The 54,633-nt window shown below is 62.5% G+C and carries 61 protein-coding genes and 2 pseudogenes (2 of these 63 running past the window's edge); 34 read left to right on the forward strand and 29 right to left on the reverse strand.

The window, feature by feature from the left end; all coding sequences use genetic code 11:
- Positions 1–1,486: the 5' portion of a tetratricopeptide repeat-containing sulfotransferase family protein gene (locus AC3CB8_RS27035; protein ID WP_023770256.1), read on the reverse strand. 149 nt of this gene lie to the left of the window's left edge; the window shows 1,486 of its 1,635 coding nt (coding positions 1–1,486); the start codon lies at positions 1,484–1,486; the stop codon falls past the left edge of the window.
- A 200-nt stretch (positions 1,487–1,686) separates the two neighbouring features.
- Positions 1,687–1,905 (reverse strand): hypothetical protein, encoded by a 219-nt coding sequence (locus AC3CB8_RS27040; protein WP_031251992.1) that lies wholly within the window; start codon positions 1,903–1,905, stop codon positions 1,687–1,689.
- Between the two features lie 366 nt (positions 1,906–2,271).
- Here AC3CB8_RS27040 and AC3CB8_RS27045 point away from each other — a divergent pair, with 366 nt between their 5' ends.
- The 3 genes from AC3CB8_RS27045 to AC3CB8_RS27055 all read left to right on the forward strand — a co-directional run bounded on the left by AC3CB8_RS27045 (position 2,272) and on the right by AC3CB8_RS27055 (position 3,484).
- Positions 2,272–2,541 carry a hypothetical protein gene (locus tag AC3CB8_RS27045; protein WP_023770258.1) on the forward strand — a complete coding sequence of 90 codons (270 nt, stop codon included), beginning with the start codon at positions 2,272–2,274 and terminating at the stop codon, positions 2,539–2,541.
- A complete protein-coding gene (locus AC3CB8_RS27050; protein WP_023781445.1) occupies positions 2,538–2,786 on the forward strand; it encodes a hypothetical protein in 249 nt (82 codons plus the stop codon). The genes AC3CB8_RS27045 and AC3CB8_RS27050 overlap by 4 nt, the downstream gene beginning before the upstream one ends.
- Before the next feature lie 80 nt (positions 2,787–2,866).
- Entirely contained in the window at positions 2,867–3,484 is a 618-nt protein-coding gene (locus AC3CB8_RS27055) for a flavodoxin family protein (RefSeq protein ID WP_023770259.1), read from the forward strand.
- A gap of 42 nt (positions 3,485–3,526) precedes the next feature.
- On the opposite strand, the pseudogene AC3CB8_RS27060 reads toward AC3CB8_RS27055, so the two are convergent.
- Positions 3,527–3,873, reverse strand: a pseudogene (locus AC3CB8_RS27060) (Kazal-type serine protease inhibitor domain-containing protein).
- 642 nt (positions 3,874–4,515) lie between these two features.
- Between AC3CB8_RS27060 and AC3CB8_RS27065 the strand changes: the two are divergent.
- The 3 genes from AC3CB8_RS27065 (at position 4,516) to AC3CB8_RS27075 (ending at position 5,884) form a co-directional block, all read left to right on the forward strand.
- Positions 4,516–4,728: a cold-shock protein gene (locus AC3CB8_RS27065; RefSeq protein WP_006202520.1), complete on the forward strand. Its 213-nt coding sequence runs from the start codon at positions 4,516–4,518 to the stop codon at positions 4,726–4,728.
- 317 nt (positions 4,729–5,045) lie between these two features.
- The gene (locus AC3CB8_RS27070; RefSeq protein ID WP_008877668.1) at positions 5,046–5,258 is read left to right on the forward strand and encodes a cold-shock protein; all 213 of its coding nucleotides are present in this window, start codon (positions 5,046–5,048) and stop codon (positions 5,256–5,258) included.
- 185 nt (positions 5,259–5,443) lie between these two features.
- Positions 5,444–5,884 (forward strand): BA14K family protein, encoded by a 441-nt coding sequence (locus AC3CB8_RS27075; RefSeq protein ID WP_352564526.1) that lies wholly within the window; start codon positions 5,444–5,446, stop codon positions 5,882–5,884.
- Positions 5,885–5,979: 95 nt separating this feature from the next.
- Here AC3CB8_RS27075 and AC3CB8_RS27080 read toward each other — a convergent pair whose 3' ends face one another.
- From AC3CB8_RS27080 to AC3CB8_RS27090, 3 genes are all read right to left on the reverse strand, one after another.
- Positions 5,980–6,618: an MBL fold metallo-hydrolase gene (locus tag AC3CB8_RS27080; protein WP_352564524.1), complete on the reverse strand. Its 639-nt coding sequence runs from the start codon at positions 6,616–6,618 to the stop codon at positions 5,980–5,982.
- Between the two features lie 136 nt (positions 6,619–6,754).
- Positions 6,755–7,072 (reverse strand): hypothetical protein, encoded by a 318-nt coding sequence (locus tag AC3CB8_RS27085; protein ID WP_023770262.1) that lies wholly within the window; start codon positions 7,070–7,072, stop codon positions 6,755–6,757.
- Between the two features lie 145 nt (positions 7,073–7,217).
- The gene (locus AC3CB8_RS27090; RefSeq protein ID WP_023781444.1) at positions 7,218–8,111 is read right to left on the reverse strand and encodes a branched-chain amino acid aminotransferase; all 894 of its coding nucleotides are present in this window, start codon (positions 8,109–8,111) and stop codon (positions 7,218–7,220) included.
- Between the two features lie 261 nt (positions 8,112–8,372).
- Here AC3CB8_RS27090 and AC3CB8_RS27095 point away from each other — a divergent pair, with 261 nt between their 5' ends.
- Positions 8,373–8,906 carry a MarR family winged helix-turn-helix transcriptional regulator gene (locus AC3CB8_RS27095; RefSeq protein WP_023770264.1) on the forward strand — a complete coding sequence of 178 codons (534 nt, stop codon included), beginning with the start codon at positions 8,373–8,375 and terminating at the stop codon, positions 8,904–8,906.
- Positions 8,893–9,612, forward strand: a complete 720-nt coding sequence (locus tag AC3CB8_RS27100) for a response regulator (RefSeq protein ID WP_023770265.1) — start codon at positions 8,893–8,895, stop codon at positions 9,610–9,612. Before AC3CB8_RS27095 ends, AC3CB8_RS27100 begins: the two co-directional genes overlap by 14 nt.
- A 125-nt stretch (positions 9,613–9,737) precedes the next feature.
- Here the strand turns inward: AC3CB8_RS27100 and AC3CB8_RS27105 are convergent.
- The 4 genes and pseudogenes from AC3CB8_RS27105 to AC3CB8_RS27120 form a co-directional block, all read right to left on the reverse strand.
- Positions 9,738–9,968 (reverse strand): annotated as a pseudogene (locus AC3CB8_RS27105) (hypothetical protein); the annotation flags it as partial.
- A 218-nt stretch (positions 9,969–10,186) separates the two neighbouring features.
- Entirely contained in the window at positions 10,187–11,188 is a 1,002-nt protein-coding gene (locus tag AC3CB8_RS27110; RefSeq protein WP_023770267.1) for a rhamnose ABC transporter substrate-binding protein, read from the reverse strand.
- A gap of 48 nt (positions 11,189–11,236) precedes the next feature.
- The gene (locus AC3CB8_RS27115) at positions 11,237–12,226 is read right to left on the reverse strand and encodes an ABC transporter permease (protein WP_352564521.1); all 990 of its coding nucleotides are present in this window, start codon (positions 12,224–12,226) and stop codon (positions 11,237–11,239) included.
- On the reverse strand, positions 12,223–14,739 hold the full coding sequence (locus AC3CB8_RS27120; RefSeq protein ID WP_352564519.1) for an ATP-binding cassette domain-containing protein: 2,517 nt from the start codon (positions 14,737–14,739) through the stop codon (positions 12,223–12,225). Before AC3CB8_RS27120 ends, AC3CB8_RS27115 begins: the two co-directional genes overlap by 4 nt.
- Positions 14,740–14,834: 95 nt before the next feature.
- Between AC3CB8_RS27120 and AC3CB8_RS27125 the strand changes: the two genes are divergently transcribed.
- The 3 genes from AC3CB8_RS27125 (at position 14,835) to AC3CB8_RS27135 (ending at position 19,656) form a co-directional block, all read left to right on the forward strand.
- A complete protein-coding gene (locus tag AC3CB8_RS27125; RefSeq protein ID WP_352726633.1) occupies positions 14,835–16,238 on the forward strand; it encodes an ROK family transcriptional regulator in 1,404 nt (467 codons plus the stop codon).
- Between the two features lie 729 nt (positions 16,239–16,967).
- A complete protein-coding gene (locus tag AC3CB8_RS27130; protein WP_023781439.1) occupies positions 16,968–18,383 on the forward strand; it encodes an ATP-binding protein in 1,416 nt (471 codons plus the stop codon).
- A 250-nt stretch (positions 18,384–18,633) separates the two neighbouring features.
- Complete coding sequence (locus AC3CB8_RS27135) at positions 18,634–19,656, forward strand: glycosyltransferase family 4 protein (RefSeq protein ID WP_023781438.1); 1,023 nt, start codon at positions 18,634–18,636, stop codon at positions 19,654–19,656.
- A gap of 60 nt (positions 19,657–19,716) precedes the next feature.
- Here AC3CB8_RS27135 and AC3CB8_RS27140 read toward each other — a convergent pair whose 3' ends face one another.
- From AC3CB8_RS27140 to AC3CB8_RS27150, 3 genes are all read right to left on the reverse strand, one after another.
- Positions 19,717–20,076 carry a tRNA-binding protein gene (locus AC3CB8_RS27140; protein ID WP_352564516.1) on the reverse strand — a complete coding sequence of 120 codons (360 nt, stop codon included), beginning with the start codon at positions 20,074–20,076 and terminating at the stop codon, positions 19,717–19,719.
- Between the two features lie 15 nt (positions 20,077–20,091).
- Positions 20,092–20,592: a type III secretion system chaperone family protein gene (locus AC3CB8_RS27145; RefSeq protein WP_015316098.1), complete on the reverse strand. Its 501-nt coding sequence runs from the start codon at positions 20,590–20,592 to the stop codon at positions 20,092–20,094.
- Positions 20,593–20,911: 319 nt separating this feature from the next.
- The gene (locus AC3CB8_RS27150) at positions 20,912–21,214 is read right to left on the reverse strand and encodes an accessory factor UbiK family protein (protein WP_015316097.1); all 303 of its coding nucleotides are present in this window, start codon (positions 21,212–21,214) and stop codon (positions 20,912–20,914) included.
- 223 nt (positions 21,215–21,437) lie between these two features.
- Here AC3CB8_RS27150 and AC3CB8_RS27155 point away from each other — a divergent pair, with 223 nt between their 5' ends.
- The 7 genes from AC3CB8_RS27155 to AC3CB8_RS27185 all read left to right on the forward strand — a co-directional run bounded on the left by AC3CB8_RS27155 (position 21,438) and on the right by AC3CB8_RS27185 (position 27,589).
- A complete protein-coding gene (locus AC3CB8_RS27155; protein WP_023770273.1) occupies positions 21,438–21,680 on the forward strand; it encodes a BrnA antitoxin family protein in 243 nt (80 codons plus the stop codon).
- Positions 21,681–21,826: 146 nt separating this feature from the next.
- A complete protein-coding gene (lgt, locus tag AC3CB8_RS27160) occupies positions 21,827–22,687 on the forward strand; it encodes a prolipoprotein diacylglyceryl transferase (protein ID WP_023794112.1) in 861 nt (286 codons plus the stop codon).
- The gene (locus AC3CB8_RS27165; RefSeq protein ID WP_023770275.1) at positions 22,684–23,772 is read left to right on the forward strand and encodes a class I SAM-dependent methyltransferase; all 1,089 of its coding nucleotides are present in this window, start codon (positions 22,684–22,686) and stop codon (positions 23,770–23,772) included. Before lgt ends, AC3CB8_RS27165 begins: the two co-directional genes overlap by 4 nt.
- A 102-nt stretch (positions 23,773–23,874) precedes the next feature.
- Positions 23,875–24,669: a peptidoglycan editing factor PgeF gene (gene pgeF, locus AC3CB8_RS27170; RefSeq protein WP_023781432.1), complete on the forward strand. Its 795-nt coding sequence runs from the start codon at positions 23,875–23,877 to the stop codon at positions 24,667–24,669.
- Positions 24,669–25,820, forward strand: coding sequence for a M24 family metallopeptidase (locus tag AC3CB8_RS27175; protein WP_352564513.1), 1,152 nt, complete (start codon positions 24,669–24,671; stop codon positions 25,818–25,820). The genes pgeF and AC3CB8_RS27175 overlap by 1 nt, the downstream gene beginning before the upstream one ends.
- Before the next feature lie 42 nt (positions 25,821–25,862).
- On the forward strand, positions 25,863–26,498 hold the full coding sequence (locus tag AC3CB8_RS27180) for a hypothetical protein (protein ID WP_023781430.1): 636 nt from the start codon (positions 25,863–25,865) through the stop codon (positions 26,496–26,498).
- Positions 26,499–26,653: 155 nt separating this feature from the next.
- Positions 26,654–27,589: a ribose-phosphate pyrophosphokinase gene (locus AC3CB8_RS27185; RefSeq protein WP_023770279.1), complete on the forward strand. Its 936-nt coding sequence runs from the start codon at positions 26,654–26,656 to the stop codon at positions 27,587–27,589.
- A gap of 24 nt (positions 27,590–27,613) precedes the next feature.
- Here AC3CB8_RS27185 and AC3CB8_RS27190 read toward each other — a convergent pair whose 3' ends face one another.
- Positions 27,614–28,510 (reverse strand): AraC family transcriptional regulator, encoded by an 897-nt coding sequence (locus AC3CB8_RS27190; protein ID WP_352564511.1) that lies wholly within the window; start codon positions 28,508–28,510, stop codon positions 27,614–27,616.
- A 139-nt stretch (positions 28,511–28,649) separates the two neighbouring features.
- On the opposite strand from AC3CB8_RS27190, the gene AC3CB8_RS27195 reads away from it, so the two are divergent.
- On the forward strand, positions 28,650–29,891 hold the full coding sequence (locus AC3CB8_RS27195) for an MFS transporter (protein ID WP_352564509.1): 1,242 nt from the start codon (positions 28,650–28,652) through the stop codon (positions 29,889–29,891).
- Positions 29,892–29,960: 69 nt separating this feature from the next.
- Here the strand turns inward: AC3CB8_RS27195 and AC3CB8_RS27200 are convergent, their stop codons facing one another.
- Positions 29,961–30,818 carry an alpha/beta fold hydrolase gene (locus AC3CB8_RS27200; protein WP_023770280.1) on the reverse strand — a complete coding sequence of 286 codons (858 nt, stop codon included), beginning with the start codon at positions 30,816–30,818 and terminating at the stop codon, positions 29,961–29,963.
- A gap of 151 nt (positions 30,819–30,969) precedes the next feature.
- Between AC3CB8_RS27200 and AC3CB8_RS27205 the strand changes: the two genes are divergently transcribed.
- The 7 genes from AC3CB8_RS27205 (at position 30,970) to AC3CB8_RS27235 (ending at position 36,037) form a co-directional block, all read left to right on the forward strand.
- On the forward strand, positions 30,970–31,398 hold the full coding sequence (locus AC3CB8_RS27205) for a MarR family winged helix-turn-helix transcriptional regulator (RefSeq protein WP_023770281.1): 429 nt from the start codon (positions 30,970–30,972) through the stop codon (positions 31,396–31,398).
- Between the two features lie 230 nt (positions 31,399–31,628).
- The gene (locus tag AC3CB8_RS27210; protein ID WP_023770282.1) at positions 31,629–32,270 is read left to right on the forward strand and encodes a 50S ribosomal protein L25/general stress protein Ctc; all 642 of its coding nucleotides are present in this window, start codon (positions 31,629–31,631) and stop codon (positions 32,268–32,270) included.
- 24 nt (positions 32,271–32,294) lie between these two features.
- Complete coding sequence (pth, locus tag AC3CB8_RS27215) at positions 32,295–33,050, forward strand: aminoacyl-tRNA hydrolase (protein WP_023781426.1); 756 nt, start codon at positions 32,295–32,297, stop codon at positions 33,048–33,050.
- A gap of 96 nt (positions 33,051–33,146) precedes the next feature.
- Positions 33,147–34,250: a redox-regulated ATPase YchF gene (gene ychF, locus AC3CB8_RS27220; RefSeq protein WP_352564506.1), complete on the forward strand. Its 1,104-nt coding sequence runs from the start codon at positions 33,147–33,149 to the stop codon at positions 34,248–34,250.
- Between the two features lie 179 nt (positions 34,251–34,429).
- Complete coding sequence (locus tag AC3CB8_RS27225) at positions 34,430–34,960, forward strand: solute carrier family 23 protein (RefSeq protein ID WP_352564504.1); 531 nt, start codon at positions 34,430–34,432, stop codon at positions 34,958–34,960.
- A gap of 151 nt (positions 34,961–35,111) precedes the next feature.
- On the forward strand, positions 35,112–35,582 hold the full coding sequence (locus AC3CB8_RS27230) for a MaoC family dehydratase (RefSeq protein WP_352564502.1): 471 nt from the start codon (positions 35,112–35,114) through the stop codon (positions 35,580–35,582).
- Positions 35,579–36,037: a MaoC family dehydratase gene (locus AC3CB8_RS27235; protein WP_023770286.1), complete on the forward strand. Its 459-nt coding sequence runs from the start codon at positions 35,579–35,581 to the stop codon at positions 36,035–36,037. The genes AC3CB8_RS27230 and AC3CB8_RS27235 overlap by 4 nt, the downstream gene beginning before the upstream one ends.
- Before the next feature lie 168 nt (positions 36,038–36,205).
- Here AC3CB8_RS27235 and AC3CB8_RS27240 read toward each other — a convergent pair whose 3' ends face one another.
- The 6 genes from AC3CB8_RS27240 to petA all read right to left on the reverse strand — a co-directional run bounded on the left by AC3CB8_RS27240 (position 36,206) and on the right by petA (position 41,789).
- Entirely contained in the window at positions 36,206–36,751 is a 546-nt protein-coding gene (locus tag AC3CB8_RS27240) for an adenine phosphoribosyltransferase (RefSeq protein WP_023770287.1), read from the reverse strand.
- 94 nt (positions 36,752–36,845) lie between these two features.
- The gene (locus AC3CB8_RS27245) at positions 36,846–37,991 is read right to left on the reverse strand and encodes an alpha-hydroxy acid oxidase (RefSeq protein WP_352564690.1); all 1,146 of its coding nucleotides are present in this window, start codon (positions 37,989–37,991) and stop codon (positions 36,846–36,848) included.
- A 177-nt stretch (positions 37,992–38,168) separates the two neighbouring features.
- Entirely contained in the window at positions 38,169–38,864 is a 696-nt protein-coding gene (locus AC3CB8_RS27250) for an acid phosphatase (protein ID WP_352564499.1), read from the reverse strand.
- A 149-nt stretch (positions 38,865–39,013) separates the two neighbouring features.
- On the reverse strand, positions 39,014–39,883 hold the full coding sequence (locus AC3CB8_RS27255; RefSeq protein ID WP_352564497.1) for a cytochrome c1: 870 nt from the start codon (positions 39,881–39,883) through the stop codon (positions 39,014–39,016).
- Between the two features lie 27 nt (positions 39,884–39,910).
- Positions 39,911–41,212: a cytochrome b gene (locus AC3CB8_RS27260; RefSeq protein ID WP_015316074.1), complete on the reverse strand. Its 1,302-nt coding sequence runs from the start codon at positions 41,210–41,212 to the stop codon at positions 39,911–39,913.
- Positions 41,213–41,228: 16 nt separating this feature from the next.
- A complete protein-coding gene (petA, locus tag AC3CB8_RS27265; RefSeq protein WP_023770291.1) occupies positions 41,229–41,789 on the reverse strand; it encodes a ubiquinol-cytochrome c reductase iron-sulfur subunit in 561 nt (186 codons plus the stop codon).
- Positions 41,790–42,104: 315 nt separating this feature from the next.
- Between petA and AC3CB8_RS27270 the strand changes: the two genes are divergently transcribed.
- Complete coding sequence (locus AC3CB8_RS27270; RefSeq protein ID WP_352726636.1) at positions 42,105–42,449, forward strand: cupin domain-containing protein; 345 nt, start codon at positions 42,105–42,107, stop codon at positions 42,447–42,449.
- Between the two features lie 15 nt (positions 42,450–42,464).
- Here the strand turns inward: AC3CB8_RS27270 and AC3CB8_RS27275 are convergent, their stop codons facing one another.
- The 5 genes from AC3CB8_RS27275 to AC3CB8_RS27295 are packed head-to-tail and all read right to left on the reverse strand — an operon-like array spanning position 42,465 to position 47,581.
- Complete coding sequence (locus tag AC3CB8_RS27275; protein WP_023770293.1) at positions 42,465–42,776, reverse strand: DUF6665 family protein; 312 nt, start codon at positions 42,774–42,776, stop codon at positions 42,465–42,467.
- 1 nt (position 42,777) lies between these two features.
- Positions 42,778–43,245 carry a GNAT family N-acetyltransferase gene (locus AC3CB8_RS27280; protein WP_352564493.1) on the reverse strand — a complete coding sequence of 156 codons (468 nt, stop codon included), beginning with the start codon at positions 43,243–43,245 and terminating at the stop codon, positions 42,778–42,780.
- 4 nt (positions 43,246–43,249) lie between these two features.
- A complete protein-coding gene (locus AC3CB8_RS27285; RefSeq protein WP_023781422.1) occupies positions 43,250–45,133 on the reverse strand; it encodes an ABC transporter ATP-binding protein in 1,884 nt (627 codons plus the stop codon).
- A 10-nt stretch (positions 45,134–45,143) separates the two neighbouring features.
- Positions 45,144–47,030 (reverse strand): ABC transporter ATP-binding protein, encoded by a 1,887-nt coding sequence (locus AC3CB8_RS27290; protein WP_352564491.1) that lies wholly within the window; start codon positions 47,028–47,030, stop codon positions 45,144–45,146.
- A gap of 29 nt (positions 47,031–47,059) precedes the next feature.
- A complete protein-coding gene (locus AC3CB8_RS27295; protein WP_352595408.1) occupies positions 47,060–47,581 on the reverse strand; it encodes a hypothetical protein in 522 nt (173 codons plus the stop codon).
- A 284-nt stretch (positions 47,582–47,865) separates the two neighbouring features.
- Here AC3CB8_RS27295 and AC3CB8_RS27300 point away from each other — a divergent pair, with 284 nt between their 5' ends.
- Both AC3CB8_RS27300 and soxR read left to right on the forward strand, forming a co-directional pair.
- Positions 47,866–48,324 (forward strand): tRNA (cytidine(34)-2'-O)-methyltransferase, encoded by a 459-nt coding sequence (locus tag AC3CB8_RS27300; RefSeq protein ID WP_023770297.1) that lies wholly within the window; start codon positions 47,866–47,868, stop codon positions 48,322–48,324.
- 129 nt (positions 48,325–48,453) lie between these two features.
- Positions 48,454–48,900 carry a redox-sensitive transcriptional activator SoxR gene (gene soxR / locus AC3CB8_RS27305; protein WP_023770298.1) on the forward strand — a complete coding sequence of 149 codons (447 nt, stop codon included), beginning with the start codon at positions 48,454–48,456 and terminating at the stop codon, positions 48,898–48,900.
- On the opposite strand, the gene AC3CB8_RS27310 is transcribed toward soxR, so the two are convergent.
- Positions 48,897–49,154: a hypothetical protein gene (locus AC3CB8_RS27310; RefSeq protein ID WP_023770299.1), complete on the reverse strand. Its 258-nt coding sequence runs from the start codon at positions 49,152–49,154 to the stop codon at positions 48,897–48,899. The two genes, soxR and AC3CB8_RS27310, sit on opposite strands and share 4 nt — an antisense overlap.
- Before the next feature lie 168 nt (positions 49,155–49,322).
- Between AC3CB8_RS27310 and hemF the strand changes: the two genes are divergently transcribed.
- From hemF to AC3CB8_RS27335, 5 genes are all read left to right on the forward strand, one after another.
- The gene (hemF, locus tag AC3CB8_RS27315; RefSeq protein ID WP_352567269.1) at positions 49,323–50,237 is read left to right on the forward strand and encodes an oxygen-dependent coproporphyrinogen oxidase; all 915 of its coding nucleotides are present in this window, start codon (positions 49,323–49,325) and stop codon (positions 50,235–50,237) included.
- Between the two features lie 297 nt (positions 50,238–50,534).
- Entirely contained in the window at positions 50,535–50,795 is a 261-nt protein-coding gene (locus AC3CB8_RS27320) for a DUF1344 domain-containing protein (RefSeq protein WP_023770301.1), read from the forward strand.
- A gap of 186 nt (positions 50,796–50,981) precedes the next feature.
- Complete coding sequence (locus AC3CB8_RS27325; RefSeq protein ID WP_023770302.1) at positions 50,982–51,167, forward strand: DUF1059 domain-containing protein; 186 nt, start codon at positions 50,982–50,984, stop codon at positions 51,165–51,167.
- Between the two features lie 248 nt (positions 51,168–51,415).
- A complete protein-coding gene (locus AC3CB8_RS27330; protein ID WP_352567267.1) occupies positions 51,416–51,994 on the forward strand; it encodes a hypothetical protein in 579 nt (192 codons plus the stop codon).
- An 86-nt stretch (positions 51,995–52,080) separates the two neighbouring features.
- Entirely contained in the window at positions 52,081–53,067 is a 987-nt protein-coding gene (locus tag AC3CB8_RS27335; RefSeq protein WP_023794089.1) for a S8 family serine peptidase, read from the forward strand.
- A 49-nt stretch (positions 53,068–53,116) separates the two neighbouring features.
- On the opposite strand, the gene AC3CB8_RS27340 is transcribed toward AC3CB8_RS27335, so the two are convergent.
- Positions 53,117–54,379 carry a CCA tRNA nucleotidyltransferase gene (locus AC3CB8_RS27340; RefSeq protein WP_352595410.1) on the reverse strand — a complete coding sequence of 421 codons (1,263 nt, stop codon included), beginning with the start codon at positions 54,377–54,379 and terminating at the stop codon, positions 53,117–53,119.
- Positions 54,376–54,633: the 3' end of a CoA pyrophosphatase gene (locus AC3CB8_RS27345; protein WP_023770306.1), read on the reverse strand. Its footprint extends 375 nt past the window's final position; 258 of the gene's 633 nt are visible here — the last part of the coding sequence; its start codon lies beyond the right edge, outside the window; it ends in the stop codon at positions 54,376–54,378. The genes AC3CB8_RS27340 and AC3CB8_RS27345 overlap by 4 nt, the downstream gene beginning before the upstream one ends.

The raw sequence follows: 54,633 nt of genomic DNA on the forward strand, positions 1-54,633 counted from the left end.
GCCATGGCAGGCCGAGATAGTCGATCAGCGCCCGGCTCTGCCCATCCTGGTCGGCGACGAAATCCTCGTAGCGCACATCGTGCACGACGCCGGGCAGCACCTTGTGCCAATGCGCCATGATGTCGGTGTAGAGATTGTGGAAATCGGCGAGCTCACCGAGGTCATAGCCATAGCGGTGGCTGTCGCCGCGGAAATGCACCTTGTAGATCGACAGGCATGTCGCCGCCGCATCGCGGGCGCAATGGATGATCCTGGCCTTCGGCAGCATCATGTGGATGAAGCCGACAAGCAGGAAGTTGCCCGGCATCTTGTCGGTGACGTGGCGCATATGCGGATAGCGGGCATGCAGCATGTCCAGATAGGCCTGCCCCGCCTCGGCGAAATCCCTATCGTCCGTGTCGGCCACGCCCCACGGGAAGCCGCCCGGCATGTTCGACGGGAACTGCTTGCCGACCGCCGTCTTCAGGATGCTGAGCTCGCCCGCGCCAAAGACCTGGGGGTGACTGGCGATGATCTGTTCGACCAGCGTCGTACCCGAACGCGGCATGCCGACGACGAAGATCGGCGCGTCGTCGGCAATCGGGCTCGGCCTGTGCTTTTCGAAGAAGCCGGCATCGAACACTGTCTTCATTGCCTCGAACTCGGCGCGCGTCTTCACCGGGTCGTAGTCGATGCCCTTGCGGCGGATGGCATTGCCCTCGGCGAAATAGCCGAAGGCTCTGTCATAGTCCTTGAGATCGTCATTGGCCTTGCCGAGGCCAAACGACAGCTGCATGCGTGCCAGGCTGTCCTGAGGCGCCTTGGCGTGCTGCGCCTCCATGCCGGCCATTTCAACATCGCGCTCCTTCTGGCGCTTGACTTGCGTCAGCATCAGCCACGCGCGGGCCATGCCGGGCTGGATCGCCACCGCCTGCCGGAACAGGTCGGTCGCCTCGTCGAGCTTGCCCTTTTCCATCAGCCCGACACCCAGTCCGTGCAGCAGGTCGGCATCCCTAGGCCGGATGGTCAGTGCCTCCTGGAAGACAGCCAGCGCCTCGTCGAGGCGTCCGGCTTCCTGCAGGGTTTCGGCAAGCCCGATACGGGCGCGCACGTGGAATGGATTGCGCTGCACCGTGCCGCGATAGATGTCCTCGGCCTCGTCGAACCGGCCGATCTGCTTCAGCGATGAGCCGAGATTGTCGCGCGCCGCGAGCTGCTCCGGCCGCAGGTCCACCGCGCCGCGGAAGAAATCGATCGCCGCCGCGACACGGCCCAGATCGCGCATCACCGTGCCGAGATTGTTGAGGAAGTCGGGATTGGTCGGCTGCAGCTGAACCGACTGTTCGAGGAAATCCATGCCTTCTTCGCTGCGCCCAGTCTGGTGCAGCAGCAACCCCAGGAAATGCGCCGCAGCCGCGTGTTTGGGCTGACGCGTCAGCACCTGGCGGTAGATCGCCTCGGCTTCCTGCCGGCGCCCAGCCTGGTGCATTTGCAATGCCTGCTGCACATACTGGTCGAGGCCCAGCGGCGGCTGTCCTCCCCCGCCAGACTTAGCCGTGCCAGGCTTGGTTCCCGCACCCGCCGCTCTTCTCTGATCTCTGTTGATGGGACACCTACCGTGTTCGTGCGCCTGCCGCGATCTAGGCCATCGGCGTTACAGGTTCAAGGCTTTGCTTGATTCTGCGCCTCACGTCGCGGCGAAAGCGATCAAATCAGGCGATTGGTCTCGGCAACCTGCCTGGCCCGCCTCACAGTTCCATCGGTATCGGAGATCGTTCGCCTTGCCGCCTCGTCGCTTCTGATGGTCAGCCGCGCCGACTGGACGGCCATCGGCTTTCCGGCAGCGCCAATGGCGTACGTGGCGATTGGCCTGACGATCGGATTGATCGCCACGCTCTTCCCTTTCGAAGTTCTGACTGAATCCATGGCTTTATCCCTTTCAGAAAAAATAAAAGTATAGGCGCCGAGGAAAAACTCGGCACGCCTCCAAGAAATTTTCGAAGATATCTGCAGCCATAGCAGATTTATTCCACAAATTATATCCGTCTATTTTTCTAATCGAAGCGAGGAGTTCGGATCTTATTCTTGAATAGAGCGCCGAATTGAGCTATATAGGAAACATGGTTTGGGCCACATTTGTCATCTCGCGGTGTCGGAGGTTCTCGATCCGCCAATCTCATTCCAATTGTTAATACCGGATGCGCGTGGATTACAGTCGTCGTGTCCCCGCCTTTTTTGCGCTCAGGGCGCTGTTCACGTGACGCCGCGAGGCGGGATATCAAGGCCAGGACAATGCCGGACCGCACCACCCGTTCCATCGCCCATTTCACCGCGCCATTCGTGCTCGGTGGCCTGGAAGGACAACTGCCGGCCGGCGACTACGACATCGATCACGACGAGGAGTTGATCGAGGGAATGTCGCGGCTTGCCTGGCGCCGCGTCGCCACCTTCATCCACCTGCCGGCAAAGGCGGTGAACAACCCGCTCACTAGCCAGCTTGTCGCCATCGACCACCTGGACCTCGAAACCGCGCTGGTGCGCGACCGGGAGAATGCAGCATGATCCGTTTTCAACAGAATGCGCGACCGCGCACCGATACCCCCTCGCATCTCTTCGCCATCGGTCAGACCGTGCGGATGAAAAGCAGGACCGGCTTGGTCAACAAGACCGTGGAACTGTTCGAGATCAAGAGCAGGCTGCCGGTCAAGGACGGTTCCCCGCAATATCGCATCCGCAGCGACCAAGAGACCCACGAGCGGGTCACCACGGAAGACAATCTCGAATTGGCCGACAATCCGGCCAGCTGAGCGGAGGCCAGCCGACACGCCGCGCAACCGCAAACGCCTCGCGGCGTTGAGCCTGCACACCCAGATGCAGGAGTTTCGCGATGTCCCTCACCGCCTTTGCCCTCAACTGTTCGCTGAAAGCTTCCGGCGACAAGGAAAAATCGTCCACCGACAAGATCATCGCCGATCTGCTGGCGGCGCTCAAGCCGCATGGCGTGGAAGGCAAGGTCGTGCGCGCGCTCGATCATGACATCAAGCCCGGCGTGCTCTCCGACATGGGCAAAGGCGACGACTGGCCCGGCCTGCGCGAAAAGATCCTCGCCGCAGATATCTTCATTCTCGGCTTGCCGATCTGGTTGGGCCAGCCATCGAGCGTCGCCAAGCGCGTCTTGGAGCGGATGGACGCCTTTCTCGAGGAGACCGACGACAAGGGCCGCATGCCGGCCGCCGGCAAGGTGGCCCTGGTGGCGATCGTCGGCAACGAGGACGGCGCGCATCACTGCCACGCGGAGTGCTTCCAGGCGCTGAACGATGTCGGCTTCACCATCCCCGCCAATGGCGGCGTCTACTGGGTCGGTGAAGCCATGCAAGACGTCAATTACGTCGACCTGCCGAAAAACCCCGACAAGGTTACCGAGGCCATCGAAATGGCGGCCTCAAACGCTGCTCATCTGGCCGGCCTGCTCAAGAGCAGAGCTTATATTGGCGTGGAAAAATAATGAGCCGCCTTGCCTTCCCCCCTCGCGGGAGAGGGCAGAATCTCAGCACGGCCCCTCGCCGACGACGCGATAGTCCGAGGCACGCGCCTCGCAGGCATTGGGAAAGGTGCGCATCTCGCCATGCCGGCGGGCGCACACCGGCGCGTATTCACGGTTGCAGAACGTCTGCTCGCCATCACCACCGCCGCCACCGCCACCGCGACAGGACCCGTCACGCACGACGCGGTAATCCGCCCGATCGGCCAGACAGGCATTGGCGAAGGTCTGGCGATCTCCGCCGCGCCGGGCGCAGATCGGTTCGTACTTGGTGCAGAATTGCGGTTCAGGGCGGCGGAGGCGGTCGCGGCCCAGGTCCGTCCATCGACGACCACCGTGCAGGCGGCAAGAATTGCCTACAGGAAAAGGACGGCAAAAACCTGCCGTGAAAAGATCGCCGCAAGAACCTCAAGATCGTCTCTCACTTGATCCGTGTACCGGTCCGTACCGCCCAAGCCCGCGTGGCGGTACGTTGGTAATTATATCGACCAAAACAAGATTTAGATCAGTCGCCCATGGCGTGATCCTCGTCATTCCACTGCCAATTGCAACCTTGTTTGCGGCTTCTCGAGGAGAACGACACCCGCACCGGTGGGCTTCCAGCCGCGTCGCCGGCAATCGTCGCTTCTGGCCCATCCATGACCGGCGCTGTGGGCCGATGACCCCTGCGCCAATGAAGCCTATTTGCGGCCGGTCGACGCTTTGATCGGTCGATTTTCGTGTCGGGACGCGCCAAGGATGGCGGCCCGCGGCGCTATCTTGCAACCTTCACGTTTCCGTGCGATAAATTCTGTGTTCGGGCATTTGCGACCCGGAGAGCGGAACGTTTTGGACGACCTTTCCCCGATACTGTGAATCTCTGACGGCCCCGTTTTTCGGCGGGGGGTTTGACCATGCGCCAATGCATGACTGCCGAAAGCAACCACCAGGAACTGCCCTCGACGCCAGGTGGCGGGCAGGACCACCAAGACTGAACGGGTGAAGGAGTTTCCCCAATGGCCCAGACCGGCACCGTTAAATTCTTCAATGCGACCAAAGGCTTCGGTTTCATCACGCCCGACGGCGGCGCCAAGGACGTGTTCGTCCACATTTCAGCGATCGAGGCCTCTGGCCTGCGCACGCTTGTCGATGGCCAGAAGGTCACTTTCGATGTCGAGCCGGACCGGATGGGCAAGGGCCCGAAGGCGGTCAACCTGCGCGCAGCCTGAGCGGTCGGCGCGCGCGCATCCCAAGCGGATGGGCCAACGAGGAGCTTGACCAGGACCTGGGCAGGCAGACGGATTTTTGAAAGGCGCGGCGGTTTTCGCCGCGCCTTTTTCATGTCCGCCGCACAGCATAGACTCATCTCATCCGGAAGTTCATCCCGGGTGCGGGCCAATGACGCGCATCATAACAAGCATTTAAAGCGACGTGCTTTAAGTGCCTGCAAACTTTCACTTGCCGATAGCGCTAAAATAAAGGACAAATTTCCATTCGGGCATTTGCCGGCCCGAGACTGGAATTTATGGGATCAAAGGAGCTTCCCATGCCGCAGACCGGCACCGTCAAATTCTTCAACCATGCCAAAGGCTTCGGCTTCATCACACCGGATGATGGCGCGAAGGATGTCTTCGTCCATATTTCGGCCGTGCAGGCGTCGGGTCTCCCCGGTCTCGAAGATGGGCAGAAAGTGACATTCGACACCGAGCCGGACAAGCGCGGCAAGGGACCCAAGGCCGTCAACCTGTCGGTCGGCTGAGCCGGCTTCGGACCGGCTCCGGCAGTCAGGTCCGCGCCGAAGGTGCGGTTTTGAGGGCGTCAAAGAATGCGTGCGGCCAAATTTTCGTTCAGCCCCCGTTCAGCCACGGTCCCATATTAGTCATCGGTAAAGCCGGACTGCATCCCCTGCAAGAAACTGCACGGTCCGGTACGAAGGAGACCAAGATGAACCGCATTTTCAAGACAGCCGTGCTGTCCGCAGCCGTGGTCGCCACCACGCTGGGGACCTTTTCGGCGGCCAATGCCGATGACTGGCGCCGTTGGCACCATCACGGCCATGGCCATGGCAATGGCGACGCTGTAGCAGCCGGCGTTCTCGGCCTTGCCGCCGGCGCATTGATCGGTGGCGCATTGGCCAATGACCGGCCACCACCCGATTCCGACCGCTATTACGATGACGGTTACTACGATCGTGAGGTGCGGGTGCGCCCTGCCCCGGTCCGCCGCTACTACGCGGAACCGCAGGTGGTCTATGCCGACCGTTACGCCGAACCGTGGACGCGCGGCTGGTACGAATACTGCTCGGACCGCTACCGCACCTTCAATACCCGTACCGGCACCTTCACCGGCAGCGATGGTGAACAGCATTTCTGCACCGCCAACTGAGGCTTCCCTGCCCCAAAACAAAAAAGCGCTGACCGCAAGGCCAGCGCTTTTTTGTTGTGAGCTAGTTGGGCTTCCGGCACCGGTCCCTGTCTCATTCAGGTCAAAAACGGATTGGTTCGCCGTTCCTCGCCAAAACGCCCGCCGGGGCCATGGCCGCAGATGAACCCGATGTCGTCGCCGAGCGGCAACAGCTTGTCCTTGATCGAGGCGATGAGGGCCGCATGGTCGCCGCCCGGCAGATCGGTGCGGCCGACCGAACCGCGAAACAAAACGTCGCCGACATGGGCGAATTTGGCGGCGCGGTTATAATAGACGACATGGCCCGGCGCGTGGCCGGGGCAATGCAGCACCTCGAACACATGGCCGCCGAACGACACCGTCTCGCCCTCGGTGAGGAACCGGTCGGGCACGCAGTTTCGCACACCGCCGATGCCGTAGCGCCTGCCCTGGTTTTCCAGATTGTCGAGCAGCATCTTGTCGGCTTGATGCGGGCCGATGATCTCGACGCCGAGTGCTTCCTTCAGTTCCATGGCGCCGCCGGCATGATCGATATGGCCGTGCGTGATCCAGATCGCCTCGCCCGTGATCGCGTTGTCCTTCAACGTTGCCAGCACCTTGTCGATGTCGCCACCCGGATCCACGACGACGCCATGCTTGTCGTCCATGTCGAACAGGATGGTGCAGTTCTGCTGGAACGGTGTGACCGGCACGATGCCGGCATTGAGCTGACCCATGATCGTCCTTTCGCTGTGTCAGCGATCATGTAGAGGCATCGGTCAAAACCGTCCACATGCCGAAGGCCAAACAGTGCGTCTCCAAAAGAATGGGCGGCCGAAGCCGCCCATTCTGCGAAGCCCGAGATCGGCGGGCTTATTTCTTCATGGCGCCCATGACCGCGCCGAGAATGCCGGTCAGGATCGCGCCACCGCCGGCGCCACCGAGGATGTTCTGCAGGTTGAGCGCGCTGCCCAGGCCGCTGGTCGCCGCCGCGGCCGCGTCAGGACTGATCGTACCGCCGCCAAGCAGGCTGCCGAGGATCGCCGCGCCGCCGACACCGCCGATGGCTCCGCCCAAGATTTTGGTAAGCTGGCCCATTGCCGCCGTCTTGATCGCCACACTGACCGCCTGACCACCAATAATGCCTGTAATGATCTGAATAATGATCGGAAGAAGCGTGTTCATGTCCATATGATTAGTCCCTCCATAGCTGCCAGCCTCCCGGGCCGACACCATGATGAGACGCCGAATTGGATGAAAGTCAAATGCAGAAACGCTGAAATAAAAGGGGCGGCCCGAAAACCGCCCCTGCTTGCACGAAAAGCTGTGACTATCGTTATTCTGCGGCGATAGCATGCTTGGGTTGAACGGCGATAGAATAGTCGTTCATGAGATTCTTGGCGATCTCGCCGACTTCGAATCGGTAAGGGCCGATCTCCGAAACCGGAGTTACTTCCGCTGCCGTTCCGGTCAGGAAGCACTGCTCGAACCCTTCCAATTCTTCCGGCAGGATGGCGCGTTCGATGATCTCCAGGCCGCGATCCCTGGCGAGACCGATGACCGTGCGGCGGGTAATGCCGTCGAGGAAGCAATCGGGCTTGGGAGTATGGATCTTGCCGTCCTTGACGAAGAAGATGTTGGCGCCGGTTGCTTCGGCGACCTGGCCCCGCCAGTCGAGCATCATGGCGTCGGCAAAGCCCTTGGCCTCGGCGGCATGCTTGGACATGGTGCAAATCATGTAGAGGCCGGCGGCCTTAGACCGCGACGGCGCCGTGCGCGGATCGGGCCGGCGCCATTCCGCCACATCGAGACGGATGCCCTTCAGCTTCTGCGCCGGGTCGAAATAGCTCGGCCATTGCCAGATGGCGATGGCGACGTTGATGCGGTTGTTTTGCGCCGAAACACCCATCTGCTCGCTGCCGCGCCAGGCGATCGGCCTGACATAGGCGTCCTGGAAGCCCTGCTTCTTCAGGAGCGTGGTCGACGCGTCGTTGAGCTCGGCCACCGAATAGGGAATCTTGAAGCCGAGCAGGCGCGCCGATTCATGCAGGCGTTCCGTATGCTCGTTGAGCTTGAAGATCTCGCCGCCATAGGCGCGCTCACCCTCGAAGACCGCGCTGGCGTAATGCAGGCCGTGGGTCAGCACATGAATCTTGGCGTCCCCCCACGGGACGATCTCGCCATTCATCCAGATGAAGCCGTCCAGTTGATCGAAGGGAACGGATGCCATGGTAACCTCCCGCGGGTCGCGACCCGCATATCCTAGTGTCGTTGCGTGTTCTTTTTTGGCAGCGCCATGTGGTTGGAGACGCCGGCCGGTGTCTGGAAGCGTAAGCGGATATTCGCGCCCTGGCAAACTCAGGAAGTTCCGGAAAAACCGGCCTGCCTCGCCTTTTCGTTCGCAATCCGCTCAAAAGCTTGTCAAAAATTACCATTGCAGGGAAATTACGTCAATAGTACTGACATAATCTCCCGTTCCCATGGAGAAATGATGACGGATAAAAGCCCAGCTGCCGGAAAACCGATCAGGACCGCGATCACCAGCGAGGACGGCATCGACTTCGCCCTCATCGAACTCTTCTTCTTCGCCTATCGCGACTTCACCTCCGATCCCGATCAGATCCTGGCCGACTACGGCTTCGGCCGCGCCCACCACCGCGTGCTGCACTTCGTCAACCGCCGGCCGGGCCTGACCGTCGCCGAACTGCTCGACGTGCTGAAGATAACCAAGCAGAGCCTGGCGCGTGTGCTGAAGCAATTGATCGACACCGATCACGTCGTGCAGTTGCAAGGCCCGCGCGACCGTCGCCAGCGCGAACTCTATCCGACGGCCAAGGGCCGGGCGCTGGCGCTGGCACTGGCGCGGCCACAGTCACGCCGCATCCGTGCTGCATTGGAAGATTCCGGCGCCACCGAACGGACCTTGGTGGAACGCTTCCTCGAAGCGATGGTCAATCCGGAACTGAGAGCTCAGATCGACGTTGGGTCCGCAAAAATGTCAGGGAAAAGCCATGGAGAGCACTGAGAGGGTCGACACCGCGGCCGCACCGGATGACGACGCACCGCATCTGCTCGTGGTCGACGACGACACCCGCATTCGCAATCTTCTGAAGCAGTATCTGACCGAAAACGGCTTTCGCGTCACCGTCGCCGGCAATGCCGGCGAGGCCCGCCGCAAGCTCGCCGGCCTCGATTTCGACCTGCTCGTGCTCGACGTGATGATGCCGGGAGAAAGCGGCGTCGATCTCACCAAGGCTCTGCGCGCCGAGAAGAACGTGCCGATCCTGATGCTGACGGCCTTGTCGGAAACCGACAGCCGCATCTCGGGGCTCGAAGCCGGCGCCGACGACTACCTGCCAAAACCCTTCGACCCGCGCGAGCTGATCCTGCGTATCAACAACATCCTGCGCCGGGGCGGCCCGGCGGCGACGCCCAAGGTCGAGCAGCTGGTGTTCGGCCCCTACACCTTCCAGATCGCCAGGCGCGAACTGAAGCGCGGCGGCGAGGCGCTGAAGCTGACCGACCGCGAACAGGAGATCCTGGCGATCTTCGCAGCGCGCGCCGGCGAAACCATCCCCCGCCACGAACTGGTCGGCGATGATTCGGAAGTCGGCGAGCGCACCATCGACGTCCAGATCAACCGGCTGCGCCGCAAGATCGAGCGCGATCCGTCCAATCCAGTCTGGCTGCAGACCGTGCGCGGTATTGGGTATCGGCTCAGCGTGGAATAGCTAGTTCTACAGCGAGAACCGGCAACGGAGTTGACCCAGGTATTCGTCCTGCTTACTCGATGCCGGCGAGCCACCGCACCATGTTCGCCATCAGTTTGCCGCGACCGGCCACCGAGAAAATCCTGCGACAGCCAATGCGGCCCGATGTCGGTCGCCCAGGCGAGCGTGCGGGCGCGACCGTGGTTGCGAACCGCGAGCAGCGGCCAGTCCGAGCCCCCGATAGTGCAGGTCGCAAGCAGACGGATGAACCGTCGTTCCTGAAATCCAGCTTGTTCATGCCCAGGATGGGCCGCAACGGCCCCCCCACGCCGGCGAAGATCGGGTGGGACGACTGCAGGATGGAGGCGTTGAGGCACGGTGATGCCCTCGGCGGCCAGCGCGGCGTTGAAGGCCGTTGCGCCATTGGTCGAGGTCGCACTTGCCAGCGCGTCGCCGCGAACGGCGGCCGACGTCGTCGCTACGAAGGTTCACTTGCAAGCAACAGTTTCATTGCCGTCCCCACACTGTTCGATCAAGAAGTTGGGAAAACGGGCGCCGGTTTCAGCCGGCGCCCGCCGTGTCTAGACCTGGAGGATCAGAACTTGAACTCGGCCAGGTTTTCAGGGGTCACGATTTTCGCCGGCCCAAGGATCAATTCGCCGCTGGCCCCGATCGTGTATTCGCCGAGCCTGCCTGCCGTGAACTTCTCACCTTCCTTGCCGGTGATCTTGCATTGCGCAAGCGCCTGGGCTGCTTGATAGGCAAGATAGCCAAGATCGGTGACATTCCACCAGATATCCTGCGCGGCACCGTCCTTGATGTACTTCGAGATCAGAGTGGCCGGCGCGAGACCGGTCAGCTTGACCTTGCCGATCATGCCGGCTTCCTCGAGTGCACGCGCGGCCGCCGGAAGGCCAATGCCTGCCGGAACGATGATCACCTTGAGATCCGGAAACGCCTGGACCAACGCCAACGCCTGTTGCTGGTTGACCTGTTCGCTCTCTTCGCCATAGGCGACCTGCACCAACTTCATCTTGGCGAACTTCGGCTCGGCCGCCATCTTCGCTTTGATGAAGTCGATCCAGGCATTCTGGTTGGTCGCCGTGGGTGTCGACGATAGGATTGCGAATTCGCCTTCACCGCCGCTGAGATCGAATGCACTTTCCAGCATCATCTCGGCGAGACTGTCGCCCTTCACCTGGTTCACGAATACCGCGCGGGCATCGGCCGCCACGTCGGAGTCATACGAGATCACCCTGACGCCCTGCTGAACGGCGCGCTTCAGAGCAGGCGCAACGGCATTGGCGTCGTTGCCGGCAATTGCGATGACCCCGACCTTCTGCGACACGAGGCTGTTGATGAATTCGATCTGCGCCTCGGCCGTCGCCTGCGATGGGGCGACCTGGGTAGCAGTGCCGCCAATTTCCTTCGCCGCCTCTTCGGCGCCTCCAAAGGCCACCTTGAAGTAGGGGTCTGTGTCGAGCTTGGGCAGGAAGCCGACCGTCACGGGTTCCTTGGCGCATTCCTGGCTGAAGGCCAGCGAGGCCGGCGCGAGCAGAACCGCGGATGCGATCAGGGCTAATCTAAACGCTTTCATTGTGACTCCTCCGTCAAAAACATCGGGCTTGAAGGAAGGGGCTCGAGATCACCCCTTGGTCTCGCGCAAGACGCGCGATCTGCTGAGCCTCTCCTGTGCGGAGCGCCAGTAATTGCCGACCAGCAGCGAGCCGATCAGAAGCAGGCCGATGATCATACCCTGCGCGTCGCCGCCGACCTGGTTGAGCGCCAGCACGTTTCGGATCACGGCGATCAGGAGCAGTGCCAGCATGACACCGGTCAGGCGGCCCTTGCCGCCAAACACGCTCACGCCGCCGAGCAGCACGATGGTGATGACGTCGAGTTCCATGCCGAGCGCGTTGTTGGCGCGGGCGTTGGAGAGCCGCGCGGTATAGACGATGCCGGCGATGGCCGCGACGACGCCCGAGACGATGAATAGATTCAGGATCATCCGGCGCGTGTTGATGCCGGAATAGCGCGCCACTTCGGGGCTGCCGCCGAGCGCATGGATGCGCTTGCCGCTCGGCGTCTTCTGAAGGATGACGGCAAACACTGGCGCCAGCACCAGGAAAGGCACGATGGTCCACGGTATCTCAGTGCCTGGCAGGTTGTTGATCCCGAAATCGACGACGGCTGGCGGCAGGATGTTGACCGAACCGGTGCCGAGCAGGATGTAGCCAATACCGCGATAGAGCGCCATGGTGCCGAGCGTCACCACCAGCGACTGCAGTCCCAGGCCCGAGACCAGATAGCCGTTGAAGGCGCCGAGCAGGCCGCCGGCCAAGAGCGTCAGCGGGATTGCCGCCAGCGTAGGCGCGCCCGCTTGGACGAGCAGGCCGAACACCACGGACGTCAGCGCCAGCACCGAGGCAATCGACAGGTCGATCTCGCGGATGATGATGAGCAGCGTCATCGGCAGGATCAGCAACGCCTTTTCCGAGGTACTCGCCGCCAGCTGCGAGAGATTGAAGCCAGAGACGAAATTCGGCACGAAGATCGCCGCGTAGAGGAAGGCGGCCAGACAAGAGGTCGCCAGCAGCAGGTCCCAGAAATCGATCGAGCGCAGGAACTTGTTCATCGCGCCCTTGCCTGTCTTGCCTGCTCCGCGCGCCGCACGATGAAGGTATCGATGCCGATGGCGACCAGGATCACCAGCCCGTAGACGCCTTGCAGCCACAGCGGGTCGACGCGCACAAGGGTTAGCCCGTTCTTGATGACCAAAAGGGTGAGCGCGCCGAGGATGATGCCGAGCAGTGTGCCCGAACCACCGCGGATGGCGACCCCGCCGACCACCGCCGAAGCGATCACGGTGAGTTCGAAGCCAAGCGCGACGCGGGCATCGATGGTGGCATAGCGGGAGGCCCACAGCGCCCCGCAAAGGCCACCGAGCAAGCCCGCCATGCCAAAGGCAAGCAGGATGCGGCGGTCGACCGGGATGCCGATGAGCCGCGCGCCGTCGGGGTTGGAGCCGGTAGCAAACAGTTCGCGCCCGACGGAAGTGCGATAGAGCAGGACGTAGCCAGCGCATAAGATGAGAATAGCGATGACGACGATCAGCGGCACGCCGGCGATCTTCAGGCCGGTCATGTCGAGCCAGGCCTGCGTGACCTCGTCCGCACTGACCTGGTCGCCGGCCGCCCAGATCGAGTTGAACCCGCGAAAGATCGACATCGAGGCCAGCGTGACGACGATGGCCGGGATCCTTCCCCGGGTGACGACAAGGCCGTTGATCAGACCGGCGATGCCGCCGACCGCGCATGCGGTCACCAGGCCGATGCCGATGTCGAGCCCGGGATAGGCCTGAACCATGCTGGCGGCCATATAGGCGGAAAGACCGATCACCGCGGCGATCGAAAGGTCGATATTGCGGGTAATCAGCACCAGCATCTGGGCGAGTGCGGCGACGACCAGCAGTGCCGCGTCCATCGACACGGCGGTCAGGTTTGCCGCGCTTACCATGCGCGGGTTGATGATGGTGACCGGAATGGCGACCGCTAGCATCGCGGCGAGCAGCCCGAACTCTCGCCGCTTCAGGAAATCGAGCGTTCCTTTTCTCTTCTCCTTGAAGGCGGCACGCTCAGCCTGCGCTGCCGGATCGACGCGCTCGCTGGTCTTCGTCGCCGCTTCCAGCACCCTTTTCTGGGTGGCTTCGCCGCGTGCGAATTCGGCCGTTTGGTGACCTTCGCGCAGGACGACGATGCGGTCGCACATGCCGATCAGTTCGGGCATCTCGGAAGAAATCAGGAGGATCGCCATGCCTTGTGCGGCAAGGGCGGCGATCATGGCATGCACTTCCGCCTTGGTGCCAACATCGATGCCTTGCGTCGGCTCGTCGAGGATGAGTACGCGCGGCTCGGTGCGCAGCCATTTGGCCAGCACCACCTTCTGCTGGTTCCCACCGGACAATTCCTTGACCGGCTGCCCGTAACTGGAGAAGCGCAGCTTCATGCGTTTCAGCCAGTCCGCAACCAGATCGATCGCACGATCCGTGCCGTAAAAACCGGCCGGCGCGGCCTTGTCGAGGACCGGCAGCACCGCATTGTCGAGGATCGAGAAATCCATCACCAAGCTCTGGCCCATACGGTCTTCCGAGACATAGGCGATGTGCGCATCCATGGCGTCACGCGCCGAGGCGAAGCGCACGACTAGGTCGTCGATCAGGATTTCGCCAGCGTCAGGCTGGTCGATGCCGAACAACACGCGCGCGATCTCGGTTCGCCCGCTGCCCACGAGGCCGCCAAGTCCAAGCACCTCCCCGGCGCGGAGCTTCAAATCAATGTTGGAGAAGCCGCCGGCGCGCGAAAGCCCCCTCGCCTCCAGCACCAATGCGCCGGTGGCGTGGTTTCGTTCCGGGTAGAGGTCGGTCACCTCGCGGCCGACCATCATGCTGATGGCCGCGGCGCGACCAAGCTCAGCCTTCGGCTTGACGCCGATAAGGCGTCCGTCCCGCAGCACCGCGATGCGGTCGGCGATGCGGAAGATTTCGTCCATGCGGTGACCTACGAACATCATCGCCACGCCGTGCAGCCTGAGATCGGCAACGACAGTGAACAGCCGCTCGACTTCGCGCTGCGATAGGGCCGCCGTGGGCTCGTCCATGATCAGCACGCGCGCGTCGAGCGATAGCGCGCGGGCGATCTCGACCAATTGCTGCTCGGAGGTGCGCAGCGCGCCTAACCGCATTTCGGCCGGCACGTCGAGACCGACCGTCGCCAACACCTTGCGCGCGCCGGCTATCATGGCGGCGTTGTCGATGCCACCAAAACGGTCGCGCGGCATGTGGCCGAGATAAATGTTTTCCGCGACCGGTAGATCGGGGAACAGGCCGGGATGCTGGTGCATAACCGCGATGCCGGCAGCCTGGGCGTCCTGTGGCGAATGCAGAACAACAGGCTTGCCATCGATCTCGATATGGCCGCCGGTTGGGGCATGCACACCGGCCAGCAGCTTCACGCACGTGCTCTTGCCGGCGCCGTTTTCGCCAAGCAATGCCAGCACCTCGCCGGAGCGCAATTCGAAGGACGTATCCTTGAGGGCGATCGTGCCGCCAAAGGCCTTTGTCGCCTGAACCAGGGCGATGGGGATAGCCACGTTCCCATTTGCCGTAGCATCGGCTTGGCCATGTATGCCTGAGTGCAGCACCTCTCCTCCCCAGCAGTTGTTGTTTTTTCAATTTGCTATATTAAATGCGCCACGCCCGCAACCAGAAAATTGACTTCCGTTGCCCTGGGAGGCACTGTCGCGTTGCGCACGGGTGCGGATGGGGTGCCACGATCGCAGCAGATTGGGAGCTGCAGGCGGCCAGAGTGGCTTCGCAAGAGATGAATGGAGGCGTCGGTTTGTCTGGAAAAGGCAGTAATTCCGTCAAGGTTCGGCATTACAACGAGCGATTCGTGCTTGATGCCATTCGCCGACTGAAGGAGGCTTCCAAGTCTGACCTGGCGCGCGCGGCAAACCTGACACCGGCCGCTGTGGCAACCATTGTCGACGGGTTGGAGTCGTCTGGTTTCGTAAAGCAAGTGGGAAAAAGGTTCGGACAGCGCGGTTCTCCTTCCACACTCTACAGGCTTACGCCGGAGCGCATCTACAGCGTCGGCATCAAGATCGGCCGGCGTGCGCTGGAGGCGGTGCTTGTCGACTTTGCCGGCGAGGTCCGCGCGCGCGAGTCGCACGAATACCGGTTTCCGGATCCCGATCTGGTGCTCAGAGCCGGAAATATGTCGCTTGCCAGTTTCGACAAGGTGGTCGCCGGGCTTGGCGATGCCAGCATTGTCGGCGTCGGAATCGCTTCGCCTTATTTCCTCGGCGGCTGGAGCGAGGAGCTAGGCTTTCCCGACGACCTTGGCAGCCGGTGGGAGGCAATCGACCTGACGACATTCTTCGCCCCGAGGCCCAAGACGCCAGTCTTCGTGGAAAACGACGCGTCGTCGGCAGCGTTGGCCGAACTCATCCAGGGGGCCGGCGCGCGGTTCCGCGACTTCATGCATATCTCGATCGACACTTTCGTAGGCGGCGGGCTTGTGCAAGGCGGCAAGGTCCATACCGGCCCGCATGGCAACACGGCTGCGCTTGGCCCGTTGCCGGTCTCTCCTTCAGGCCTCGATTCGGTGGCGGCCAAGCCGGCGCGCTACCAGAGTCTGCTGCACCGCGCCTCCATCTATGTGCTGGTCAATCATCTCAAGTCTCGCGGCATCGAGATCAATCGCGTGCGGGAACTGTATCCGCTGCCGCCTGGGGCGCGCGAGCCGTTGTTCGAATGGGTCGAAGATTGCGCCAACGCGCTGGTTGAGGCGATCATCGCCATCACCTCTGTCATCGACATCGAGGCGATCGTTCTCGACAGCATCTTGCCGCGGCCTATCCATCTCGAGCTACTGGCGAGGGTGCAGACTCAGTTTAACCGGACTAGCGCCCTCGGCATCGTGGCGCCGGAAATCGTGTCGGGACAATTCGGCCCTGAGGCGTCACCGATCGGCGCGGCCATGTTGCCGTTCTCCGCGCTGCTGGCCCCTGACAGCGGCGTGCTGATGATCGGCAAGGACAGAATAATGTTGCTGGGTAGCCTCTCGAGGCTTGCCGCCCAAAGGTAACGAGCAAAATGCTCAGCGGTCTCGTGCGCGAGCTAAATGGACTGGACTGTCAAGCTGTCATCAGGTTGCGGTGCTGACGCCAGAGAAATCCAAGAGACGCTTCGTGGCTTGGCGGAGATCCATTAAGGCCAACGACTTCCGAGTTTCGCATTCGATTTCAAGAGCCGCGACTGAACCCCTCACGCCTCGGCCGACAAGACTGCAGGATGGTCGGCGTCCTGAGGGTGAAGAGGATGCTGGAGCTGGTTCTACACGGACCAAGTTATTAGGTCTCTTTCAACATGTGATCGCATCAAACCCTAGGACGGCAAGCGATCCTTTCCAAGCGTCCTGCCGGCCTCGCCACACTTTACGCGGTGCCGAACGTCACCGTCGGGGAGCCAACTCAGCCCTAGTGAGTTTGATAGAATGGCTTATATGAGGTCAAATACCTACCAAACGAAGCGGCGCCGCGCCCAAAGGCACACGCTCCCGCGGTTTGACAATTTAGGGATAGAGCCTTTGTTATCAACGAGCGATGAGCACACGTTTGACAGCCTAACCAGTTGAACTCAAGCGGCTGTTCCAGAACGGCTCAGCGTGGAATAGAATGCCGGCGGCCCAAATGCATGATCCCGAAAAGTGGGAACCGGTTTTCGGAAAAGATCATGCTCCAACAAAGAGTTGGATCAGGATGACGATTCAGCCAAACGTCGTCCTGATCCAATATCGCCGAGATGAAAAGAGCCAATGGCGACCACGGAACTGGAACAGCCGGACAATGACGGCTTGAGTGCACGCGCTACACGGTCGCTCAAGGCGGTGCCGCGCATCTGGAACCGGTTCTGGCGCCTCGTTTCGCTTTACATGCCCAAGCGCCTCTATGCGCGCTCGCTGATCATCGTCATCGCGCCGATGATCCTTTTGCAGTCGGTCGTCGCCTTCGATTTCATGGAGCGCCACTGGGCAACCGTGACGCAACGCCTGTCGCAGGCCACGGTGCGCGACATCGCCGCCATCATCGACCTGATCGAGACTTATCCGCACGACGCCGACTACGCCAACATCATCCGCACCGCGCAGGATCGCATGCAGCTGAAGGTCGATCTTCTGCCGCCCGATCCGCTGCCGCCGCCCGGTCCAAAGCCGTTCTTCTCGATCCTCGACGATGTTCTCTCCGCCGAGATTACCCGGCAGATCAACCGCCCGTTCTGGATCGACACTGTCGGCAATTCCAACATCATCGAAGTGCGCGTCCAGCTCGAGAACAAGGTGCTGCGCGTCTTCGTGCGCCGCAGCCAGGCCTATGCCTCCAACACCCACATTTTCCTCATCTGGATGGTCGGCACCTCGCTGGTGCTCCTGATGATCGCCATCCCCTTCCTGCGCAACCAGATCCGGCCGATCCTGGCGCTTGCCGAGGCAGCCGAAAGCTTCGGCAAGGGGCGGCCGATGCCGCGCGATTTCCGCCCGCGGGGGGCCGAAGAGGTTCGCCGCGCCGGCTTTGCCTTCATCCAGATGCGCGAGCGCATCGAGCGCCAGATCGAGCAGCGCACGGCCATGCTGACCGGTGTCAGCCATGATCTCAGGACCATCCTCACCCGCTTCAAGCTGCAGCTGGCGCTGGCCGGCGGCAAGGCCGAGACCAAGGCGGCTCTCGACCAGGACATCGAGGACATGCAGTCGATGCTGGAAGGCTATCTAGCCTTTGCCAAGGGCGAGGCCTCGGAGGACCCGGGACGTTTCGATCTCGAAGCCTATTTTCAGAAGCTTGGCGAAGAAGCGAACTTGCGCAAATGCAGACTTTCGACGACGCTTTTCGGCGATCCGACCGTGCATGTCAGGCCGAACGCCTTTGCGCGGCTGCTGTCCAACGTTATCGGCAATGCCTTCCGCTATGCCCGCACCGTCGAGGTCACCGCCGACCATGGCCGCGGCTCGCTTCTGGTCACCATCGACGATGATGGGCCAGGCATTCCGGCCGACAGGCGCGAAGACGTGTTCAAGCCCTTCGTGCGGCTCGACGAGGCGCGAAACCTCGACGCCAGCGGCACCGGGCTCGGCCTGTCGATCGCCCGCGACATCGCCCGCAGCCATGGCGGCGACATCACGCTCGACAACAGTCCGATGGGTGGCCTGCGCGCGGTGATCAAGGTTCCGGCCTGATTTCTATTTGGCATGATCTTGCCTGAAAACCGCTTTCGACTTTTTGGGATCACGGTCTGCTTCATCCGCCCGTCATGAAACCATGGTCAAGAGCGCGCATGAAGCGCGCGACCGCACTTGATTCGTCCTTGCCGCCTCACTTCCACCCCGTGCCCGTCAGGGTGCGCTGGAGCGAAGCGAGGGCGGCCGCATGGTCGCCGTTCCGGCATCGTTTCAAGGCAACCGCCGACCTCCGGAGCAAAGGGCCGCCATGCGCATAGTGATGGTCACCGACGCCTGGCGCCCGCAGGTTAACGGCGTCGTTCACACGCTGGAGCGGCTCACCGAGACCCTGAAATCCTTCGACGTCGCGGTCGAATTCCTGACCCCCAACATCTTTCGCACCCTGCCCTTGCCGACCTACCCCGACATCCGCCTGGCGCTGACCACGCCCGGCCATGTCGCGCGCCTGATCGACGGCTACAAGGCCGACCACATCCACATCGTCACCGAGGGACCGCTAGGCATCATGGCGCGGCGCCATTGCCGCAATGCCGGCCGGCCGTTCACCACCAGCTACCACACCCGCTTTCCCGAATATCTCAGCGCCCGCCTGCCGGTGCCGGAGAGCTGGGCCTATCGCTGGCTGCGCGATTTCCACAATTCGGGCCAAGGCACGCTGGTCGCCACCCAGTCGCTCGCCGACGATCTCACGGCGCGCGGCTTCAACAAGCTGAGGCCCTGGACGCGCGGCGTCGACACCGAGCATTTCCGGCCCGACAAGCGCAAGGACCTTGGCTTCCCCGGCCCGGTCTTCCTGTGTGTCGGCCGCGTCGCCATCGAAAAGAACCTGCCGGCCTTCCTTGACCTCGACCTGCCCGGCAGCAAGGTGATCGTCGGTGAAGGGCCCGAGCTTGCCAAGCTGAAGGCGAAATATCCGAAGGCGCATTTCCTCGGCCATCGCCCCAATGACGAACTGGCCGAAATCTATGCCTCGGCCGATGTCTTCGTCTTCCCCAGCCGCACCGACACTTTCGGTAATGTCATCATCGAGGCGCTGGCCAGTGGCACGCCGGTCGCCGCCTATCCGGTAACCGGACCCATCGACATCGTTGGTGATGGTGTCGGCGGTGCTGTTTCCACCGATTTGCGCGAGGCCGCGCTTGCCGCGCTCGACGTCAGCCGCGACCAGGCCCGCGAGCGTGCCATGCGCTACAGCTGGAAGGCCTGCGCGGAAATGTTCCTCGACGCGGTCGAGGAAGCACTGGGAACGACGCGCAAGCTGGCGGCTTGATCCGATAGGCCGGCGGCAGTGCCAAGGAACGAGGCGGTATTCTGTTTGGCCTCGGAACGCCTAGAATAGCCTGCCGCCATCCGGCACCTTGCGTTCGATGGCGCCCAACACCACGGCGCCCTCTTCATCGGGAAAGCCGAGCGTCAGCACTTCCGACATGAACGGCCCGATTTGGCGAGGCGGAAAATTGACCACCGCGAACACCTGGCGGCCGATCAAGGTCTCGGGCGTATAATATTTGGTGATCTGCGCCGAGGACTTTTTCACTCCGATCCCAGGCCCAAAATCGATCTTCAGCTTGAAGGCCGGCTTGCGCGCCTCCGGAAACGGTTCGGCCTCGACGATCGTGCCGGCACGGATGTCGACACGATGGAAATCGGCGAAGCTGATTTCAGGCTTGCGCTCGTTGTTTGAACTCATGTCGAACGCTTCTGCTCAGGCGTTGCCGAAGGTCTCGAACAGCACGCCGGCCAGCGCGTCCTTGGCCGAGGTTCCCGACCAGACGACGAATTGGAAAGCCTGGAAATAGCACTCGCAGGCTTCCAGCGCCGAGGACAACAGCACTTCGACCTGCTGGCTCGATGGTTCGACCCCGCCGGCGAGCAGCAGCGACTGGCGGAACATGATCGCGCCTTCTTGCTCCCAGAGGTCGAAATGGCCGAACAGCATCTGTTCGTTGATCAGCGACAACAGCCGCATCACTTCCAGCGTGCGGGCTTCCGGCACCTTGATGTCGAAGGCGCAGGCAAGGTGCAGCGCTTCGAAATCCTCCATCCACGAGAAGGAGACGTGATAGTCGGTCCAGCTGCCGGCAACCGAGATCGAGATTTCGTCATCGCCGGCCCGTTCGAAGGACCAGTCATTGTTGTGGGCCACCTGCTCAATCACATCCACCGGATGGATTTCGCGGGAAAATTCGAGTTCGAGAAGTTCCATGGAATGCTTCCTGTGTTCAGGGGGAGCGCCACACGCTCCGCGGGGCACACACGACGAACAATCTTGTCTAGAACTCGGACGGCCGGGACTTATCAACGCAAAGACCCCAGACCGAACCCCACCGCCCGGTTGCATAACCCTGCTCCGAATCATGCAACAAATTCAGTCTATTGATCGGGAGTCGCGTGAACAGCCCAATTTTTCGCACTGCGTCATTCGCATGTGGAAAGGTGCCTGTCACAAAGAGTCACGCAATGCCGGTAAGCGATTCACGGCAAAGCGATTTTCAGGCTGGTGCTTTGTGGAAAAGTTTAACGAATTATTTTTTCGGCTTGGGCTTCGCCGGAGCCGCGGGTGTGGCCTGACCGGTCAGCTCGGCGATCCTGGCCTCGAGCGTCTCGATGCGCGAGGCGAGCCTGCCGTTTTCTTCCCTCGCCTTGGCGGCCATCTCGCGCGCGGCCTCGAACTCCTCGCGCTGCACGACATCCATGGAGTTGAGGATGCGTTCCGCCTGGCCCTTGAAGGCCGTCTCCACCTCGCGCCGCACACCTTGAGCGGCACCGGCGGCATCGGTCATCAGCTTGGCGAATTCGTCGAGAATGCGGTTCGGTCCGGTCGACATGGCAAATCCTCGCTTGCTTGATTTGAATTAGTGACGTGGCGCGACGAATGCAAGAACGTTGGGGCCCGATGCGGCCTCCGCGTTGCTATGGCGCACCGCCCGCATGATGGGCGCGGGTCCTGCAGGAGCCTCTCCAACGGCTCCGAAGCTGTACTTGATGGTGGCAAGTCGCCTATTGTAAGGCCCTCGTCTCCCTTCAGGCACGTTTCAATCAGGATAAGCAATGGCAACGCCCCCGCGCAGACCGACAAATCCGATGGAAGCCGCCGAAGCTGTGTTCAAGCCGATCAAGAAACCGGCAGCGACCCCGCCTCGCGAACCCTCCACCGCCCCGAATGTCCGCGAGCTTGTCTCGATCAGGATCGACCGGGCCGTGCTTGATCATTTCCAGGAAGATGGTCCCGGCTGGCAAGACAGGATCAACGACGCCTTGCGCGAAGTGGTGGCCGCCAAGCCCAGGGGGTGAGCACGCCCAACCCCGGCGACGAAGCTGGACCCGAATCTGTTCCCGGACCCGAATCTGTTCCCGGACCATTGACGTCCGTGACCTTGCCTTGACCCTGCCAAAACCCTGCCGCATGGTCCGCGCCGATCGCAACCGAGAGCTCCCCGTTGAACGAATATTTCCTGCTGCCGCTGGCTTCGCTGCCTTTTCCCAATATCAACCCGATTCTCGTCCAGATCGGGCCGCTGGCGGTGCACTGGTACGGCATCGGTTACATCGTCGGCATCCTGTTTGCCTGGTGGTATGCCAAGCGGCTCTCCGCCAATCCTAAACTCTGGCCCGACGGCGTCCTGCCGATGAAGCCTGAGGATCTCGACGATTTCATCGTCTGGGCGGCCATTGGCGTGGTTCTGGGCGGCCGCACCGGTTATGTCCTGTTCTACGACCTGGCGCGCTACATCGCCCATCCGCTCGACATCTTCGCCGTCTGGCAAGGCGGCATGTCCTTCCATGGCGGCCTGCTCGGCGTCATCCTCGCCATGACGCTGTTTTCCATAAAGCGCGGCATCCGCACATGGTCGCTGTTCGATGTCGTGGCAGCTGGCGTGCCGGTCGGTCTCGGTCTCGTGCGCGTCGCCAACTTCATCAACTCCGAGCTCTGGGGGCGGCCCACCGATGTGCCCTGGGCGATCGAATTCCCCAATGGCGGTCCGTTCACCCGCCATCCGAGCCAGCTCTACGAGGCTTTGCTCGAAGGGCTGGTGCTGTTTGTCGTGCTGCGCATTCTTACCCATTCGCGCTTCAAGCTGAAGACACCGCGCTTTGTCGGCGGCGCCTTCATCTGCGGCTACGGCCTGTCACGAATTTTCGTGGAGTTCTTCCGCGAGCCCGACCAGCAGCTCGGCTATCTCCTCGGCACCAACTGGCTGACCATGGGCATGATCCTGTCGACGCCGATGGTGCTGGCCGGCATCTGGGCGATGGCGACGGCCAAGCCGGTGACGCAAGCGCAGCCGCGGGCGACATGACGCGGCTGAAGGCTCGTATCGTCAAGCTGATCGAGGCGGTGGGTCCGATGCCCGTCAACGAATACATGGCGCTGTGCCTGTTCGATCCGCGCGATGGCTATTACACGACACGCGAGCCGTTCGGCGCGGCCGGCGATTTTATCACCGCACCGGAGATCAGCCAGATGTTCGGCGAGCTCGTCGCCGTCTGGCTTTACCAGGCTTGGGCAGCGATCGGCCGGCCGATGCCGGTCACTGTCGCCGAGATCGGCCCCGGCCGTGGCACTTTGATGAAGGACATGCTGCGCACTCTGTCGCGGCTCGATCCGGCTTTGGCCAATGGCGCCGTCTTCGCCATGATCGAGAGCAGTCCGCGCTTGACCGATATCCAGAAGCAGACGCTTGGAGCGACACCCTTCGTGATAGGCTGGCATGAAACGATCGAGACCCTGCCCCGTCAACCGCTGTTGATCGTCGGCAACGAATTGTTCGATGCCCTGCCCATCCGCCAGTTCGTCCGCGCCGGCGCCGAGTGGCGCGAGCGCATGGTCGGCCTGGACGACGCGGCCAATCTTTGCTTCTTCGCCGGCGCCGGCTCGGTCGACCCGACGCTGCTGCCCAGGGATGCGGCCGACGCGCCGCAAGGCGCGATCGTCGAAATCGCACCTGCCCGCACCGCCCTGATGGCGGCGATCGCCGAGCGCATGGCCGCTCATGGCGGCGCCGGGCTATTCCTCGACTACGGCCATCTGCGGCCCGGTGTCGGCGACACGCTGCAGGCCCTGCGCCGGCACAATCACGAAGGTGTGCTGGCCAATCCTGGCGAGGCCGACCTTACCTCCCATGTCGATTTCGCCGCTCTTGCAGCGATTGCGCGCGCGCATGGTTTCGATGCCCATCTGTCGACGCAGGGCAATTTCCTGCTCGGCATGGGCATTCTGGAGCGCGCCGGCCAGCTGGGCGCCGATGCCGGCCAGGCGGCACGCGACAAGATATCGGATGCCGTCGAACGGCTCGCCGGGCCGCAAGCGATGGGCGAACTCTTCAAGGTCCTCGCCGTCGTCCCACGCGCCGTCCCCGTCAGGCCCTTCGCCACGGCGGATTGACTTTTCGTTGCTACCCCTCCCAATCTCCCGTCCGGTAAAAGAGCCGCCGGACTGCCGGCGCTTTTCCTTGACGAAACCGCCCACACGGACAACAACGCCCGCATGCTCAATCAGACCAAACCGGATCCCGTTCGGTCGCCGCTGCTGGACAAGGCGCAGGCACAAGGCATCCGCCACGGCTATTTCACCCGCATCGGCGGCGTCTCCGCGGGCATCTACCGCGGCCTCAACATCGGCACCGGGTCGGATGACGACCAGGCTCTGGTGACCGAGAACCGCGCCCGTGTCGCCGCCTGGATGGGGGTGCCCGCAAATCATCTGCTGACCGCCTGGCAGGTCCATTCGCCCGACGTCATTGTCGCCAGGGAACCCTTTGCCGGCGAGCGGCCGAAGGCCGACGCCATTGTCACGGACCGGCCGGGCATTGCCATCGGCGCCTCGACCGCCGATTGCGGTCCGGTTCTGTTCGCGGATGCCGGCGCGCGCATCATCGGCGCGGCGCATGCCGGCTGGAAAGGCGCTTTCACCGGCGTGCTCGAAAACACCATTGCCGCCATGGAGAGCCTCGGCGCCCGGCGCGAAAACATCGTCGCCGTGCTTGGCCCTTCGATTGGTCCCGCAAATTACGAGGTCGGGCCCGAATTCGTCGCCCGCTTCGTCGGGGCCGATGCGGAAAATATCGGTTATTTCGTACCTTCGGCCCATGCCGGCCACGCCATGTTCGACCTCAACCGCTACACGATCGACAGGCTGGCCAGGGCCGGCGTGACGGCCGATGGCCTTGGCCGCTGCACCTATGCCGAGGAAGATCTGTTTTACTCCTACCGGCGCACCACGCACCGCGGGGAGCCCGATTATGGCCGGCAGGTTTCGGCAATCGTTTTGGAGAAGGTATAATGGCGCTGCATTTTGAACGATCCGAATTCGACGCGCGGCGTGACCGGCTGATGATCGAGATGGCCGAGAAGAAGCTCGACGCCATCCTGCTGTTCGCCCAGGAAAGCATGTACTGGCTCACCGGCTACGACACGTTCGGCTTCTGCTTCTTCCAGTGCCTGGTGGTCAAGGCCGACGGCTCGATGGTGCTGCTGACCCGTTCGGCCGATCTGCGCCAGGCGCGCCAAACCTCGATCATCGACAACATCGTGCTGTGGACCGACCGCGACGGCGCCAATCCCGCGGTCGACCTGCGCAACCTGCTCAACGAACTCGACCTGCTCGGCGCCCGCATCGGGGTCGAATACGACACTCACGGCCTGACCGCCTATAATGGCCGCCGCCTGGACGAGCAGTTGCAGACCTTCGGCCAGATCGCCGATGCCTCCGGCATCGTCGGGAGGCTGCGCCTGTTCAAGAGCCCGGCCGAGGTCGCCAAGGCTGAAAAGGCGGCCAATCTCTCCGACGACGCGCTGGACGCGGCCCTGCCGTTGATCAAGCAGGGCGGCGACGAGGCGCTGATCCTGGCCGCCATGCAGGGCGCGGTCTTCGCCGGCGGCGGCGACTATCCGGCCAACGAATTCATCATCGGCTCCGGCGTCGATGCGCTGCTGTGCCGCTACAAGGCCGGCCGCCGCAAGCTCACCAAGAACGACCAGTTGACGCTCGAATGGGCCGGCGTCTTCCATCACTATCATGCGCCGATGATGCGCACGGTGCTGACCGGCAAGGTCTCCAAGCGTCATCAGGATCTGTTCGACGCCGCACGCGCGGCACTTCTGGCCGTCGAAAAGGCGATGACGCCCGCAAACACCTTCGGCGACGTGTTCGATGCCCACGCCCGCACCATGGAATCGCACGGGCTGACCAAGCACCGGCTGAACGCCTGCGGCTATTCGGTCGGCGCCCGCTTCACGCCGTCCTGGATGGACATGCCGATGTTCTACCAGGGCAATCCCGAGCCGATCGCGCCGAACATGACGCTGTTTGCCCACATGATCATCATGGACTCGGAGACCGAGACGGCAATGACGCTTGGCCGCACCTACCTGACCACCGAATCCCAGCCGAAGCCGCTGTCCCGCCATGATCTCGACTTGATCGTGCAGTGAATCCATAATGGAGGCGTTCTTCGCCAAGGAGTTAGAAGGCAAATGAGACGATCGCATGTGACGACCGTGTCATTGCTTGTGGCATTGGCTTTGACCGCCTGCACCAACGCAAAGGACGTCCTCGAACCTTCCGCCATCACCCCGCCGGTCGCATCGGCGCAGCCCGCACCGGCCACGCAAGGCAGCGCTGCTGCCACCGTTCCCGCCCCGGCGCCATCCACGGCCGCGACGGCCACCACGACAGCGGGTGCGCCCGCGCCCGTCACTTCGGCCCAGGCCGCCGCCATCCTGTCGAAGACCCGACTGCAGATCGCGCCGATCGTCGGCGCTTCGGTGGAAGCCGCCACGCCGCTGACGGCGGAACTGCAGACACGCGCCAGGCAGCGCGGCATCACGCTGGCCGGCAGCCAGGACCAGACCGCGACCCATGTGCTCAAGGGCTACTTCTCGGCGATGACGGAGGGCAAGGACACCACGGTCATCTATGTCTGGGATGTCTACGACCCCTCCGGCAACCGGCTGCACCGCATCAACGGCCAGATGAAAGCGCCTTCCACCGGTTCCGGCGACAGCGCGGGCGCCGACAGCTGGAAGTCGGTCTCGCCAGCCACCATGCAGGCGATCGCCGACCAGACGATCGATCAATTTGCGGCCTTTCTCAGCGGCAAGGGGAGCTGAGGTGTTGCCAGCCGGTGATGGCGAACAGCTTTCTTAGGCTTAGCCGGCGGATTCACGATGTCGGCGCTTGCAATAGCCGCGCGGGCCGCTAAAAGCCCGGTTAAAAGGTGCGGGAGAGTCCGTCAGGCCTCTCCGTCCTCCACCAGGAACGGTGCATGAAACTCTTCGCGGGCAATTCCAACAGGGTGCTGGCCGAAGCGGTCGCCCGCTATCTCAACGTCCCGCTGGGCAAGGCCAGTGTCAGGCGCTTCGCCGACCAGGAAATCTTCGTCGAGATCCAGGAAAATGTGCGCGGCGAGGATGTGTTCATCCTGCAGTCGACCTCGTTCCCGACCAACGATCACTTGATGGAACTGCTCATCATGATCGACGCCTTCATGCGCTCATCGGCCAAGCGCATCACGGCGGTTATTCCCTATTTCGGCTACGCCAGGCAGGATCGCCGCGCTTCCGGGCGCACGCCGATTTCTGCCAAGCTGGTCGCCAACATGATCACCCGTGCAGGTGTCGACCGGGTTTTGACTCTGGATCTCCATGCCGGCCAGATCCAGGGCTTTTTCGACATCCCCACCGACAATCTGTTCTCGGTGCCGGTGATGGCCCGCGACGTCAAGGCGAAGTACAAGCAACTCGGCAATGTCGTCGTCGTGTCGCCCGATATTGGTGGCGTGGTGCGTGCGCGTGCGCTTGCCAAGCGCTTCGACGCGCAACTCGCCATTGTCGATAAGCGCCGTGAGCGTCCCGGCGAATCGGAAGTCATGAACATCATCGGCGCGGTCGCCGGCAAGGATTGCCTTTTGATCGACGACATCGTCGATTCCGGCGGCACGCTGTGCAACGCCGCCGACGCGCTGCTGGCCAACGGCGCGACCAGCGTCACCGCCTATATCACCCACGGCGTGCTGTCGGGCGGCGCGGTCGCTCGCATCAGCAGCTCGAAGCTGCAGGAACTGGTGATCACCGATTCCATCCAGCCCACGCAAGGCGTGCTCGACGCGCCCAACATCCGCGTCATTTCGATCGCCGACCTGATGGGCGAAGCCATTTCGCGCACAGCGACCGAGGAATCGGTCTCGAGCCTGTTCGACTGAAAGCCAGTTCCCCCTGCGGCCGGGCTAGTCCCGCGGCACGGCCGATGGCGTCGGCGCCTCCAACCGGGCCGGGCCTCGGCGCATGCCTTCGCCGGCATCACGCGCGCCGCGCATATAGCCGCGCGGCGAGGAGCCGAGCATGCGCTTGAACATCGTGATGAAGGCCGGCACGCTGTCATAGCCGAGATCGAGCGCCACCCGCGTGATCGGCTCGCCATCGGCGAGCCTCGGCAGCGCCGCGAACAGGCAGGCCTGCTGGCGCCATGTCGACAGGGACAGGCCGGTCTGCCGCTGGAAGGCGCGCGTGAAGGAGCGCCGGCTCATGCCGACGGTATCGGCCCATTCATCGATCGTCGCATGCGGTGAGGGTGCGGCGACGAAACGCCGGCAGAGCGCCGCCAGTTTGGGATCCGACGGGAACGGCAGGCCGAGCGGCCGCTCTGGCAATTGCGGGATCTCGTGCAGGAGCAGGTTCATGATCAGGCCACCGCGCCCTTCCAGTTCGCCGCCTTGCGGCAGCTTCTCGGATTCCACGATAAGACTGTGCATCAGGTCGGTGACGCCGACGACGCGCATGCCCTCCGGCAAGCCTGGAATCGCCTGCGGCATGACATAGACCGAGCGCATCGAGACGTCGCCGAGCATCTCGACGGAATGTTCGATGCCGGCCGGAATCCACATCGCATGGTCCGGCGGCACCATCCAGCGCCCATGCCGCGTCGTCACCAGCACGACGCCGACCAGCGCATGCAGCAACTGGCTGCGGCTGTGGTGGTGGTGAGGCACGTGGTAGCCATCCGGATATTCGGTCGGCAACACCACCGCCGGCCCGACCGCCTGCTCGAGCCACTGCCAGCGCAGCCCGTGCAATTGCTCGAGGTCGGTGTGGCCGGCGCCGAAAATTTCCCTGGTTTTTGGCATTCGGTATGGCCCACTTGCGAAACTATTGGACCAAACCACGAAAGAAGTCGCCTGGCAACCGGACTATAAGGCTGCCTGCGGGAAGCGCCCGCCACGTCGCCTGTGGGAACGACCCGCCAAAAAGACTACGGAGCCTATCTTGACCGATACGACAGCCACCAGGGTCGCGCCGCCTGCGACCGCCAGTCACGCGTCAGCCCAGGCGACGGCCTTCACCGTCATCCTGGCGGTGAGCCTCTGCCACTCCATCAACGACATCATGCAGTCGCTGCTATCGGCCATCTATCCGCTTCTGAAAGACAATTACGGCCTCGACTTCTGGCAGATCGGGCTGTTGACCTTCACCTTCCAGGTAACGGCATCCCTGCTGCAGCCGATCATCGGCGCGGTCACCGACAAGCGGCCGATGCCTTACTCGCTGCCCTGGGGCATGGCATCCTCGCTGATCGGCCTGGTCGTGCTGGCTTATGCCGGGCACTACTACCTGCTGCTGATCGGCGCATCGCTGATCGGCATCGGTTCGGCGATCTTCCATCCGGAATCCTCGCGCATCGCCCGCTTCGCATCCGGCGGCCGGTTTGGCCTGGCGCAGTCGCTGTTCCAGGTCGGCGGCAATTTCGGTCAGTCCATGGGTCCTTTGCTGGCCGCCTTCATCGTCGTGCCCTTCGGCCAGACCAGCATCGCCTGGTTCGCCGTCGGCTCGCTGATCGGCATCGTCATCCTGTGGCAGGTCGGTGGCTGGTACAGCCGCCTGCGCGCCGCGCAAGGCAATCGCAAGGCGACAAGCTTCGTGTCGCCCTTCCCACGCCGCAAGGTGATGTGGGCCCTGGCGGTACTGACCTTGCTGGTGCTGACCAAGAACGCCTACATCGCCAGCCTGGCCAGCTACTACACCTTCTATTCCATCCATAAGTTCGGCGTTTCGGTGCAGATGTCGCAGGTGATGCTGTTCCTATTCCTCGGCTCTTCGGCGTTGGGCATCCTGCTCGGCGGTCCGTTCGGCGACCGCTATGGACAAAAGGCGATGATCTGGTTTTCGATCGTCGGCGTCCTGCCCTTCACGCTGGCGCTGCCTTACGCCAATATGGAATGGACGATGGTGCTGACCGTGCTGATCGGCCTCATCCTCTCGTCGGCCTTCTCCAACATCGTCGTCTTCGCGCAGGAACTGGTGCCGGGCCGCGTCGGCACGATCGCCGGCATCTTCTTCGGTTTCGCCTTCGGAGTGGGCGGCATCGCGGCCGCGGTGCTTGGTGTCGTCGCCGACATGAAAGGCATCGACTTCGTCTTCCAGATCTGCTCGTACCTGCCGTTCCTGGGGCTGCTGACGGTGTTCCTGCCCAACATGAGGGACGCGCGCAAGGCGCAGGCCGCCGCTTGAATCATCTGTATCCCGGCAAAAGGCACCCGCCATATGGCGGGTGTCTTTTGCCATTCCGGTGGGAGGGCTTCAGGCCTTGAAGAAGGCCAGAAGGTCGGCGTTGATGATGTCGGCGTGGGTCGTGGCCATGCCGTGCGGAAAGCCTTTATAGACCTTGAGCTCGCCCTTCTTGAGCAGCTTGATGCTCAGCAGCGCCGAGTCAGCAATGGGAACGATCTGGTCGTCGTCGCCATGCATGACCAGCACCGGCACGTCGATCGTCTTGAGATCTTCGGTGAAGTCGGTCTCCGAGAAGGCCTTGATGCAGTCGTAATGCGCCTTGGTGCCGCCCATCATGCCCTGGCGGTACCAGTTGTCGATAACGCCCTGCGAGACCACGGCGCCCGGACGGTTGAACCCGTAGAACGGGCCAGCGGGAACATCCACGTAAAGCTGCGCGCGGTTGGCGGCCACGCCCGAGCGGAACCCGTCGAAGACCTCGATCGGCAGGCCGCCGGGATTGGCTGGGGTCTTGAGCATGATCGGCGGCACCGCGCCGAGCAACGCTGCCTTGGCGACACGGCCGCCCGCCCCATACTGGGCGACATAGCGCGCCACCTCGCCGCCACCCGTCGAATGGCCGACATGGATGGCGTCGCTGAGGTCGAGATGGGCGACAAGTTCAGCCACATCGGCTGCATAGGTGTCCATCTCGTTGCCGATATCCGTCTGCGTCGAACGGCCGTGGCCGCGACGGTCATGGGCGATGACGCGGTAGCCTTGGCCCAGGAAGAACAGCATCTGCGCATCCCAGTCATCGCTGCTCAGCGGCCAGCCGTGATGGAACACAATGGGCTGACCGGTTCCCCAGTCCTTGTAATATATCTGCGTGCCGTCCTTGGTGGTGATCGTGCCGCTGCCTGAGCCTGGTTTGGTCTGCGAGGTCATCTCAATCTCCATCTGATTTCTGTCGCGATAAACAATATCGCGATATCAATGTCGTTAACCCAGATCGAGGTTCTTGTCCATAGAAATATGTATCGCGATATTTTTTTTCGTGGTACATAATGCGAGCACTTAATCGGCAAAGGAATCCACCGTGCCTCTCCCGCTGGACAATCAGCTCTGCTTCACGCTCTACGCCACCAGCATGGCAATCAATCGCACCTACAAGCCGATGTTGGACAAGATGGGGATCACCTATCCGCAATATCTCGTGCTCAACGCGCTGGGCGAGGCCGACGGCATGTCTATCGGCACGATCGCGCACAGGCTCGCCCTGGAATCGAGCACGGTCACGCCGCTGGTAAAGCGGATGGAGCAGGCCGGCCTGGTTACCCGCCAGCGCAGCCAGACCGACGAGCGGCAGGTCCAGGTCGACCTGACACCGGCCGGCCGCAAGCTGCTCGTCCAGTGCAACTGCTTGAACGAGACCCTGGTCGAACGCTCGGGCATGACGCTGGCCGAACTGGACAGGCTGAACCGGCAGGTCCAGGCGTTGCGCGATGCGTTGAGCGGCGACCGGTAGCTTCCCACCGCCGCTTGCACGCCTGCCCGCCTTCCGCTATAGAGCCGCCACCCGCGTAGACACCCTTGGAGGCAACGCGGCGGAAGGCTGCCTTCCCCTTGTGGTCCCGAACAAAGATCCGCTCGCTGCGGTTTCCGGCATTCGGACATCGAGGTCTGGCGGCTTTCGACGTTTACGGCCTGGCACATTGCCAACCGTAGGCGCTCCATAACACGCGAAAAGGAAAAGCCATGAGCCACGATACTTACGAGCTCAAGGCCGAAGCGCGCGAACAGGTCGGTAAGGGGTCCGCCCGTGCAGTTCGCCGCAACGGTAAAGTGCCTGCGGTAATTTATGGTGACAGACAGCCTCCCCTGGCGATCGCGCTCACCTACAAGGACATCTACTACAAGATCCATGGCGGCGGGTTCCTGACCACGATCGCCACGATCGATGTCGACGGCAAGAAGATCCAGGTCCTGCCGAAGGACTTCCAGCTCGACCCGGTCAAGGATTTCCCTGTCCATGTCGACTTCTTGCGCATCGGCAAGGACACCGAAGTCAACGTCGATGTTCCCGTGCACTTCATCAATGAAGACAAGTCGCCCGGTATCAAGCGCGGCGGCGTGCTCAACATCGTGCGTCACGAAGTCGAGTTCCACTGCCCGGCCAATGCGATCCCGGAATTCATCACCGTCGATCTCACCGGCGCCGACATCGGCGATTCGATCCACATCTCGGCGGTCAAGTTGCCGGCCGGCGTCAAGCCGGTCATCTCCGACCGCGACTTCACCATCGCGACCGTTGCCGGTTCGTCGGCGATGAAGCCGGAGACGGAAGAGACAGCTGAGGCCGCGGCTCCCGAAGCGGCTCCCGCCGCCGAAGAGAAGTAACTCTTTTCACGCCCGGAGGCGACGATGCCAGAAAAGACAGCGCTTGTCTTTGCCGGCCTCGGCAATCCGGGCGCGAAATACGCTGAAAACCGACACAATGTCGGCTTCATGGCGGCGGACGCTATCGCCCGCCGCCATTCCTTTTCGCCCTGGTCGAAGAAGTTCCAGGGCCTGGTTTCCGAAGGCACGCTCGGTGGCGAAAAGATCATCCTGATCAAGCCGCAGACCTTCATGAACCTGTCCGGCCAGTCGGTCGGCGAAGCGCTGCGCTTCTACAAGCTCGACCTTTCCGCCCTCACCGTCTTCTATGACGAGATCGACCTTGCCGAAGGCAAGCTGCGCATCAAGACCGGCGGTGGAGCGGGCGGCCATAACGGCATCCGCTCGATCGACGGCCATGTCGGCAATGCGTATCGCCGCGTGCGCATCGGCGTCGGCCATCCCGGCGTCAAGGAAATGGTCCAGCATCATGTGCTGGGCGATTTCGCCAAGGCCGACCGCGACTGGCTCGACCCGCTGCTCGACGCGATCGCCGACAATGCGGCTATGATCGTCAAGGGCGACGAATCCGGTTTCATGAACAAGGCCGCCCTCGCCGTCCAGGGCAAGACGGGCGCAGAACCGGAAAACCCTGCGCGGAAGCAGTCGAGCCCGAAACAGCAAAGCCCAAAACAACAAAGTCATGTCCGCCAGGCCCGCCCTCAGCAGCCGGTCGCCAAGCTGCCGGAAAGCGGCCCCATGGCCGCCATGCTGAAGAAACTCTTCGGCAACAAGGACTGAGGCGTAGGCTCATGCGGCGTCACGGGGCTTGACGTTCCCAACCCCTATCGCCCATAGCCTCATCAAATTTCGCTTTTCCCGATAGGACTTGATAAAATGGGTTTCAAATGCGGCATCGTTGGCTTGCCCAACGTCGGCAAGTCGACGCTCTTCAATGCGCTGACGAGGACGGCCGCCGCGCAGGCCGCCAACTATCCCTTCTGCACCATCGAACCGAACACCGGCGAGGTGGCGGTGCCCGATCCGCGCCTGCGGAAGATCGCCGAAATCGCCAAGTCGAAGGAGATTATCCCGACCCGCATCTCCTTCGTCGACATCGCCGGCCTGGTGCGCGGCGCCTCCAAGGGCGAAGGCCTGGGCAACCAGTTCCTCGCCAACATCCGCGAGGTCGACGCCATCGTGCATGTGCTGCGCTGCTTCGAGGATGACGACATCACCCATGTCGAAGGCCGCATCGACCCTGTCGCCGACGCCGAGACGGTCGAGACCGAGCTGATGCTCGCCGACCTCGACAGCCTCGAGCGCCGCATCGTCCAGTTCCGCAAGCGCGCCGCCAGCAAGGACAAGGAAGCGACGACCGTGCTGCCGATGATGGAGGCCGCGCTCGAGCTGCTGCAGGAGGGCCGCCCGACCCGCATCCTGCTCAAGGGCATTTCGGCGGAGGACCTGCGCATCCTTCAGGGGCTGAACCTCCTGACCTCGCATCCCGTGCTCTATGTCTGCAACGTCGCCGAGGCCGATGCCGCGACCGGCAACGAGCACACCAACGCCGTGGATAAGATGGCCACCGCGCAAGGCGCCGGCATAGTGGTGATCTCGGCCGCGATCGAGGCCGAAGTCGCCCAGCTCTCGGACGAGGAAGAGATGGAATTCCTGTCCTCGCTTGGGCTAGACGAGCCGGGCCTCAACAAGGTCATCCGCGCCGGCTACGACCTGTTGCATCTGATCACCTATTTCACCGCCGGTCCGAAGGAAACGCGCGCCTGGACCATCCACAAGGGCGACAAGGCCCCGCAGGCCGCCGGCGTCATCCACACCGATTTCGAGCGCGGCTTCATCCGCGCCCAGACCATCGCCTACAACGATTTCGTCACGCTCGGCGGCGAAGTGGCCGCCAAGGAAGCCGGCAAGGCACGCGACGAAGGCAAGGAGTACGTCGTCCAGGACGGCGACGTCATGCTGTTCAAATTCAACACCTGATGTGACGGAAGTCGCGCCGCGACGGTGCCGTGAAGTTCGCTCTCCCAGTGCGGCCACAAGCCGGTTCAGCTACCGGCCACCATCCGACCATTCACCCACACCTTGGCAATATTGGCCCGTGCCGCGTTGAGCACGATCTTCTGAAAGACGTCGTCAAGCGTATCGTCGGCAACGTTGACATGGATATTCGAGGCGCTCGCTTTGGTGTCGATCAGCAGCGTGTCGAATTCGTGTCCGACACGAAAACTGCCGGCGCCACGGGCGAAGGCTTTGGCTGTCTGAGCAGCGCGCTGCTGTGCAGCAGGCCGGTCACCGGCTATTCGTCGAACGCTGGTATCATCGCCATCACCGGCATCGCCAGCCGTGCCGCCTTTGGAGCGGCCGGCATCTTCCTGGTGCTGTTCGGGCTGATCGGCAAGCTTTCGGCGGTCATCGCCTCAATCCCCGGGCCGGTCATCGGCGGCGTCTTCGGTGTGCTGTGCGTCATCATCGCCATGAACGGTTTTCGGGCGGTGCGCGCGACGCCGCTGACCGAACGCAACATGCTGGTCATCGGCCTGCCCATCCTGATGGCGCTGTTCGCCACGCTGGTACCGCCGGATTTCGTCAAGACGCTGCCCGATTTCGTGCAGTACATTCTGGGCTCATCCATCGCCTTCGGCGCCGTCTGGGCGATCGTCCTGCACCAGATCCTGCCGAACGCCCGTTAGGCGATCGGAGGCGCCGCGGCTGGCCCCTACTGCCGCCGCGGGCCCGATCGCGCCGGCTGGCGCACCAGAAAGGGCTTGACCAAATCGCCCGCGGCCTGCATCCGGGTTTGCCGATCCAAACGGATCGCGCGTTCTGCAGGGATGCCAGACCATGACCGGCAAGACATGGGCCTATGAGGACTTCGTCGAGGGTGCCTCGTTCGATCTCGGGACCAAACAGGTGAGCGCGGCCGAAATCATCGAGTTCGCCAGCGAATTCGATGCACAGCCGATGCATCTCGACGAGGAGGCCGGCAAGGCCAGCATCCTGGGCGGCCTCTCTGCTTCAGGCTGGCACACCTGCGCCATGTTCATGCGCATGCTGTGCGATGCCTTCCTGCTGGACTCCACCTGCCAGGGCGCACCAGGAGTCGATCAGGTCAAATGGAAGAAGCCGGTGCTCGCCGGTGATACGCTGCGGGGCAGCCTGGTGGTTATGGCCAGGCGCCTGTCCAAATCGAAGCCGCAACTCGGCTTCGTGACCATGCGCAGCGAACTGGTCAACCAGCGCGGCGAAAGCGTCTTCGAGCTCGAGAACTCAGTCATGTTCCTGACGCGCGATGTCGCGGGGCCCTTCCCATGACACTGGATGAATTCTTCCGCATCGGCACCACGGTGACGCTGGGCTCGCACAGATTCGAGCCCGAGGCGATCAAGGCGTTCGCCCGCAAATACGACCCGCAGATCTTTCACATCGACGAAGAGGCCGCGAAGAAGAGCGTGCTCGGCGGCCTCTGCGCCTCCGGCTGGCATACCGCCGCCACCTGGATGAAGCTGAACCTGGAAACCCGCCTGGACGCCGAAGGCTGGGATGGCCCGGTGCCCGAATTCGGCCCCTCGCCCGGATTCAAAAACCTGAAGTGGCTGAAGCCCGTCTTTGCCGGGCAAACCATCACCTTCACACGCACGGCGCTGTCCCATCGCCCCGTCGCGTCCCGCCCCGGCTGGCGGTTGCTGGCGCTGCTCTGCGAGGCCACCGATTCGACCGGCGGCAAGGTGCTGGAGTTCGAAAGCGCGGTGCTGGTGAAGGTGGAGTAGGTTTCTTCCTTCTCCCCGTTTACGGGGAGAAGGTGCCCGAAGGGCGGATGAGGGGCGGCGCCGGCGATGGTGTTCTCGCGTTGCCTCCCGGCCCTTCGCTATCGCTCCGGGCGTTCGAGCCCTTTGAAAGGTCCACTGGACCTTTCAATTTGCTTCGGCAAACCGGTCTCAAACCCCCTCGAACCCGATCAGCGTTCGCACCGGCACGCCGAGCGCTTCGAGCTTGGCGCGCCCGCCCAAATCCGGCAGGTCGATGACGAAACAGGCGGCGAGAATGTCGGCGCCGATCTGGCGCAGCAGCTTGACCGCCGCCTCCGCCGTGCCGCCGGTGGCGATCAGATCGTCGACCAGGATCACCTTCTCGCCGGGCGCGACGCCGTCCTTGTGCATCTCCATCTCGTCCAACCCGTATTCCAGGCTGTAGGCGACGCGCACGGTCTCATAAGGCAGCTTGCCCTTCTTGCGGATCGGCACGAATCCGGCCGAGAGCTGGTGAGCGACGGCGCCGCCCAGGATGAAGCCGCGCGCTTCGATGCCGGCGATCTTGTCGATCTTCTGCCCGGCATAGGGATGCACGAGCTCGTCGATGGCGCGTCGGAAGGCGCGCGCATTGCCGAGCAGCGTGGTGATGTCGCGAAACAGGATGCCGGGCTTGGGATAGTCCGGGATGGTACGGATCGATGCCAGCAGCGTGTCTTCGAGAGAGGATTTCATGGTTTGCGCTCCACGCTTGCGTCTGCTGTCTTGCCGCGAAGAGCCAGACCAACTGCCTTGTCGATGGCCGGACATCGGCCAGCTTCCCAGAAGACTATCTGAAACGGAGATTTTGGCGCGTCAATTGTTCTATCGAGGTGCAGCCCATCAGCTTCATGCCGCGTTCGATCTCGATGCGCATCTGTTCAAGCGCCCGTTCGACGCCCGCCTGTCCGGCCGCCGCCAGCGGAAACAGGTAGTAGCGCCCGACACCGACCGCCTTGGCGCCGAGCGACAGCGCCTTCAGCACATGCGTGCCACGCTGCACGCCGCCATCCATGACCACGTCGATCCGATCGCCGACGGCATCGACGATCTCGGCAAGCTGGTCGAAGGCCGCCCGCGAGCCATCCAGTTGGCGCCCGCCATGGTTCGACAGGATGACGCCCTTGCAGCCGATCTCGACGGCGCGTTTGGCATCTTCCACCGACATGATGCCCTTGAGGCAGAACGGCCCCGGCCACAGCTTGACCATCTCGGCGACGTCGTCCCATGTCATCGACGGATCGAGCATCTCGGTGAAGTAGCGGCTGATCGACATGGTGCCGCCACCCATGTCGACATGCTCGTCGAGCTGCGGCAGCTTGAACCCCTCATGGGTAAAGTAGTTGATCGCCCAGGCCGGCTTGAGTGCGAACTGCATCATCCCGGCAAGGTTGAGCTTGAAGGGGATGGCAAAGCCGGTGCGCTTGTCACGCTCGCGGTTGCCGCCCGTGATGCTGTCGACGGTCAGCATCATCACCTCGACGCCGATATCCCTGGCGCGTTGCATCATCGCCCGGTTGAGACCGCGATCGCGATGGAAATAGAACTGGTAGACTTGAGGGCTGCTGCTGATTGCCCGCGCCTCCTCGAGGCTGACGGTGCCGAGCGATGAGACGCCGAACATGGTGCCATATTTGGCCGCCGCCTTGGCGACGGCCCGCTCGCCCTGATGGTGAAACAGTCGCTGCAAGGCGGTCGGCGAGCAATAGAACGGCATCGCCAGCTTCTGGCCCATCACCGTCACCGACATGTCGACCTCGCTCACGCCCCGCAGGACGTTCGGGACCAGGTCGCAACGCTCGAACGATTCGGTGTTGCGGCGATAGGTGACTTCATCGTCCGCCGCCCCGTCGATATAATTGAAGATCGGCCCCGGCAGGCGGCGCTGCGCCATGCGGCGGAAATCGGAAAAGTTATGACAGTCCTGCAGCCGCATCATCGAATTCCAAACACTGTATCGGGACGGGCCTCGCCGCCGTTCAGGCGTCGAATATCAATCCGGTGCCCCCATGCCAACGGGCTAATTGCGGCTCGCGCGCCCAGCGGAGGCAGTCCGCATGAAAAAGGGGCGCATCGAGCGCCCCTTCCGTTCCAGTCGATTTCCCGCGGAAGGCTACATGCCGAGATCGGAACGCAGCTCCGCCCTGGCCACGTCGTACTCGGCCTTGAAATCATCCCGGTTGAGCAGGACGGCGGCGATGACGCTGCCGGAAATCTTGCCCATCTCGACGTCGGACGGATAGTGGATACCGCCGACGATGCGGTTGTGGGCGAACTCAGCCGCGCGCGCCATGATCTCAGCACGCCTTTCCGGAACCATGTCGGACAGGATGATGCCCATCATCGTGCCGACGGTCGCATGGCCGGACGGCCAGGAACCGGAGCTCGACAGCTTGACCACCGGCTTGACGAGATCGCTGAGCTGGTGCGGACGCGGGCGCTTCCAGACATCCTTGGCCGGATCGACGACGGCGCCTTCGGTCTCCACCACGCGATCGAAGAAGGCGCTGAATTTCGGCAGCTTGTCCTTGTTGAAATTCGGTCCCATGACATCGGCGAAACGCCAGACGTTTTCCTCGGCGTCGGCGATGGCGCGGGCTTCCATCTCGGGCGTGCGCGTGACCTGCATGGTCAGCACCTCGCCAAGCTCGGCCTTGGTCTCAGCCGAATCATTGGCTGGCGGCGGCGGCAGGATCATCGTCAGGTCGACATCCTTGTTCGTGATGAATGGTTTTGCGTCTTCGGCGCGGGCCGTGGAACCAACGACGAGCAGCAGCAGGCCTGCCGCAAGCGATGCGTATCTTTTCATGGGCGTGATCCTTTGATGAGAGCGCCGCAGGATCGCGATGTGTGGTGACGGCCATGTGACACCGCCGCGACGTGGAGGGCGCAATCCACTCAAAAAGCAGAAAGGGCACCTCGCGGCGCCCTTTTGCGAATTCCAGGATGCGGCATCGCTCAGTGCGCAACGGCTTCCCACACCTTGCGCTTGGTCAGGTAGACCAGGGCGCCGAACAGAAGCAGGAACACCAGCACGCGGAAGCCCATCTTCTTGCGGTCTTCCATGTGCGGCTCGGCAGCCCATGTGAGGAAGGCAGCCACGTCGCGGGAATACTGGTCGATGGTCTGCGGCGAACCGTCGTCATAGGTGACCTGGCCGTCGGAGAGCGGCTTGGGCATCTTCAGCGACACGCCGGACATGAAGTACGGGTTGTAGTGCGTGCCTTCGGGGATGACCATGCCGGCGGGCGGCGTCTGGTCGTAGCCGGTCAAGAGCGAATGGATGTAGTCGGGACCACCCGCATCATACTGGGTGAAGATATCGAAAACGAACTGCGGGAAGCCGCGCTCGACACCGCGCGCCTTGGCCAGCAACGACATATCCGGCGGCGCCGCACCGCCATTGGAGGCAGCGGCGGCTTCCTCATTGGCGAATGGTGCCGGGAAATGGTCGGACGGCTTGCCGGGACGGTCGAACATGTCGCCGGCATCGTTGGGGCCGTCATGGATCGTGTATTCGGCTGACAGCGTCTTGATCTGCGCGTCGCTGTAGCCGAGGTCCGAAAGCGTGCGGAACGCCACCAGGTTCATCGAATGGCAGGCCGAGCAGACTTCCTTGTAGACCTTCAGCCCGCGCTGCAGCTGCGCCTTGTCATAGGTGCCGAACGGGCCGGTGAAGCTCCAGCTCATTTCCTTCGGCTCGTTGATCGGGAAATGCGGCGCCGCCGCGTTGTGCGCCTCTTCGGCCGCGAACGCCCAGGTGCCTGCAACTCCGGTGCAGGCGGCCACGAGGCCGATCAGCGCAAGCGAGGTGAGAATCTTTTTCATGCCAAATCCCCTTAGATTCTCTACCGCTCAGCCCTTGGTCTCAGGTGCTGCCGTGGCGCCCGCCGGATGCCCGCTGCCACCCTTGTTCTTTTCGAGCACCGCCTCAGTGATCGAGTTCGGCAGCCTGCGGGGTGTCTCGATCAAGCCGAGCACCGGCAGCGCGATCAGGAAGAAGGCGAAGTAGAACAGCGTCGCCATCTGCGCCATGAACACATAGCTGCCTTCCGCCGGCTGCGAGCCCAGCCAGCCCAGCAGGATGGCATCGGCCACGAACAGCCAGAAAAACAGCTTGTACCAGGGCCGGTAGACCGCCGAGCGCACCTTGGAGGTGTCGAGCCACGGCACCAGGAACAGCATGACGATGGCGCCGAACATGCACAGCACGCCGCCGAGCTTGGAATTGATCGGCCCGATGTTGAAGGTGATGGCGCGCAGGATCGCGTAGAACGGCAGGAAGTACCATTCCGGGACGATATGGGCCGGCGTCTTAAGCGGGTTGGCGACCGTGTAGTTGTCCGGATGGCCGAGATAGTTCGGCAGGTAGAAGACGAAGTAGGCGAAGACGAACAGGAATACGATCATGCCGAACGCGTCCTTGATGGTCGCGTAGGGCGTGAAGGCCACGGTATCTGTCTTCGACTTGACCTCGATGCCGGTAGGGTTCGACTGGCCGACGACGTGCAGCGCCCAGACATGCAGCACGACGACGCCTGCAATCATGAACGGCAGCAGGTAATGCAGCGCGAAGAAGCGGTTCAGCGTCGGATTGTCGACGGCGAAGCCTCCGAGCAGGAGCTGCTGGATCCAGTCGCCAACCAGCGGAATGGCGCTGAAGAAGCCGGTGATGACAGTGGCGCCCCAGAAGCTCATCTGCCCCCATGGCAGCACATAGCCCATGAAACCGGTCGCCATCATCAGCAGGTAGATGATGCAGCCGAGGATCCACAGCAGCTCGCGCGGCGCCTTGTAGGAGCCGTAATAAAGACCGCGGAAGATGTGCAGGTAGACGGCGATGAAGAAGAATGAGGCGCCGTTGGCGTGCATGTAGCGCAGCAGCCATCCGGAATTCACGTCGCGCATGATCTTTTCGACCGAACCGAAGGCGAGATTGGTGTCGGCCGTATAGTGCATGGCCAGCACGATGCCGGTCAGGATCTGCGCCACCAGCATGATCGCCAGGATGCCGCCGAAGGTCCACATATAGTTCAGGTTGCGCGGCACCGGATAGGCGATGAAGCTGTCATAGACCATCCTGGGCAGCGGCATGCGGGCGTCGAACCAGCGTTCGATACCGGTCTTCGGCGTGTAGGTCGAGTGTCCCTCGCTCATCGAAATATCCCCTGCCTCAACCGATAAGGAGTTTGGTGTCGGAAATGAATTTGAATACCGGAATCGCCATGTTCTCGGGCGCCGGGCCTTTGCGGATGCGGCCGGCCGTGTCGTATTGCGAGCCGTGGCACGGGCAGAACCAGCCGCCGAAATCGCCTTCCTGGCCGAGCGGGATGCAGCCCAGATGGGTGCAAACCTGAACCATGACCATCCAGGCCTCCTTGCCGGGCGTGGTGCGGTTGGCGTCGGTCGCCGGCGCATCGGACGCCAAATTGGCGTTGCGGGCGATCGGATCCTTGAGATCGGAGAGGCTGACGGCCTCGCCGTCCTTCATTTCCTTCTCGGTGCGGTTGCGCACCACGACCGGCTTGCCGCGCCACTTGACGATCAGCGAGCTTCCAGGCGTCAACGAGGAGACATCGACCTCGACCGAAGCGAGCGCCAGCGTCGAGGCGTCGGGGCGCATCTGGTCGATGAACGGCCAGGCCACGGCACCGGCGCCGACCACCGCGGCCATGCCGGTGGCGACATAGAGAAAATCTCGACGATTGGGATCGTGGATGTCGGTTGCGCTCACGGGTGCCTGATCCTTTCGCCTCTTCCGCGCCGGGGGCCGAGCCTTGTTCCCCGCTCAATCACGCCAACCCGACAGCGCATGGCGAACAGGCTAGCGAATTCCTCCGGCATTTGGACTTCGGTTTATGCGTGAAGCCCGTTTTTGTCCAGACGGGTGAAGGCACAAGGGCAGATTGTCGCGGGGACAAAATCCCCTAGTATCCGGCGGGACGGCGAATGGCTGCAACAGGCGGCTAAACAACCGGGAAATATCAGCAAAATCCCAGGCTCCAGCTTGCCTCGACACAGGGCGCCGGTGTGATCTATCCTCCTTCGCATGGCGCACGTCATCGATCGCGAGCAATGGGCTGTTCGTTCCGACGACTGGAAGGGCGAACTGCAGTGCGGTGCCTACGGCTCAAACTCCTGCCTGATCTTCAATCACTTGCCCGACGTCGGCGGCGGCCCGCGGCTGCACGCCCATCCCTATGCCGAGATCTTCATCATCCGCCAGGGAACCGGCCTCTTCACGGTCGGCGACCAGGAAATCGAGGCTTCGGCGGGACAGATCCTGATCGTGCCGCCCAACACGCCGCACAAATTCACCAATCTCGGTCCGGGTCCGCTGGAAACGACCGATATTCACGAAAACGGCAGCTTCATCACCGAGTGGCTGGAGTGATTCCTGAAAACTGAATTACGCGGCGCCGAGCCTGACCAGCACGGCTTTCGGAATATTGTATTCCCGGATGACGGCGTCATGCTTGCGAAGGCCGCACAGTTCGCGCTGGATGAAATAGGCGTGAACGGCCACGGCAGCATCCTTGAGCAGACGGTGGCGCAACTCATCGTCCCCGTTGTCGCGCAACCGGGCCAAGGTTTCTTCCACGCGCTGTCCGGCGCGGCCGAGCGCCGCCGCCTTCTCGGCCAGTACTTCATGGCCGAGTGCGTCGAACGCCGCGTCGGCAGCCGACGTGCCGGCAAGATGGGATGGCGGACGCAAGGACATTTCAGTTCCCTTTCCCGAACACCATGCGATGGGTGACGAATTCTTCGTCCTCCACGCGCTGAAAACCAAGCCGTTCATAGAAACCGAAAGCTTCCGGCGGCGCGCGGGTGTTCAACACGGTGAAATACCGGCGGGCTCGGTCGATCACGGTCTCGACCAGCGTTCGGCCAAGGCCGGCGCGACGGTGACGCCCGCTGACGAACAGGTGGCGGACCCGGCCGTGGTCCCTGCCCTCGAAATAGGGATCGATATTCAACCCGCAGACACCGGCGAGCTCCGCGCCGTGCCATGCTCCGAACAGCGCCTCGCCCCGCTTCAGGAACTTGTTGCGGCCGCTTGCCCAGCCATCGCCCAGGCGCACCAGCATCCAGTAACCTTCCAGCCGGCTCTCGTCCTTCAGCATGTCGAAAGCCGGCGTGATTGGCCGGAGCCGCTTGATCCCATAGTCGATCTTTGCCGATCCACCCATGCGCCTACTCCGCCGGCCGCGTCTCTTCCAGCACGCTCTCATCGTGATAGAGGAAGCCGCCGGACTGGCGCTTCCACAGCCGGGCATAGAGCCCGTCTAGCGCCACCAGTTCGTCATGCGTGCCTTGCTCGACGATGCGGCCGCCGTCGAGCACCACCAGGCGGTCAAGTGCCGCGATCGTCGACAGCCGGTGCGCTATCGCGATCACGGTCTTGTTCTCCATCAGCCGTGTCAGATTCTCCTGGATCGCCGCCTCGATGTCGGAATCGAGCGCCGACGTCGCCTCGTCGAGGATCAGGATAGGCGCGTCCTTGAGGAAGACGCGGGCAATCGCCACGCGCTGGCGCTGGCCGCCCGACAGTTTCACGCCGCGCTCGCCGACGAAGGCTTCGTAGCCCTGGCGGTCCCTATTGTCGCGCAAGGTCAAGATGAATTCGTGGGCCTCGGCTTTTTTCGCCGCCGCGATGACCTGCGCGTTGGTTGCGTCGGGCATGCCGAGCTTGATGTTGTCGCGCAGCGAACGGTGGAACAGGGCCGTGTCCTGGCTGACGACGCCGATATTGGCGCGCAGCGAATCCTGCCTTACACCTGAGACGTCCTGACCGTCGATGGTGATCTGGCCGCTTTCGAGATCGTAGAGGCGCAGGATAAGGTTGGCCAGCGTCGTCTTGCCGGCGCCCGAAGGCCCGACCAGCCCGACCTTCTCGCCCGGCTTGACGACAAGGTTGATGCCGTTCAGCACCCCAAACCCCTTGCCGTAGTGGAAGTCGACATTTTTAACGTCGATGCGCCCGCCCGCCACGTCCAGTTCCTTTGCGTCCGGTGCATCCGTCAGGCCGAGCGGCTGCGAGATCAGCGCCTTGGAGTTCTCCAGCACGCCGAGATTCCGCAAGATACTGTTCATCTGCATCATCAGCCGGCCGAGCAGCATGTTGAGCCGCAGCACCAGGCTGAGCGTGAAGGCGACCGCCCCGACCGTGATCGAGCCCTCGACCCAGAGATAAACTGCAAAGCAGCCGATCGCCGAGATCATGATGCCTGACAGCGTCGTCAGCGCCATGCGCACGCCGGTCAGTCTTCGCGTGAAGGGCCGCAATGCGTCGAGATAGATGTCGAAGCCGTTCCTGATGTAACGATCGTCGCCGTCAGCCGCGAACAGTTTCAGCGTCTGCACGTTGGAGTAGGAATCGACAATGCGGCCATTGATCATGGAGCCCGCCTCCGCCGTCGCTTCGGCGTGCTTGCGGATTGCCGGCAAATAGAGTTTCGCCAGAAAGCCGAAGGCGGTGATCCAGACCACCACGAGTGCCGCCAGCCTGAGGTCAAGCCCGGCGACCAGCGCCAGCGTCGTCACGGTATAGACGACCATGAACCAGACGACCTCGATGAAGCTTTCCATCAGGTCGCCCGTCGCCTGCCCGGCCTGCCAGACTTTCGTCGCGATGCGGCCGGCAAAATCGTTCTGGAAGAAGGCGTAGGACTGGCGCGAGACGTGCCGGTGCGCCTGCCAGCGCACCAGATTGTAGAAGCCGGGCGTGATCGTCTGTTCGTCGACCAGCGCCGACAAGGCGACGACCACGGTGCGGATGACCAGCACCACCGCGACCATGAACACCAGTTCGGGTCCGGCGGCGGTCCACAGCGCGTGCCAGCTCCGTTCGCCGGGCAATTGGTCGAGAATATCGACCAGCCGTCCGACGAAATAGAACAGGCCGGCCTCGACCAGCGGTGCGATGCCGCCGATGACCAGCATGGCGAAGAAGGCGAACTTCGCTTGCCCAACATAGTGCCAGAGGAAGCCCGTGACGCTGGCCGGTGGCCGAAGATTCGCCGGCTCCCTGAACGGGTAGACCCAGGTCTCGAACCAGCGGTAGACGGCTGTCATCATGCGGCGGCGATCATTCTGCGGCTTGCCCCTTTGCTATTGTGTCATTGGCGGCTTCGACTGGGACGTCATCGAGCAGGAATCCACCCGACTGGCGCTGCCAGAGCTGCGCGTAGAGTCCGCCTCTGGCGACCAGTTCCTCGTGCGAGCCCTCCTCGATGACGCGACCCTGGTCCATCACGACGAGCCTGTCCATCGCCGCGATGGTCGACAGCCGGTGCGCGATGGCGATGACGGTCTTGCCTTGCATGAGCTTGTAGAGGTTCTCCTGGATGGCGGCTTCCGCCTCGGAATCGAGCGCCGACGTCGCCTCGTCAAGGATAAGTATGGGCGCGTCCTTCAACATAACGCGAGCAATGGCGATGCGTTGCCGTTGACCGCCGGACAGTTTGACGCCGCGGTCGCCCACATAGGCGTCGAACCCCTTGCGTCCATGATGGTCCGAAAGTCCTGATATGAAATCCATCGCCTCGGCCCGCCGCGCCGCCTCGAGCAGCATCTCGTCGGCGGCATCCGGCCGGCCATAGAGAATATTTTCGCGCACCGAACGATGCAGCAGCGAGGTATCTTGCGTGACCATCCCGATCTGCGCGCGCAGCGAATCCTGTTTCACGCCGGCGATCTCCTGGCCGTCGATCAGGATCCGGCCGCTTTCCAGGTCGTAGAAGCGCAGGAGGAGATTGACCAGCGTCGACTTGCCGGCGCCCGAACGGCCGACAATGCCGACTTTCTCGCCCGGCTTGACCACCAGCGACAGGTTTTCGATGACGCCCTTCTGCTTGCCGTAATGGAAGCGGATATCCTCGAAGCGGATATCGCCTTTGGAAACGATGATCTCCTTGGCATCCGGCCTGTCCTCGACAAGGCGCGGCAACGAAATCGAGGCAATGCCGTCCTGCACCGTGCCGATATTCTCGAACAGGCTCGACATTTCCCACATGATCCACTGCGACATGCCCCACATCCGGAGCACCAGACCGATGACCACGGCGACCGCACCGATCGTCACCACTTGCCCCATCCACAGCCACAACGAGATGGCGGTGACCGAGAACAGCAGCAGCGCGTTCAGTATGTAGAGCGAGCCGAACAGCAACGTCACCAGCCGCATCGACCGGTAGACCGTATCGAGGAAGCCCATCATGCCTTCCCTGGCGAAGGCGGCCTCGCGGCGTGAATGGGAAAACAGCTTGACCGTCTGGATGTTGGTGTAGCTGTCGACGACGCGGCCGGTCATGGTCGAGCGCGCATTCGCCTGCTCCTCCCCGACCTTGCCCAGTCGCGGGATGAAGAAGCGCAGCAACAGGATATATCCGACCATCCAGACGCCAAGCGGCGCCGCCAGCCGCCAGTCGGCCGAACCGACAATCAACAGCATGCCGAGGAAATAGACGACGACGTAGTTCAGGACGTCGATCACCTTGATGACGCATTCGCGCACGGCAAGCGCGGTCTGCATCAGCTTGGTGGCGATGCGGCCGGCGAACTCGTCCTGGTAGAAGCTCATCGATTGCTTGAGCAGGTAGCGGTGCACCTGCCAGCGGATGCGCATGGGGTAATTGCCCATCAACGTCTGCTGGTTGAGCAGCGAATGCAGCCAAACCGTGCCGGGCAGCGCAAACAATACGATGAAGGCCATGCCGGCGAGCTTCCAGCCTTCCGTCTGCAGGAAGGTCTCGCGGTTCTGGCCCGACAGCCAGTCGACGATGCGGCCGAGGAAGCCGAACATCCACACTTCCGCGATGGCGATGGCCGCGACCAGCACCGCATCGACAAGAATATAGGGCCATGCCCCGCGCGTATAATGCAGGCAGAAGGCAACCAGCGTCCTGGGCGGCTCGACCGGTTCCGCTACCGGAAACGGATCGAGCCTTCTTTCAAACCAACTAAACAACAACATAGGTCATGCCTGTGAAATCTGTTTTCCGCTTACGCGGCTTGGCGGCGTACGAAGTCCTCGGACCGCATGGCATCGAGGGCCGACGCTCCGGAATCATCCGGAGCGTCGGCCCTGCTTCGCGCTATATAGGAGTTCGCCGGCTTTTCGCCGACAGGCATCTTTGTCGATCCTGACGACACGGCGCCACCGGTCCGGTTTTTCGCGCCCGGCCGGATCAGCCGGATGATCCGGCGCACCAGCGACGGACGGCTCGGATCGGGTACCGCGCGCGAGAAATCAACGTCCGGCAGCATGCCGCGATGTGGACGCCGGCGTACTTCGGCATGAACCGCCGACGAATAGGTGTCGCCGATCAACAGCGCCCAGGTCGGCAGCCGGTGAATATGCAGGCTCCTCGAGCCGGGTATTCTATAGGGATCGAACATCGGTCCGTCCTCCGTGTTGAAATAGAGATAAAAAGGATGATCGACATCGTGCCGCGGGATCGGCGGCGGATCAGTCGGAACGCGTTGGGACGGGGCCATCGGCCCCTTCGGCAGCTTGAAAAACATCGCGAGATTCCTTCGAAGACCAGGGTATGGTTTCGGCGGAAAATCGGTGCGGAAGTGTCTAAAAGATCAGGAGAAACGTCGTACCGAAACCGCCAGGGCGCAAATAAGCCCACAGGTGGGGCGCTGGATGTACATGGCCATCATGAATTACCCCTCCATCGGTTCGGGTTGACAATGTTGTTCGTATACCCGACTTCCAAAAAAATGGCCACCCGCAGGTCCAGGAATTTCCAAAACCAGGAAGCTGCTGTGGCCGATCTGCCACTTATTAGAAGGACGCGGAAGTGAACCCTGGTCTCCGCATCGCGCTCTACCAACCTGACATTGCCGGCAATACCGGGACAATCCTGCGCTTCGCCGCTTGCCTCGGCCTCGACGTCGACATCATCGAGCCGGCCGGCTTTCCGCTCTCCGACAAAGCGCTCAAGCGCGCCGGCATGGACTACCTCGTAATGGCTGCCCTGACCCGGCATGTCGACTGGCACGCCTTCGAGGAGTGGCGCAAGGCCCGCGCGGATCGGCTGGTGTTGCTGTCGACCAAGGCTGCGACCCCCTACACCGACTTTAGCTTCACCAAGCGCGACATCCTCCTGTTCGGCCGCGAATCCGCGGGCGTGCCGGATCCAGTCCATCAAGCGGCGGATGCGCGCCTGACCATCCCGATGCAGCCCGGCGCGCGCAGCATCAACGTCGCCCTTTCCGTGGCCATGGTGGCGGGCGAAGCCGTCCGGCAACTCCGATAGGGGATCGCCGGCAGCGCCGTCCGCGGTGATTTTTGCCCAGGCGCACATCCGCCTTCTCCTTGGTTTGCACAGTCAGGCTTTCTTGGCTACAAGCTCAACTTAACTTGAGGTCAAGCGGAAAGTTCAAAAATGCCGCCGGTAACGGAATTGACGGTCGGCCAGGTGGCCGCGCGCAGCGGCGTGGCTGTGTCGGCACTGCATTTCTACGAGGCCCGCGGTCTGATCCGCAGCCATCGCACGGCAGGCAACCAGCGGCGCTACGGCCGTGACGTGCTGCGCCGGGTGGCCATAATCCGGATTGCGCAGGAGGTCGGCATCTCGCTCGCGGAAATCGGTGCCGCGCTTGAATCATTACCTGAAGGCCGCACGCCGACGCGCGAGGATTGGAATCTGCTTTCAACGGCTTGGCGCGATAGCCTCGATCAGAAAATCAGCCAGCTAAAGAAGCTGCGCGACGGCCTGACCGACTGCATAGGCTGCGGCTGCATGTCGATCGACAAATGCCCGCTTCGCAATAAGGGGGATCGGCTGGCAAGGGAGGGAACGGGCGCGAGGCGCCTGTTGGTCGAGCGCTAATCCGCAGCCGGCAGCCGCCTTATCGTGAACTCGATCAGATCGCCCGGGCGTTCGAACCAGCTTTCGATTTCGGTCCAGTAGGCCTGCTTGGGGAAGCGCTCGAACCATTCCTTGGCCTTGAGACGGGCGTCCGAGCGCGGCAGGACGAAGGTCTCGCGCAAAAAGCCGTCGCGCGGCATGCGTGCGCGCTCGGCCCGGCTTTGATCGAGCCTTTTCTTCAGGCCATCCAGCGGCGGTCTTGCCGGGGTGCGCACGAACCAACTCCTTGCACCTGGCGCATGACCCCGAAATCGGAATCGGGTTTCGGAAAGGATCATGCGCGAAACCAAAGTGACTTGACCCTGTCCCTTAAGAGATTAGGGATCGCGCCCGGAAAAGACGAGTCTTTTGTCGACTCACCGCCCCGCAACCGGAGACGGCACTTGGAACGACCTGAAATACCGGCGGGGCTGCCCGCCGACATCGAAGAAAAGAAGATGAAGGCCCGGCTTTGGTTCGAGGCGCTGCGCGAGCGCATCTGTGGCGCTTTCGAGCATATCGAGCAGGATCTCGGCGGGCCGCTGGCTTCGTGGTCACCGGGCGGTTTCGAAAAGACGCCCTGGGAGCGCGATCACGGCAAGGGCGGCGGCGGCACCATGTCGATGATGCACGGCCGCGTCTTCGAGAAGGTCGGCGTCCACACTTCGACCGTTTATGGCGAGTTCTCGCCCGAGTTCAGGAAGCAGATGCCCGGCGCCGAGGAAGACCCGCGCTTCTGGGCATCGGGCATTTCACTGATCGCGCACCCATGGAACCCCAACGTTCCGGCCGTGCATATGAACACCCGCATGGTGGTGACCTCGCGCCAGTGGTTCGGCGGCGGCGCCGACCTGACGCCGGTGCTCGACCGCCGCCGCACGCAGGACGATCCCGACACGATAGCCTTCCAGCGTGCCATGCAATTCGCTTGCGAAAAGAATGCCGCCGTCGCCGACTATCCGACATTCAAGGCCTGGTGCGACGAGTACTTCTTCCTGCCGCACCGCAACGAGCCGCGCGGCACAGGCGGCATCTTCTTCGACTACCTGCATCCGGAAGAAGAGAAGGGTGGCTGGAATGCCAATTTCAACTTCGTCCAGGATGTCGGGCGTTCTTTTCTCGTGGTCTACGGTCACCTCGTGCGCGCCAACTTCAACGAGAACTGGACCGATGGCGACCGCGACGAACAGCTCGTTCGACGCGGCCGCTATGTCGAATTCAACCTTCTTCACGATCGCGGCACCATCTTCGGGCTCAAGACCGGCGGCAATGTCGCCTCGATCCTGTCCAGCCTGCCGCCCGAGGTGCGTTGGCCATAAAAAAATTGTGAGCGCGATGTGAGGCCGCATTGATGTCCCATTGTTCGAATCTGGGCGCGGAATGTGACACAATGAATATCTTTTTCGTCTAATATCCATCTGAAAAAACTGGGTTTTTTGTCGCATTCGGGTCGGGAAGCGCCGGTGGTTTGCCTGAGGGCAATTCCAGGAAAATGCGGTTTTCCCTTCGGAATTGCGTCGGAACAGGCGAACCGCGACTCGACGCGACCGGACGGCCCGAAGACGATGCGGATCATCTTCGTCAAAGGATGGCCGCTTTCCCAGGAGTATATCAGCATGAGAAAGATCATTGTTTCCGCTGCCGCGGCTGCCCTTCTTGCTTCCGGTTCGGTGGCGTTCGCCGCCGTCAAGCACACCACCGGAACGGTCAAGAGCTTCGATGCGACGGCCAAGAGCCTGGTTCTCGACAATGGATCGTCTTTTACGCTTCCCCAAACCTTCAAGGATCCTGGCCTGAAGGTCGGCGAGAAGGTCAGAATTTCTTGGGACATGAGCGGCAAGGACAAAGTTGCCGAGGCAGTCAAGATCGTGAAGTGACGGCCTGCCCGCTGGGCTAGCGTAAGAGGGCGGAGCAGTGCTGCTCCGCCTTTTCACCGTTGACCGCAACCAATATCCCACCATCTGTGTTATGGTTTTCACCCCGCCCATGATCGGAAAAGTCGGATCATGGGCCAAAAAAGTACCGGGGCCTCGCAGGCTCCACGGAGGAAAAGGAGAAATCCGATGAAGGAATTTCACTGCGGGTCGCTGGTTCCCGGCTGTGAGTGGCATACCCGTGCCGGTGAGGAGGCCGAAGTGATGCGCCGTGCCGTCGAGCATATGCGCGAGACACATGGCGAAACGACCATCCGCGAGACGATGATCGAGGCTATCCGCTCCCGAATTGAGAAGGCCCGCGACGCGGCGTAGGGCGCGCGCGCGGGCTGTCGATATCAGCAAAAGAACCGCGGTGGCACGCGGGTAACGCGCGTCGTACCTGGCTTATTTCGACACATGCGGCCCGCGCCTCAAAAAATCATATTTGCTTCAGCTAAATAAACTGTGCGGTAACCGAACCCGTGCGATCGTCAGATTGATATCCAGACTACAGGGGCTGCCAGAGAAGCCCATCGCCGTCAGGCACTGGTCCGGAATCGATAGGGCGAGGTGTTTCGCGGATGCGCGAAAAGTCCGGCAATCGCGCGAGTTTGTGCGCAACGGCGCTCCTGCCGTGGGCGCTCCTCGGCGCGCCACAGGCGGTTGCCCAGGAAATGACGACATCGCTCATCGACATCCACCAAGGCTCGCCGCTCAGCGACAAGGCAAGAGGCCTGAGTGACGGCGGATATGAGTTGCAGTCCGGAAGCCGGGTATCGTTCAACCGGTGGTATCAAACAAACTGGGTCGACACGCATGTGGACCTAATGACGCAGATCACGGAGGACACCGGTATCCTTTGGGGGTTCGGCACCGGGGAACAAGGCGAGAAGTATCGGATCGAGCCCAGCCTCAAGCTTGGTTTCCTCACACAGATACATCCGAGTGCGAACAGCATACTGTCCCTGTCGTTCACCACTACTTTCGGAGGTAAGCTCACCGAAAAGCCCTGCCAGGCCGATTATGGCGATCTGGGCACCTACGGCGTCAATTGCCGGCTCGCCGCCGGCGAGATGGCGCCCGAGGAAACCTTGAAATTTCTGGTTAACGCTAAACCGGAGAGCCAGCATCTCTGGCTGAATTACCGTGTTACTTTCTGATCGCGAGGGCGAGGCACGAGATGTGGCGTTGCCTTCGGAGACTCGCGGTCGTCCATCCTAGCTTCTGTTTGAACCGGGGTAAGATCATGTCAAATGCACGTTGGAAGTTCGGTATCGCCACGGCCCTCGCCATTCTGCCGGCTTCCATGGCGGCGGCTCAAGAAGCTGGCGGTCCGGATCCGCTATCCGCGCTCTGCAGGGGCGGTCAGTCGAACGCTTCCATATGCTTGAGCGCAACCTTGCCGGCGGCCACATTGCAGACCTTGCAGAGTTGGATGAGCCCGGATGTCGGAGCCGCATGGCGTGCGGGTTACAAGGGCCAAGGCGTCACCATCACGATCGTGGACGATTTCTCCAGCACATCGAAGTTCAGCGGCAATTTCGGCATCGGCACGCAGACCCAGCGCCACGGCGAATGGACCCGCGAAGAAGCCAGCATGGTTGCGCCCTTGGCAACCATCAGATCGAAAGACTTTTCCACCAGTTCATCGGTCGCGCTGTCGCCGGGCCTGAACGTGCTCAATCTGAGCTATGGCATGTACGCCAACGCGGGTTATAGCCCCAACCAGATCGGATGGAGCGCCGAGGAAGCCTCCATCATCTCCTATGCCACCAGGGGAACGGCAGTGGTTTCGAAGGCTGCCGGCAACGACGCCGTTGCCGTGGGCGGCGTCACCAGCGGCCAGCAGGATTACCTTGACCTCGCCCTGGTCGGAAAGGCATCCGCGATTTTCGTCGGCGCGCTCAACAGCAACGGCACGCCGTCGAACAAGGCCAGCATGGCCTGGTACTCCAACATCGCCGGCTCCAACCAGGCTGTGCAGAGCCATTTCCTTGTCGTGGGTGTCACCGGGGACAAGACCGGCCTTTACGGCACCTCTTTCGCCGCGCCGATCGTTGCCGGCTACGCTGCCATCGTGGGCAGCAAGTTCACCAAGGCAACGCCGACTCAGATCACCAACCAGTTGCTGAATACGGCCCGTACCGACACGCTGGCCAACTATAGCGCCTCCGTCTATGGCAAGGGCGAGGCAAGCCTTTCACGTGCCCTCGCTCCGCTGTCGATCAAGTAGCGGCACGGCCCGCCGGGCAACACCGGCGACGAAGACCAGCAGTTCTGGCCTACGTTTCAAGTGCCTCCGCGGCGCGCTTGATCAGTGCGTCGCGATCGGGCGTAAAACTCGCATCGACCCATTCCGCTTCCAGGTTCTTGAGGATTTCGCCGAGCTTCGGCCCTGGCGTTGCGCCGAGCGCGGTCAGATCGGCGCCTCGCAAGGGAAATTCGGGCTTTTTCCATTTGAGCACAAAGGAAAGCAGGCGCGAAAAACCGCCAGCTTCGAGCAGCGCTTCATTGTCCTCGACGGCCCGCACCCGCGCCGCGGCAAGCGCAAGCCGGAGGCGGTCGACAAATCCTTGGCGGTCACCGCAATAGAGCCTCTTCGCCAATTCGCCCTCGGTCGTCTTCGGCTCGACTGCCGTTGCCATCGACCAATGGCGCAGGCGATCCGCTTCAGCGGTCGAGAATTTCAGCCGCTCCGCAAGCGCCTTCATGCGGGCCGTATCCGGCGGCACCATCGCCTCCAGCCGCAGCATCGGATCCACTACCCAGCCGAGGTCCTTCTCGGCCCTGGTCAATCCGTGGATCGCATCGATGCCCCATTTGTCGCTTTCCGACAGCGCGGCGGTCAAGACACCAGCCTGCCGCATCCAGAGCAGCGCCCGCGAGGGATCGGGTGCGGACAAAAGCTTTTTCAGTTCGGACCAGATGCGCTCCGCCGAGAGTTGGGCGAGGCCTTCCTTCAGCCGGGCGCAGGCCTTCAGCCCCTCGGCGTCGGGCCGGCCTTCGCCATACCAGGCGAAGAAGCGGAAGAAGCGCAGGATGCGCAGATAATCCTCGCGGATGCGCGCCTCCGGGTCGCCGATGAAGCGCAGCCGGTGTGCCTCGATGTCGGCGATGCCGCCGACAAGGTCGACAACGCGGCCATCGGCCTCCGCGTAAAGCGCGTTGATGGTGAAGTCGCGCCGCTCGGCGTCGAGCTTCCAGTCGCGCCCGAACGACACCTTGGCGCGACGGCCATCGGTCTCGACATCGGCGCGCAAGGTGGTGATTTCATAGGGTTTACCATCGGCAACCACGGTGATGGTGCCATGCTCGATACCGGTCGGCACCGCTTTGAACCCTTCCGCCTCGGCGCGGCGGATGGTTTCCCGCGGCAGGCAAGAGGTTGCTATGTCGATGTCGGTGACAGGCTGGCCCATCAGCACGTTGCGTACGGCGCCGCCGGCGATGCGCGCCTCTTGACCGCCTTCGGTGAGCGCGCCAAGCAGGCGCTGCAGATGCTTGTCGAAGAGCCAGTCCGCCCTGCCCGCGATCGAAACACTCACGCATAGAGCCTTTCATACAGCGTACGGATGATCCCGGCGGTGACACCCCAGATGCGCCGGTCGCCATAGGGCATGTCATAGAAGAACCATTCGAGATCGTTCCACATGCGGCTGTCGCGCTTGTGGTTGGCCGCGTCCATCAGGAAGCGCAGCGGCACTTCAAAGGCGGCGTCGACCTCATCGGCGTTCAGGGTGAGCTGGAAATGTGGGCGCACGATGCCAAGCACCGGCGCGATGCGATAGCCGCTGCCGGC

Source organism: Mesorhizobium sp. P160927, assembly GCF_057766385.1.

Bases quoted from the DNA above. Each gene is read 5' to 3' on its own strand.
- AC3CB8_RS27040 (WP_031251992.1), bottom strand. From the start codon at position 1,905: ATGGATTCAGTCAGAACTTCGAAAGGGAAGAGCGTGGCGATCAATCCG.
- AC3CB8_RS27045 (WP_023770258.1), top strand. From the start codon at position 2,272: ATGCCGGACCGCACCACCCGTTCCATCGCCCATTTCACCGCGCCATTC.
- AC3CB8_RS27050 (WP_023781445.1), top strand. From the start codon at position 2,538: ATGATCCGTTTTCAACAGAATGCGCGACCGCGCACCGATACCCCCTCG.
- AC3CB8_RS27055 (WP_023770259.1), top strand. From the start codon at position 2,867: ATGTCCCTCACCGCCTTTGCCCTCAACTGTTCGCTGAAAGCTTCCGGC.
- AC3CB8_RS27065 (WP_006202520.1), top strand. From the start codon at position 4,516: ATGGCCCAGACCGGCACCGTTAAATTCTTCAATGCGACCAAAGGCTTC.
- AC3CB8_RS27070 (WP_008877668.1), top strand. From the start codon at position 5,046: ATGCCGCAGACCGGCACCGTCAAATTCTTCAACCATGCCAAAGGCTTC.
- AC3CB8_RS27075 (WP_352564526.1), top strand. From the start codon at position 5,444: ATGAACCGCATTTTCAAGACAGCCGTGCTGTCCGCAGCCGTGGTCGCC.
- AC3CB8_RS27080 (WP_352564524.1), bottom strand. From the start codon at position 6,618: ATGGGTCAGCTCAATGCCGGCATCGTGCCGGTCACACCGTTCCAGCAG.
- AC3CB8_RS27085 (WP_023770262.1), bottom strand. From the start codon at position 7,072: ATGGACATGAACACGCTTCTTCCGATCATTATTCAGATCATTACAGGC.
- AC3CB8_RS27090 (WP_023781444.1), bottom strand. From the start codon at position 8,111: ATGGCATCCGTTCCCTTCGATCAACTGGACGGCTTCATCTGGATGAAT.
- AC3CB8_RS27095 (WP_023770264.1), top strand. From the start codon at position 8,373: ATGACGGATAAAAGCCCAGCTGCCGGAAAACCGATCAGGACCGCGATC.
- AC3CB8_RS27100 (WP_023770265.1), top strand. From the start codon at position 8,893: ATGGAGAGCACTGAGAGGGTCGACACCGCGGCCGCACCGGATGACGAC.
- AC3CB8_RS27110 (WP_023770267.1), bottom strand. From the start codon at position 11,188: ATGAAAGCGTTTAGATTAGCCCTGATCGCATCCGCGGTTCTGCTCGCG.
- AC3CB8_RS27115 (WP_352564521.1), bottom strand. From the start codon at position 12,226: ATGAACAAGTTCCTGCGCTCGATCGATTTCTGGGACCTGCTGCTGGCG.
- AC3CB8_RS27125 (WP_352726633.1), top strand. From the start codon at position 14,835: ATGCGCCACGCCCGCAACCAGAAAATTGACTTCCGTTGCCCTGGGAGG.
- AC3CB8_RS27130 (WP_023781439.1), top strand. From the start codon at position 16,968: ATGGCGACCACGGAACTGGAACAGCCGGACAATGACGGCTTGAGTGCA.
- AC3CB8_RS27135 (WP_023781438.1), top strand. From the start codon at position 18,634: ATGCGCATAGTGATGGTCACCGACGCCTGGCGCCCGCAGGTTAACGGC.
- AC3CB8_RS27140 (WP_352564516.1), bottom strand. From the start codon at position 20,076: ATGAGTTCAAACAACGAGCGCAAGCCTGAAATCAGCTTCGCCGATTTC.
- AC3CB8_RS27145 (WP_015316098.1), bottom strand. From the start codon at position 20,592: ATGGAACTTCTCGAACTCGAATTTTCCCGCGAAATCCATCCGGTGGAT.
- AC3CB8_RS27150 (WP_015316097.1), bottom strand. From the start codon at position 21,214: ATGTCGACCGGACCGAACCGCATTCTCGACGAATTCGCCAAGCTGATG.
- AC3CB8_RS27155 (WP_023770273.1), top strand. From the start codon at position 21,438: ATGGCAACGCCCCCGCGCAGACCGACAAATCCGATGGAAGCCGCCGAA.
- AC3CB8_RS27165 (WP_023770275.1), top strand. From the start codon at position 22,684: ATGACGCGGCTGAAGGCTCGTATCGTCAAGCTGATCGAGGCGGTGGGT.
- pgeF (WP_023781432.1), top strand. From the start codon at position 23,875: ATGCTCAATCAGACCAAACCGGATCCCGTTCGGTCGCCGCTGCTGGAC.
- AC3CB8_RS27175 (WP_352564513.1), top strand. From the start codon at position 24,669: ATGGCGCTGCATTTTGAACGATCCGAATTCGACGCGCGGCGTGACCGG.
- AC3CB8_RS27180 (WP_023781430.1), top strand. From the start codon at position 25,863: ATGAGACGATCGCATGTGACGACCGTGTCATTGCTTGTGGCATTGGCT.
- AC3CB8_RS27185 (WP_023770279.1), top strand. From the start codon at position 26,654: ATGAAACTCTTCGCGGGCAATTCCAACAGGGTGCTGGCCGAAGCGGTC.
- AC3CB8_RS27190 (WP_352564511.1), bottom strand. From the start codon at position 28,510: ATGCCAAAAACCAGGGAAATTTTCGGCGCCGGCCACACCGACCTCGAG.
- AC3CB8_RS27200 (WP_023770280.1), bottom strand. From the start codon at position 30,818: ATGACCTCGCAGACCAAACCAGGCTCAGGCAGCGGCACGATCACCACC.
- AC3CB8_RS27210 (WP_023770282.1), top strand. From the start codon at position 31,629: ATGAGCCACGATACTTACGAGCTCAAGGCCGAAGCGCGCGAACAGGTC.
- pth (WP_023781426.1), top strand. From the start codon at position 32,295: ATGCCAGAAAAGACAGCGCTTGTCTTTGCCGGCCTCGGCAATCCGGGC.
- ychF (WP_352564506.1), top strand. From the start codon at position 33,147: ATGGGTTTCAAATGCGGCATCGTTGGCTTGCCCAACGTCGGCAAGTCG.
- AC3CB8_RS27225 (WP_352564504.1), top strand. From the start codon at position 34,430: ATGGATATTCGAGGCGCTCGCTTTGGTGTCGATCAGCAGCGTGTCGAA.
- AC3CB8_RS27230 (WP_352564502.1), top strand. From the start codon at position 35,112: ATGACCGGCAAGACATGGGCCTATGAGGACTTCGTCGAGGGTGCCTCG.
- AC3CB8_RS27235 (WP_023770286.1), top strand. From the start codon at position 35,579: ATGACACTGGATGAATTCTTCCGCATCGGCACCACGGTGACGCTGGGC.
- AC3CB8_RS27240 (WP_023770287.1), bottom strand. From the start codon at position 36,751: ATGAAATCCTCTCTCGAAGACACGCTGCTGGCATCGATCCGTACCATC.
- AC3CB8_RS27245 (WP_352564690.1), bottom strand. From the start codon at position 37,991: ATGCGGCTGCAGGACTGTCATAACTTTTCCGATTTCCGCCGCATGGCG.
- AC3CB8_RS27250 (WP_352564499.1), bottom strand. From the start codon at position 38,864: ATGAAAAGATACGCATCGCTTGCGGCAGGCCTGCTGCTGCTCGTCGTT.
- AC3CB8_RS27255 (WP_352564497.1), bottom strand. From the start codon at position 39,883: ATGAAAAAGATTCTCACCTCGCTTGCGCTGATCGGCCTCGTGGCCGCC.
- AC3CB8_RS27260 (WP_015316074.1), bottom strand. From the start codon at position 41,212: ATGAGCGAGGGACACTCGACCTACACGCCGAAGACCGGTATCGAACGC.
- AC3CB8_RS27270 (WP_352726636.1), top strand. From the start codon at position 42,105: ATGGCGCACGTCATCGATCGCGAGCAATGGGCTGTTCGTTCCGACGAC.
- AC3CB8_RS27275 (WP_023770293.1), bottom strand. From the start codon at position 42,776: ATGTCCTTGCGTCCGCCATCCCATCTTGCCGGCACGTCGGCTGCCGAC.
- AC3CB8_RS27280 (WP_352564493.1), bottom strand. From the start codon at position 43,245: ATGGGTGGATCGGCAAAGATCGACTATGGGATCAAGCGGCTCCGGCCA.
- AC3CB8_RS27285 (WP_023781422.1), bottom strand. From the start codon at position 45,133: ATGATGACAGCCGTCTACCGCTGGTTCGAGACCTGGGTCTACCCGTTC.
- AC3CB8_RS27290 (WP_352564491.1), bottom strand. From the start codon at position 47,030: ATGTTGTTGTTTAGTTGGTTTGAAAGAAGGCTCGATCCGTTTCCGGTA.
- AC3CB8_RS27295 (WP_352595408.1), bottom strand. From the start codon at position 47,581: ATGTTTTTCAAGCTGCCGAAGGGGCCGATGGCCCCGTCCCAACGCGTT.
- soxR (WP_023770298.1), top strand. From the start codon at position 48,454: ATGCCGCCGGTAACGGAATTGACGGTCGGCCAGGTGGCCGCGCGCAGC.
- AC3CB8_RS27320 (WP_023770301.1), top strand. From the start codon at position 50,535: ATGAGAAAGATCATTGTTTCCGCTGCCGCGGCTGCCCTTCTTGCTTCC.
- AC3CB8_RS27325 (WP_023770302.1), top strand. From the start codon at position 50,982: ATGAAGGAATTTCACTGCGGGTCGCTGGTTCCCGGCTGTGAGTGGCAT.
- AC3CB8_RS27330 (WP_352567267.1), top strand. From the start codon at position 51,416: ATGCGCGAAAAGTCCGGCAATCGCGCGAGTTTGTGCGCAACGGCGCTC.
- AC3CB8_RS27335 (WP_023794089.1), top strand. From the start codon at position 52,081: ATGTCAAATGCACGTTGGAAGTTCGGTATCGCCACGGCCCTCGCCATT.